General features: G+C 47.4%; 47 protein-coding genes (2 of these 47 only partly in view). 27 read left to right on the top strand and 20 right to left on the bottom strand.

Annotation, left to right across the window (positions count from 1 at the left end; translation table 11 throughout):
• Together serS and GA520_RS01790 are read left to right on the top strand one after the other, a co-directional pair.
• On the top strand, nucleotides 1-1,039 hold the 3' portion of the coding sequence (gene serS / locus GA520_RS01795) for a serine--tRNA ligase (RefSeq protein WP_163340328.1). Its footprint begins 239 nt before the window's first position; 1,039 of the gene's 1,278 nt are visible here — the last part of the coding sequence; the start codon falls outside the window, past its left edge; it ends in the stop codon at nucleotides 1,037-1,039.
• Between the two features lie 111 nt (nucleotides 1,040-1,150).
• On the top strand, nucleotides 1,151-3,505 hold the full coding sequence (locus GA520_RS01790; RefSeq protein WP_163340296.1) for a mechanosensitive ion channel domain-containing protein: 2,355 nt from the start codon (nucleotides 1,151-1,153) through the stop codon (nucleotides 3,503-3,505).
• Nucleotides 3,506-3,602: 97 nt separating this feature from the next.
• Here the strand turns inward: GA520_RS01790 and mobB are convergent, their stop codons facing one another.
• Nucleotides 3,603-4,268 (bottom strand): molybdopterin-guanine dinucleotide biosynthesis protein B, encoded by a 666-nt coding sequence (mobB, locus tag GA520_RS01785; protein WP_163340297.1) that lies wholly within the window; start codon nucleotides 4,266-4,268, stop codon nucleotides 3,603-3,605.
• Between the two features lie 327 nt (nucleotides 4,269-4,595).
• On the opposite strand from mobB, the gene GA520_RS01780 reads away from it, so the two are divergent.
• Both GA520_RS01780 and GA520_RS01775 read left to right on the top strand, forming a co-directional pair.
• Nucleotides 4,596-5,165: a peroxiredoxin gene (locus tag GA520_RS01780; RefSeq protein WP_163340298.1), complete on the top strand. Its 570-nt coding sequence runs from the start codon at nucleotides 4,596-4,598 to the stop codon at nucleotides 5,163-5,165.
• Between the two features lie 10 nt (nucleotides 5,166-5,175).
• Nucleotides 5,176-5,787: a peroxiredoxin gene (locus GA520_RS01775; protein WP_163340299.1), complete on the top strand. Its 612-nt coding sequence runs from the start codon at nucleotides 5,176-5,178 to the stop codon at nucleotides 5,785-5,787.
• Nucleotides 5,788-5,792: 5 nt separating this feature from the next.
• Here the strand turns inward: GA520_RS01775 and GA520_RS01770 are convergent, their stop codons facing one another.
• Together GA520_RS01770 and GA520_RS01765 are read right to left on the bottom strand one after the other, a co-directional pair.
• On the bottom strand, nucleotides 5,793-6,464 hold the full coding sequence (locus tag GA520_RS01770) for an HAD family hydrolase (RefSeq protein WP_163340300.1): 672 nt from the start codon (nucleotides 6,462-6,464) through the stop codon (nucleotides 5,793-5,795).
• A gap of 328 nt (nucleotides 6,465-6,792) precedes the next feature.
• Entirely contained in the window at nucleotides 6,793-8,826 is a 2,034-nt protein-coding gene (locus GA520_RS01765) for a methyl-accepting chemotaxis protein (RefSeq protein ID WP_163340301.1), read from the bottom strand.
• 394 nt (nucleotides 8,827-9,220) lie between these two features.
• On the opposite strand from GA520_RS01765, the gene GA520_RS01760 reads away from it, so the two are divergent.
• Genes GA520_RS01760 through GA520_RS01750 form a run of 3 tightly spaced genes read left to right on the top strand, consistent with a single transcriptional unit; the run spans nucleotide 9,221 to nucleotide 11,091 of the window.
• A complete protein-coding gene (locus GA520_RS01760; RefSeq protein ID WP_163340302.1) occupies nucleotides 9,221-9,523 on the top strand; it encodes a hypothetical protein in 303 nt (100 codons plus the stop codon).
• Nucleotides 9,524-9,550: 27 nt separating this feature from the next.
• Nucleotides 9,551-10,453 (top strand): PhzF family isomerase, encoded by a 903-nt coding sequence (locus GA520_RS01755; RefSeq protein WP_163340303.1) that lies wholly within the window; start codon nucleotides 9,551-9,553, stop codon nucleotides 10,451-10,453.
• Between the two features lie 14 nt (nucleotides 10,454-10,467).
• A complete protein-coding gene (locus GA520_RS01750) occupies nucleotides 10,468-11,091 on the top strand; it encodes a LysE family translocator (RefSeq protein ID WP_163340304.1) in 624 nt (207 codons plus the stop codon).
• A 156-nt stretch (nucleotides 11,092-11,247) separates the two neighbouring features.
• Here GA520_RS01750 and GA520_RS01745 read toward each other — a convergent pair whose 3' ends face one another.
• From GA520_RS01745 to GA520_RS01705, 9 genes are all read right to left on the bottom strand, one after another.
• On the bottom strand, nucleotides 11,248-12,108 hold the full coding sequence (locus GA520_RS01745; RefSeq protein ID WP_163340305.1) for a formate dehydrogenase subunit gamma: 861 nt from the start codon (nucleotides 12,106-12,108) through the stop codon (nucleotides 11,248-11,250).
• Between the two features lie 90 nt (nucleotides 12,109-12,198).
• Complete coding sequence (gene fdh3B, locus GA520_RS01740) at nucleotides 12,199-12,786, bottom strand: formate dehydrogenase FDH3 subunit beta (protein ID WP_163340306.1); 588 nt, start codon at nucleotides 12,784-12,786, stop codon at nucleotides 12,199-12,201.
• A 14-nt stretch (nucleotides 12,787-12,800) separates the two neighbouring features.
• Nucleotides 12,801-15,542, bottom strand: a complete 2,742-nt coding sequence (locus GA520_RS01735) for a formate dehydrogenase subunit alpha (protein WP_255494456.1) — start codon at nucleotides 15,540-15,542, stop codon at nucleotides 12,801-12,803.
• A 139-nt stretch (nucleotides 15,543-15,681) separates the two neighbouring features.
• On the bottom strand, nucleotides 15,682-15,873 hold the full coding sequence (locus tag GA520_RS01730; RefSeq protein WP_163340308.1) for a Tat pathway signal protein: 192 nt from the start codon (nucleotides 15,871-15,873) through the stop codon (nucleotides 15,682-15,684).
• A 113-nt stretch (nucleotides 15,874-15,986) separates the two neighbouring features.
• The gene (locus GA520_RS01725; protein ID WP_163340309.1) at nucleotides 15,987-16,604 is read right to left on the bottom strand and encodes a molecular chaperone; all 618 of its coding nucleotides are present in this window, start codon (nucleotides 16,602-16,604) and stop codon (nucleotides 15,987-15,989) included.
• A 2-nt stretch (nucleotides 16,605-16,606) separates the two neighbouring features.
• Nucleotides 16,607-18,469, bottom strand: a complete 1,863-nt coding sequence (locus tag GA520_RS01720; protein WP_163340310.1) for a 4Fe-4S binding protein — start codon at nucleotides 18,467-18,469, stop codon at nucleotides 16,607-16,609.
• A gap of 244 nt (nucleotides 18,470-18,713) precedes the next feature.
• The gene (locus GA520_RS01715) at nucleotides 18,714-19,391 is read right to left on the bottom strand and encodes a response regulator transcription factor (protein ID WP_167528833.1); all 678 of its coding nucleotides are present in this window, start codon (nucleotides 19,389-19,391) and stop codon (nucleotides 18,714-18,716) included.
• Nucleotides 19,391-21,877, bottom strand: coding sequence for a cache domain-containing protein (locus tag GA520_RS01710; RefSeq protein ID WP_163340311.1), 2,487 nt, complete (start codon nucleotides 21,875-21,877; stop codon nucleotides 19,391-19,393). Before GA520_RS01710 ends, GA520_RS01715 begins: the two co-directional genes overlap by 1 nt.
• Entirely contained in the window at nucleotides 21,870-23,021 is a 1,152-nt protein-coding gene (locus GA520_RS01705; RefSeq protein ID WP_163340312.1) for an ABC transporter substrate-binding protein, read from the bottom strand. The genes GA520_RS01710 and GA520_RS01705 overlap by 8 nt, the downstream gene beginning before the upstream one ends.
• Nucleotides 23,022-23,292: 271 nt before the next feature.
• Here GA520_RS01705 and fdhD point away from each other — a divergent pair, with 271 nt between their 5' ends.
• Nucleotides 23,293-24,090 (top strand): formate dehydrogenase accessory sulfurtransferase FdhD, encoded by a 798-nt coding sequence (gene fdhD / locus GA520_RS01700; RefSeq protein WP_163340313.1) that lies wholly within the window; start codon nucleotides 23,293-23,295, stop codon nucleotides 24,088-24,090.
• A 29-nt stretch (nucleotides 24,091-24,119) separates the two neighbouring features.
• Here fdhD and GA520_RS01695 read toward each other — a convergent pair whose 3' ends face one another.
• Complete coding sequence (locus tag GA520_RS01695) at nucleotides 24,120-25,058, bottom strand: D-alanine--D-alanine ligase (protein WP_163340314.1); 939 nt, start codon at nucleotides 25,056-25,058, stop codon at nucleotides 24,120-24,122.
• Nucleotides 25,059-25,396: 338 nt separating this feature from the next.
• Here GA520_RS01695 and rpsU point away from each other — a divergent pair, with 338 nt between their 5' ends.
• The 7 genes from rpsU to GA520_RS01660 all read left to right on the top strand — a co-directional run bounded on the left by rpsU (nucleotide 25,397) and on the right by GA520_RS01660 (nucleotide 34,593).
• The gene (rpsU, locus tag GA520_RS01690; RefSeq protein ID WP_370362788.1) at nucleotides 25,397-25,588 is read left to right on the top strand and encodes a 30S ribosomal protein S21; all 192 of its coding nucleotides are present in this window, start codon (nucleotides 25,397-25,399) and stop codon (nucleotides 25,586-25,588) included.
• Between the two features lie 38 nt (nucleotides 25,589-25,626).
• Nucleotides 25,627-26,559, top strand: coding sequence for a site-specific tyrosine recombinase XerD (xerD, locus tag GA520_RS01685; RefSeq protein WP_163340316.1), 933 nt, complete (start codon nucleotides 25,627-25,629; stop codon nucleotides 26,557-26,559).
• A 173-nt stretch (nucleotides 26,560-26,732) separates the two neighbouring features.
• Nucleotides 26,733-29,432: a CBS domain-containing protein gene (locus tag GA520_RS01680; protein ID WP_163340330.1), complete on the top strand. Its 2,700-nt coding sequence runs from the start codon at nucleotides 26,733-26,735 to the stop codon at nucleotides 29,430-29,432.
• 59 nt (nucleotides 29,433-29,491) lie between these two features.
• Nucleotides 29,492-30,124, top strand: a complete 633-nt coding sequence (locus GA520_RS01675) for a site-2 protease family protein (protein ID WP_163340317.1) — start codon at nucleotides 29,492-29,494, stop codon at nucleotides 30,122-30,124.
• A 381-nt stretch (nucleotides 30,125-30,505) separates the two neighbouring features.
• Nucleotides 30,506-32,527 carry a methyl-accepting chemotaxis protein gene (locus tag GA520_RS01670; protein WP_163340318.1) on the top strand — a complete coding sequence of 674 codons (2,022 nt, stop codon included), beginning with the start codon at nucleotides 30,506-30,508 and terminating at the stop codon, nucleotides 32,525-32,527.
• A gap of 1,189 nt (nucleotides 32,528-33,716) precedes the next feature.
• Nucleotides 33,717-34,349: a methyltransferase gene (locus GA520_RS01665; protein WP_163340319.1), complete on the top strand. Its 633-nt coding sequence runs from the start codon at nucleotides 33,717-33,719 to the stop codon at nucleotides 34,347-34,349.
• A 55-nt stretch (nucleotides 34,350-34,404) separates the two neighbouring features.
• Nucleotides 34,405-34,593 carry a hypothetical protein gene (locus GA520_RS01660; RefSeq protein WP_163340320.1) on the top strand — a complete coding sequence of 63 codons (189 nt, stop codon included), beginning with the start codon at nucleotides 34,405-34,407 and terminating at the stop codon, nucleotides 34,591-34,593.
• A gap of 541 nt (nucleotides 34,594-35,134) precedes the next feature.
• On the opposite strand, the gene GA520_RS01655 is transcribed toward GA520_RS01660, so the two are convergent.
• The gene (locus tag GA520_RS01655; RefSeq protein ID WP_163340321.1) at nucleotides 35,135-35,692 is read right to left on the bottom strand and encodes a tetratricopeptide repeat protein; all 558 of its coding nucleotides are present in this window, start codon (nucleotides 35,690-35,692) and stop codon (nucleotides 35,135-35,137) included.
• Nucleotides 35,693-35,872: 180 nt separating this feature from the next.
• A complete protein-coding gene (locus GA520_RS01650; RefSeq protein ID WP_163340322.1) occupies nucleotides 35,873-37,861 on the bottom strand; it encodes a molybdopterin-dependent oxidoreductase in 1,989 nt (662 codons plus the stop codon).
• A 315-nt stretch (nucleotides 37,862-38,176) separates the two neighbouring features.
• Here GA520_RS01650 and saoT point away from each other — a divergent pair, with 315 nt between their 5' ends.
• From saoT to GA520_RS01595, 11 genes are all read left to right on the top strand, one after another.
• Complete coding sequence (saoT, locus tag GA520_RS01645) at nucleotides 38,177-38,434, top strand: thioredoxin-like (seleno)protein SaoT (RefSeq protein WP_163340323.1); 258 nt, start codon at nucleotides 38,177-38,179, stop codon at nucleotides 38,432-38,434.
• Nucleotides 38,434-39,522, top strand: a complete 1,089-nt coding sequence (saoE, locus tag GA520_RS01640; RefSeq protein WP_163340324.1) for an efflux transporter SaoE — start codon at nucleotides 38,434-38,436, stop codon at nucleotides 39,520-39,522. Before saoT ends, saoE begins: the two co-directional genes overlap by 1 nt.
• The gene (gene saoC / locus GA520_RS01635) at nucleotides 39,519-39,992 is read left to right on the top strand and encodes a Cys-Cys-COOH (seleno)protein SaoC (RefSeq protein ID WP_163340325.1); all 474 of its coding nucleotides are present in this window, start codon (nucleotides 39,519-39,521) and stop codon (nucleotides 39,990-39,992) included. Before saoE ends, saoC begins: the two co-directional genes overlap by 4 nt.
• Nucleotides 39,993-40,026: 34 nt before the next feature.
• Nucleotides 40,027-41,115 carry an ABC transporter substrate-binding subunit SaoX gene (gene saoX / locus GA520_RS01630; RefSeq protein WP_205749400.1) on the top strand — a complete coding sequence of 363 codons (1,089 nt, stop codon included), beginning with the start codon at nucleotides 40,027-40,029 and terminating at the stop codon, nucleotides 41,113-41,115.
• 89 nt (nucleotides 41,116-41,204) lie between these two features.
• Nucleotides 41,205-42,343 (top strand): IS630 family transposase gene (locus GA520_RS01625; protein ID WP_370362736.1). Its coding sequence is split into 2 segments (ribosomal slippage): nucleotides 41,205-41,637 and nucleotides 41,637-42,343, totalling 1,140 coding nucleotides; the frame shifts between segments, so codons are not numbered across the junction.
• 28 nt (nucleotides 42,344-42,371) lie between these two features.
• The gene (saoB, locus tag GA520_RS01620) at nucleotides 42,372-43,196 is read left to right on the top strand and encodes an ABC transporter substrate-binding (seleno)protein SaoB (protein WP_163337278.1); all 825 of its coding nucleotides are present in this window, start codon (nucleotides 42,372-42,374) and stop codon (nucleotides 43,194-43,196) included.
• The gene (gene saoP, locus GA520_RS01615; protein WP_255494320.1) at nucleotides 43,088-43,921 is read left to right on the top strand and encodes an ABC transporter permease subunit SaoP; all 834 of its coding nucleotides are present in this window, start codon (nucleotides 43,088-43,090) and stop codon (nucleotides 43,919-43,921) included. The genes saoB and saoP overlap by 109 nt, the downstream gene beginning before the upstream one ends.
• A 35-nt stretch (nucleotides 43,922-43,956) precedes the next feature.
• Nucleotides 43,957-44,727, top strand: a complete 771-nt coding sequence (saoA, locus tag GA520_RS01610) for an ABC transporter ATP-binding protein SaoA (RefSeq protein ID WP_163337277.1) — start codon at nucleotides 43,957-43,959, stop codon at nucleotides 44,725-44,727.
• A 49-nt stretch (nucleotides 44,728-44,776) separates the two neighbouring features.
• On the top strand, nucleotides 44,777-45,268 hold the full coding sequence (saoL, locus tag GA520_RS01605; RefSeq protein WP_163337276.1) for a MerB-like organometallic lyase SaoL: 492 nt from the start codon (nucleotides 44,777-44,779) through the stop codon (nucleotides 45,266-45,268).
• A gap of 6 nt (nucleotides 45,269-45,274) precedes the next feature.
• A complete protein-coding gene (locus GA520_RS01600; RefSeq protein WP_240910106.1) occupies nucleotides 45,275-45,406 on the top strand; it encodes an alkylmercury lyase family protein in 132 nt (43 codons plus the stop codon).
• A 994-nt stretch (nucleotides 45,407-46,400) separates the two neighbouring features.
• Nucleotides 46,401-48,749: an ATPase, T2SS/T4P/T4SS family gene (locus GA520_RS01595; protein WP_163337275.1), complete on the top strand. Its 2,349-nt coding sequence runs from the start codon at nucleotides 46,401-46,403 to the stop codon at nucleotides 48,747-48,749.
• A gap of 292 nt (nucleotides 48,750-49,041) precedes the next feature.
• Here GA520_RS01595 and GA520_RS01590 read toward each other — a convergent pair whose 3' ends face one another.
• Nucleotides 49,042-50,736, bottom strand: coding sequence for an AMP-binding protein (locus GA520_RS01590; protein ID WP_240910105.1), 1,695 nt, complete (start codon nucleotides 50,734-50,736; stop codon nucleotides 49,042-49,044).
• 346 nt (nucleotides 50,737-51,082) lie between these two features.
• Here GA520_RS01590 and GA520_RS01585 point away from each other — a divergent pair, with 346 nt between their 5' ends.
• Nucleotides 51,083-52,138 carry a D-alanyl-D-alanine carboxypeptidase family protein gene (locus tag GA520_RS01585; protein WP_163337274.1) on the top strand — a complete coding sequence of 352 codons (1,056 nt, stop codon included), beginning with the start codon at nucleotides 51,083-51,085 and terminating at the stop codon, nucleotides 52,136-52,138.
• 10 nt (nucleotides 52,139-52,148) lie between these two features.
• On the opposite strand, the gene GA520_RS01580 is transcribed toward GA520_RS01585, so the two are convergent.
• The 4 genes in view from GA520_RS01580 to lexA are tightly spaced (at most 6 nt apart) and all read right to left on the bottom strand, a layout consistent with a single transcriptional unit that may run on beyond the window.
• Nucleotides 52,149-55,190, bottom strand: coding sequence for a DNA polymerase III subunit alpha (locus GA520_RS01580; protein ID WP_240910104.1), 3,042 nt, complete (start codon nucleotides 55,188-55,190; stop codon nucleotides 52,149-52,151).
• Nucleotides 55,159-56,364 (bottom strand): hypothetical protein, encoded by a 1,206-nt coding sequence (locus GA520_RS01575; RefSeq protein ID WP_163337273.1) that lies wholly within the window; start codon nucleotides 56,362-56,364, stop codon nucleotides 55,159-55,161. The genes GA520_RS01580 and GA520_RS01575 overlap by 32 nt, the downstream gene beginning before the upstream one ends.
• A 6-nt stretch (nucleotides 56,365-56,370) precedes the next feature.
• A complete protein-coding gene (locus tag GA520_RS01570) occupies nucleotides 56,371-57,207 on the bottom strand; it encodes a DUF72 domain-containing protein (RefSeq protein WP_163337272.1) in 837 nt (278 codons plus the stop codon).
• Nucleotides 57,194-57,671, bottom strand: the 3' portion of a protein-coding gene (gene lexA / locus GA520_RS01565) for a transcriptional repressor LexA (protein ID WP_240910103.1). The gene runs 182 nt beyond the window's last position; 478 of the gene's 660 nt are visible here — the last part of the coding sequence; the start codon falls outside the window, past its right edge — the gene reads right to left on this strand; it ends in the stop codon at nucleotides 57,194-57,196. The genes GA520_RS01570 and lexA overlap by 14 nt, the downstream gene beginning before the upstream one ends.

Here is a 57,671-nt window from a genome sequence, read left to right as displayed (position 1 = left end):
GCGTGAAATCGGTACCAAAATTAAGACGCTGGATTCAGAGCTTGCCGATATTCAGGAGAAACTCAACACCATCGTCATGGCAATCCCAAACCTGTGCCATGATGACGTGCCGGTCGGTCAGGACGACACGGACAATATTGAGATTCGCAAATGGGGCGAAAAGCCGGAATTCACCTTTGAGCCGAAACCACATTGGGAAGTGGGTGAGAACCTGGGCATCCTCGATTTCGAATGTGCCGCAAAACTTTCCGGCTCACGATTTGCCCTGCTTAAAGGGTTTGCCTCAAAACTGAGCCGCGCCCTGACTAATTTCATGCTTGATCTTCATACACAAAAGCATGGCTATACCGAAATGTTGCCACCGTTTATGGTCAACACCTCATCTATGACCGCTACCGGCCAACTGCCGAAGTTTGAAGAAGACCTGTTTAAAATAGCCGATTGGGATCTCTACCTTATCCCAACAGCCGAAGTGCCGATCACCAATATCCATCGTGATGAGACAATTGAGGAAAAAGACCTTCCGCTCAACTATACGGCGTATACTCCTTGTTTTCGTTCTGAAGCCGGTTCCCACGGCAGGGATACAAGAGGCCTTATCCGCCAGCACCAGTTTGAGAAAGTGGAACTGGTTAAATTTACCACCCCGGAAAAATCCATGGAGGCCCTGGAGGAACTTCTAAGTGAAGCGGAAGAAGTACTTAAACTTCTCGGCCTCCACTACCGTGTAGTGACCCTCTGCTCCGGCGATCTTGGATTTTCTTCCACCAAGACCTACGATATCGAGGTATGGCTGCCGGCACAACAGGCCTATCGAGAAATATCCTCCTGCTCCAACTTTCTCGACTTTCAGGCCCGGCGTGGTTCTATTCGCTATCGCCCTGAAGGACAAAAGAAAAGTAAACTGGTGCACACCCTGAACGGGTCCGGCCTCGCCGTTGGCAGGACCATTGTCGCCCTGCTTGAGAATTACCAGCAGGAAGACGGTACCATCGCCCTTCCGGAGGTATTGAAACCATATTTTGAAAGCCGCTTCTAGCCCTGCCACCTACCAGGGCAGAAGCCTTTTGCAGATTCCATCTTCCCAAGGGGGTGGAATCTGTAAAAAATGCAACACTACTTCCATCACAGGCCAAGGAGTTCCCCGCCAATGAGCAAATTTCATGGACTGCGCCATCCCGTTACGATCATTATCGCTTTACTTTTTCTCTGCCTCACACCATTTATAGGCACTGCAGAACAACCTGCCTTATCACCCAAAGTAAAGGCCGATGTCAATTCCATGATGGCCGGACTCAGCGACGAACAGGTACGCAGCCTGCTCATTGAGGAGTTACAAAAAGATGCCCTGAATAATACAAACACTACTGTGAAATCTGCCGGTCCCGACGGTGTTCTTCAAGAGATGCTTGATGGGCTTGAACATGTATCGACCAGCAGTGACGACCAGACCCAAGCGCTGTTTGAAAAGATACCAAACGTATTGCCTGATATTTACACAATTTTTGTCAGGCTTTGCCCTCACCAGACAATTAAGGGTGCCATAGGCAACCTGGCCGGTATACTTTTTTTTATACTCATCGGATTGTTTATTGAGAAGAGTGCCAGGAAAATTATTCTTCCAAAATTTGTAAAAGCTGAATCTCTTGGAAACATATTTACGCCAATACATAATTTTGAAAAAATCACCGCTTCGTTGGTCCTTGAACTTCCATCAATTATAGGTTTGTTCTTGTTTTTCGCCGCTGCCTACTTCTGTTATATGTTTTTTATCTGGACAGATATTGCCTATCTCAGGATCGTTTTCCTGGCTACCCTCATCAGTGTAACTTTGATTCGGGCTATCACTATTTTTTCACGCATCCTGTTTAGCCCCCGTAGCCCGACGCTCAGGATAATGCCCATGGAATGTCATATTGCCGGTACCATTCACAGACTGGTCACATGGACAGCCGGATATGCGGTTATCGGCCTGATGTTTATCGTCGTCAGCAAGAAACTAGGAGCAATGCCGGAAACCGTCACACTGCTTCAACTTTTTATCGCCTCCCTTTTACTGCTGATTTCTGCCGGCCTGATACTCCTCCTCAAAAACAAAGTGAAAGAGCAGATACTTGTACCCTCTGCGGCTGGTGATGACAAACCCAGTTGGGGAAGACAACAGTTCGCCTCAATCTGGCATATTCCAGCCCTTCTTTATCTCGGTTGCCTATGGATTTTACTGTTTACCAACCTCATTAACCCCACAGAACATACACGGGGAGCATTTCTGCTCAGTTTTTTCATATTACCGATCTGGATTGTTGCAGATATGGCCCTGCAGTGGATCGTCAGGTACTCAATGGCCACCCTGAAGATTTATTCAGACAGTCTGGACGAGGGTGAAGAGATCTCAGAAGAGGAACTGGACAACCGTGACAAAGGCAGAAAGACATATCATCGGGTATTGCTCATTTCAAGGATTTTCCTGGTTTTGGGACTCATTGTCTGGGTTGCCAGTCTCTGGAATATACAAATTCCTGTCTTTTCCCGACTCTCCGCTGTTATTTTCGATGCTCTTGTTATCATGACACTGGCCATGCTGTTCTGGAAATTTATCAGCAACTGGATTGAACGGAAAATTGAAGAATCGATACCGAAAGAAGACCCGGACAAGGAAGAATCCGATGACGAATGGGGATCCGCAGCAGCCAGGGGCAGGTCATACACCTTGCTTCCCATGCTCCGGCGCTTTATAGGTACCATATTGATGACAATGGTCACACTGACCCTGCTCTCATCCATGGGGGTTGATATAGGGCCGCTACTGGCCGGTGCAGGTGTGATTGGTCTCGCCGTCGGTTTTGGGGCCCAGAAACTTGTAGCTGACATGTTTTCTGGCTTTTTCTACCTTCTCGATGATGCCTTCCGGGTTGGAGAATACATTGAAGCTGGAGGTATCATGGGAACCGTGGAGAATATAAGCCTTAGAAACGTGATGCTCCGCCACCACCGTGGCATGCTGCAAATAGTCCCCCATAGTGAACTCGGCTCCATCACCAACTACATGCGAGGTGGGATCGTGGTTAAATTCAATCTCGATTTCCCCTATGATGCAGATATCGACCAGATCCGTAAGATTATCAAAAAAGTAGGTATCGCAATGCTTGAGGATGAAGAGCTCGGAGGTGACTTTATAAAGCAAGTCAAGTCGCAGGGCGTTCGTGAGATTACCAACTCCGTCATGACGATAAGGGTGAAATTCACGGCCAAAGCCGGAGCTCATTTTGTTATCCGCAGAGAAGCATACAGGAGGATAACCGAGGCCCTGAGGGCCAAGGGCATCGAATACGCCCACAAGAAAGTCATTGTGGATATTCCCACGCCTCCTCCGGGAGCACCAGCCCCGACACAGGAACAGCTTATCCAGGCGGCCGGTGCTGCGGCCCAGCAGGTAGTCGAAGAGGAACAGGCCAATAAAAACCAGCAGACGGGAAAGTCACAACCCTCGGGTGCATTTGACTGATTCCTCCACCAGCAATGGAACCCTCAAAAAAGATGACAGGCCTCTGTGTCTGCCATCTTTTTAGACCGGATTTTGCATCAGGTCAGGTTTCTTGCCGTTATGTATCTTTCTTAGGGAGCTTAATGCGCAACTCTAGCTCTTCTATGTCATCAACAAACTTGAGACTGGCAACAAAACCGTGCACGGTACCTGCCAGTGCCTCCTGGACAAAATCTTTTATCGGCACCTTATTACCATTGATAAGTAGTGCCGTCTGTTCGAAACGCACCGATTTACCGACCAGGAATCGTTTCTCTATAAACTGGGCGATCTCCCTGCTTTCATCGAGCCTGAAGATATAATCACCGACGATATCCTCAATGTCGGTGGCGACGGCTATCACTCCATGCACCTCATTGCGGAGCATCTGCTCGGGGTTCCTGCTCACCTCTATTTTAGCAATTTTGCGCGCGGACTTAAAACCCTCACCAATTACAATATCCACATCCGGAAAATAGCGGTGTGCCAAAGTCCGAAGCGATAGGTCAGTGCTCCCGGTCTGCAACACCATCTGATCAGGAGCGACGAAAAGTACACTGTCCGCCCCGACCTCCTTATATCGCTGAGTATCCGTGCCATGGCTGTCAAACATCACTCCGTTACTGCTGCTTGACTTGATGACTGCCACCCGGTAGCCCATCTCCTTAAGTTCTGCCACTACTTCACTGATCAATGTCGTTTTACCGCTGTCGTGCCAACCGATAAACGTTACAATTGCTGACATTCGCACCCCTGCTCCCAGCTGATTTCAAATTGCTATTCACATTCTCACCACTAACGGTCTGTTCTTTCAACATTACGGTATTTAATAGAAATTGTCGATAGAGCCAGCCCTATTAACCGAAGACCTGTTGATTGAAAAAATATACCTGGTTTTCATAGATAAAACAGTTTCATTGCTTTCTTTCTTTCCCTTCTGTGTTACATTTACCTAATGCAGCTATTTCGAGATTTGTCGGACATCATCCGGACAACCTGAAGCTGCAGAACTTCCAGTCGCATCACCTGATCATATCGCAATATTACAGCATTTTCTGTTCAGGAGGATTTCATGAAGCACAACTTGTTATCGACTATTGCAATATTCCTGCTGCTCTCCCTGCCGTTTACAGCCCAATCGGAATCCACCGACAACAGCCTGCCGGATTTTACCCTGACTGTTCCCCAAAGTGAAACAGACCGGCAATACTTGGGCCTGAAAAAGGAACCCGGGGAAACCTTCTCCATTAAGGAAATCGACGCGGACATCCTGCTCATAGAACTCTTCTCCATGTACTGCCCGTTCTGCCAGGAAGAGGCGCCTGCGGTGAACATCCTATTCCAGGCCATGCAGGATTATTCAGAGTCGGGAGTGTCGGTAAAGATTATAGGACTAGGCGCCAACAATTCGGAATTTGAGGTTGATCACTTCCGAACCACTTATGACGTCAAATTCCCTCTTTTTGCTGACAAGGATATGTCCATGTACGACGCCCTGGGGGGTAAGGGAACTCCCGGTTTTGTCGGTTGCAAAAAAGGGCAGGATGACAGTTTTACAATCGTGCTCAAACAATCGGGCGGCTTTCATCATCCTGATGAATTCCTGCTTGAGCTCTTAAAGAAGAGTGGCTACAAAGAATAGGAGGTGCACAATGAAAACCTCGACAACATATGTACCGCTGATACTTGTCCTGTTGTTCGCCTGTTTGCTTTTTCCCGTGGCCGTACCGGCCGCCCCTCAACCGTTGAAAGATGCCATCTATGATCCAGGCCAGCTGAAACCCAGAGACAGCATTCTCAAGGTTGCTCCCGGGAACAAGGCACCGAACTTCAAACTACCCTCTATTTCAGGCAGTGAGATCTCTCTTTCTGATTTCGAGGGTAAATCAAATGTGGTTCTTTCATTTATCCCCGCAGCATGGACCCCGGTCTGCTCCGATCAATGGCCCGGCTATAATATTGCAGAGAAATTGTTTCAGGAACACAACACCATACTGCTCGGAATATCGGTGGACAATATTCCCACCCTCCATGCCTGGACCGGCCAGATGGGCAAACTCTGGTTCGACGTCCTCTCTGATTTCTGGCCACATGGAAAAGTAGCCGAGAGTTATGGTTTATTACGTTCCAACGGAGTTGCTGAAAGAGCTCTGGTATACATCAAAAAGGATGGTATCATCAGTCATATAGAGGTCTCCGACATCAATGTCAGACCACCTCTTGAAGAAATTGTAAAGCAGTTACAAAAAATGAGTGGCTCATAATCCGCCTACCCCAGCAGAAAAGTACGAAACTCGTCCACCCGGGTAAAATAGAAATCACATATTCCTTCCATATCGAGACGGATTTCCGGTATCTGGTGCCCCCAGCCCGCCGCTGCAACAGAAACGCCTGTTGCCCCCCCCATCTTCACTCCTGGCTTGAGATCATCGAGAATGAGTGCATCTTCACTTGTAATCTGAAATTCGTCTAAAATACATTCTACCGGATAGGGGCTCGGTTTTCGTTTCTCACTGTCGACATGCCAACCAAAAATAATCTCTGGCTCAATAGGAGTAGAGTTTGAGTGGTGCCTGTAATGACTTCTGATGATATCCACATCGGAATGAGAGACCACTGTAATAATGCCACCACGAGCCTTGTACTCGGCAAGCATATCCATGAACCCATCATAAAATTCTGGGATTTTCGTCTGGGTAAACTCCCGCCAAATTGTATACTCCTGCTCTATCTCTTCGTCGTCAAACCCAAGCTCATCCGTATAGTATTCAAAAATACCAGGATTGTAATTTTTCAGAAACCACTCCTCAAGAGAAACAGGCGTCTGCTCCGGACGAAGCCGCTTCATAATTTCCAGATGGGCTGGATAGTGGATTGAGGAGGTACTGTCCACAACCGTATCATCGTGGTCGAGGATGAGACACTTATATCGAATATTCATAATCGGGCGGGTAACTATGTTTCAACGTGACGCATTCAGGAACAGTGCATAGAGCAACTGTATTGGCATAACCACTTTTATAGTTAACGAACCGTGGCTTACTTTGGTGTACACTACCAGATTTTTTGAGTCAAGTATTACCCCTACCCCATAAACACCTCTTGATACGGTATGGTAATCGAAAAAATCAAACGACCTATAATAAGAAAGGAGCAGAGGAGAATGTTTCCTCTCCTTACCAACCAACAGGTGAACACCTGTAGAGTGTTCACCTGTTGACCGGGTTGTGTAACGTTATTGGGGGATATTGGTGAATGGTCGTATTCGTCTAAACTTTAAATTTCATCACCAACGCAGATAAGTTTTCAGCGAGTTTTGAAAGTTCATCCGCAGCTATCTGGACATGTGAGCTACTATCTTTAACATAACCAGACCGCTCTTTTACTTGCGCCACACCTTGAGAAACGTCCGCGCTCATCTGACTGCTTGAGGCAATACTTTCGTTAATTTCACTTACTCCCTGTGTTGCCTGCGTTACATTTTGAACAATTTCATTGGTTGTTATCGATTGTTCTTCTACGGCCGTAACAATGGTCTGGACTATATCATTCACATCTGCAATAACCACTGCAATGCCGCTGATATCCTCAACCGTCATTTTGGTTTGATTCTGAATATCACTGATTGCCTCGCGGATGCTGCCAGTAGCATTCGCAGTCTCACGCGCAAGTTCTTTGATCTCATTCGCTACAACAGCAAATCCCTTGCCGGCATCCCCGGCTCGTGCAGCCTCAATCGTTGCATTCAGCGCCAAAAGGTTAGTCTGTTCAGAAATTTCGGTAATAGTGTCCGTAACCTTGCCAATAGAATCAGCAGCCACGCCTAATGCTTCAACACCTTTCTGTGACCGTTCGGTGGTCGTTACAGCGGTAGCTGTCGTTTCGCTGGCTCGGGCACTATTTTCAGCGATTTCCTTTATAGTATTACCCATCTCCTCGGTGGCAGCTGCAATCATATTCAGGTTTGTAGTGGATTGCTCGGAGGCGGCAGCAACAGAGTCCATATTGCCGGACACTTCATCAGCTTTAGCTGCAGATTGATCTGCAACTGCAGTTGTCTGGTCTGCATTCTCAACGAGTTGTTCCGCGATTGAAGCAAGCTCAGTTGCTGAAGCAGCAAGCGACTCCGACGATTGATTAATTTCTGTCAATACACTGTTTGAGCTTCCCACCATTTCATTCAATGAATCCGACAGGGAACCAAGGGCGTCTTTCGATTTGACATTAAACTTAACCCTATAATCACCAGCCCCAACTTCTGCTGCAACATCGGAAATCGTCTTCACCCTGTTATTTACCACCCTAATGAGCAGAAAATTGAGGCCAAAACCAACCAACAACATAACGAGGCCAATGATAGCGGCCTGTTGAATTAATTTTTTATCTAACCCACTGATAATGTCTATCTTATTCATGCCTATACCAACGAATACGTCCCAGGAATCAAAACGCCCAACATGAGCTATTTTTTCTTCACCTTTCCAGACATATGTTACAAATCCATCTTCTTTAAGATTTTCAAATATCGGTCCAATTCCAGGCAATTTGTATATAGAAGTATCAGGACCAAGCGAAGGATGAATCAGAAACTCACCTTTACTGCCATAGACATAAAAGTACCCCGGACCCATCTTGGTATTGGTTACAAGGTCACGCACCTCTTTGTTCAACATCAAATTTCCGACAAAGAGTGCACCAATTATCTCCTCTTCGTTGTTATAAAGTGGTGAGTAAGCCGTCAGGTACCAATCATCTACCACGAAAGCCTTCCCTAAAAACGTACCTCCTGACATAATCTTCTGATAGACAGGACTTGAGCTATCTATAAATGTTCCTACAGCACGTTTACCATCCTGCTTAACAACAGATGTCGAAATACGAATAAGCTTATTGTCATGCAACTGAAAGATAGTCGCTTTAGCACCTGTCTCTTTGGTTATTCCATCAACAAAATTATTGTCTAAATGAACCTCTTGCGAACCTTTCTTCATCACTGGCATTTTGAAGCCACCTATATCAACAGTGCCCGAATCAAGGTAAAGCGCCGAACCTGAGTTCATCAAAAAATCGAAATAGTTCAGGTCACTCTTCAATTTATTTCTGATATCATTGTCAAGAGCCGCTAAAGCATTCATCATTGACTCATGGATTGTCTCCAGCGCCAATTCACCCTGATCGAAGAGACCTTCGATAGAGGACCTGGTCGAAGCAACTGACAAAACTGTTATTGTTGCAATTGAAATGATTGAGATAACAACGAACATCATTGTTGTAAACTTCATATCTCGAAATGCAGTAACCATACAACATACTCCTTTTAAAGGTGGTTGGGGGCAGAGTGCAAACCTGTTGCTTGCTTGTGGTGTCACCTCTGAAGACACTATAAATTGAGTTATTTTACTATAAAAGTATAGTGTGTGAAAGTAACTATTCAATGAAATTGTTTTTTCAATTTCTCACTTGGTCACTATCGTTTTCCAACCTTATGTCTATCGGTTCCTTCATAGTTTTTATGAAAGTATTACTTTTCACCGCACCACGTTTCACGGGATGCGTGCACACTCACTTTATGAAGCCAGATGGTTCGACACTGCTACACCTTGCTTCCACTTTAAACCCGTAATTTTTTGCACACTTTAATCATATGATGTACCATTGTCTTTTTCAGCGTATTAGCATGACCTGATACATTTTATAATGACCATAAAACAACTGCTTACAACATTAAGGGCTCTTTTACATATACCAACATGGGTCTTGATTTTTTTAGCTCTTGCCGCTGCTGGGGCCTTACTTACAGACCTTTACATACTCTTGACCCTGGGCTCCTGGACGTCGATAACCATCGACAACATTGAATATCTGCGGGGAACTGAAGAATTTGCTACAGGACTGCACGACATGAAGACGTCTTTTCTGTTTTCAGCACTGCTGGCGCTTATTGTCGTAATTGTAACTTTTCGAACATTATACAAAAGAAAAAACAAACCGCCCGTATAACATCAGGACTTGTTACTACAAAACTCAATGAAAAAGTACATACTTTACCAGATTGATGCTTTCACAAAAAGAAGGTTCAAGGGCAACCCCGCCGGTGTTGTTGTCAACAGCGATGGTTTATCAGACAGCCAGATGCAGACAATTGCAAGAGAACTCAACAATTCTGAAACAGCCTTTCTCTTTATGCCGGACGGATCGGACTGTGACGGAGTAATCCGCTATTTTACGCCCAGTGTTGAGGTACCCATCTGTGGGCATGCCACCATTGCAGCAATGTATGCAAAAACAGTTGAAGAGAGCCTTGACTCATATACAGTACAAATGAAAACCGGAGTTGGAGTATTGCCCTTTGAAATTCAACGGCAAGGTGATGAAATTAAGGTATGGATGACTCAGGGACCATTTCAGATTTCGGCTCCTTTATCACCTGAAGTCACTGAGGATATGTTACAATATCTAGGACTCTACCCAGACGATCTTACGCCCGAATGCCCCATACAGATCGCCTCAACCGGTCACTCTAAAGTAATGATTTGTATAAAGAGCAGAGAAACACTTAACCGCCTGACACCTGACATGACCCAGCTTGCACAACTGAGCAACCGCATACAGTGCAATGGCTTTTTTGTCTTTACTCTTGATTCGAACGTCCCTGGCACTTTTAGTTTCGGTCGGATGTTTGCACCCGCAATAGGTATCAATGAAGACCCGGTAACCGGCAATGCCAATGGCCCGTTAGGTGGGTATCTCGTACACAACAATCTCGTTGATACTCATGTCGACACTTTTTCCTTTCACGGAAAACAAGGGGAAGCCATCGGCCGGGAGGGTACTGTAGAAGTCTTAGTCGAAATAGAAAACCACAAGACAAAACTTGTGAAAATTGCAGGAGAAGCCGTTACCGTTTTCAAGACCTCAATTGATCTCTAACCCCGGATACATTCATGTCACTTCACTTCATCCTCATTTACTCAATTACTGTTTTTGTCGCATCTATTATCCCCGGTCCAAGTATGCTGCTTGCCCTGACCCACGGCATGCAGTACGGTGCCAGGAAAACAATCGCCTCCGCCCTTGGCAATGTGACCGTCACGCTGGTGCAGGCATCCGTATCTATTGCCGGCCTGGGAACCATATTGATTGCTTCCGAAACAGTCTTTCAAATTATTAAATGGGCCGGTGCTTGCTATCTGGTATATATCGGTATAACCTTTTTTCTCTCCACCGACTCATTTTCAATCAAGGAAAAAGCCAACAGGCAGACCTGTTCACTCCGCCGGATGTTCATGCAGGCAGCTATTGTCACTGCAGGCAATCCCAAAGCTATCGTTTTCTTTACTGCTATATTCCCACAGTTTATTAATCCACAATCCGCCTACCTGAACCAATGCATCACCCTGCTGGGCATCTGCTCCTTGATAGCCTTTATCTGTTTCATGATCTATGCAATATGCGGTCAAAAAATCGTTATCCTCTTTTCTCAGGCCCACATCCACACGAAGATTAAAAAAGCTATCGGTGTGACATTCATCGGTGCAGGTGCAGGGCTTGCATTAAGTAACAAATAGCATCTGTCGTCTTAAAGCAGAGTCGTAGACTGAAGGAAGCCGCACAGGTGACCGATTTTCTTACCAGCCAAATCTACTGATTTACCAAAAAAAAAGCATGTTTCCTGTATGGAAACATGCTTTTACTTACTAAAACAAGAGGATACTCGGTCATCATTAATATTTATAACGACTGTGCAATATATCCACCTCATCTTTTGGTTTATACCCCGTTTTTATGCTCTCAAGTGATCCTGCAATGGCAAAGACCGACATGTAGCAATGGGTCAGGTAGAAGGCGACAATGCCGACACCTAAAATATTATGAATCATGGTGTAGATTCTCACCGTATCGAGATCGGCTCCGAATCCCCAGATCACATACCCCGTATAAGCCATAACACCGCCACCGACAGTGGCGAACCAAAAATACATTTTCTGCCCGGCATTAAATTTATCAGCGGGTACCGGTTTTTTCTTCTTGCTCAGATATCCACCGAGGATAAACATCCAGTGAATATCGTGCAATTGAGGCAGCATCTTCACGAACCACATCAGCAGCATCAGAAAACCCGGAACCACAAAAACGATGGCTGAGCATAGATGCACATACCGTGCGGTACGGATCAAGGTTCCACCACCGAAAAACGCGCCGAAGATTATCAGCAGACCGGTAATAACCAGGAGGGAAAAGGATACCGCCGCTACAAAATGAACAATACGGTTATAGAGCGAAAAGAAATATATCTGCTCGCCGTCATGATCAAAATGCTTGGCACCAATGATCAGGTAGTGCACCAGAAAAACTGCAGGCACTGCCGTAATCACCACCAGGAAAATCTTCCAGAACCACTGTCCCTGGAGAACCGTAAAAAGTTCTCCATACTGCTGCCAGTCTCCGGTCACCGTTGTAATCAACTCTTTATAATAATCGGCGGATGACGTCACCATGAAACCGTCCATGGCCATTGCACTTCCTGTCACACCCGCTGCTATCACAATACCGAGCAGAAATAATGACGCGATACGTCTCTGCATGGTCTGCTCCTTTCACAAGGTAAATTGACCGCCCGCCCCCCACCTCGGAGAACGGGCAGTGATTAAGTAACTTCTCCCCTGTTCCAGGAGCTACTTTTTCTTATAGGCCTTATCCCAGCCCCAGGCATTCACACCTGAACCACGCTGGAAAACACGCTCACGGTATACATCGGCAACCACGTCTGCATCACCGGCAAGCAGCGCCTTGGTGGCACACATTCCGGAGCAGAGCGGCACCTTGCCCTCGGCAATTCGGTTTTGCCCATAAAGATGTTTCTCCTCAGCAGAGAAAGTCTCTTCTGGACCACCGGCACAAAAGGTACACTTATCCATGGCACCGCGTGCCCCGAATACGTTCCCTTTCGGAAACTGCGGAGCACCGAACGGACAGGCCATGAAACAGTAACCGCAACCGATACAGGTTTTCTTGCTGACCAGTACAATACCGTCATCACGCTGATAAATTGCATCAACGGGACACACTGCGATACACGGCGCATCGGCACAGTGCATACAGGAAACGGATATTGACTTCTCCCCGGGCTTGCCCGAATCGAGGGTGATCACACGGCGGCGGTTAACACCTACCGGGATATGATTCCCTTCTTTACAGGCGACAACACACCCACTACAGTCGATACAGCGTTCTGTATCGCATAAGAATTTTACTCTTGCCATGTCATTCCTCCCAATCAGGCCTTGGTGACTTTACACAGACCGTCCTTGGTGGCCTGGATCTGTGTGATAATATCATAGCCATAGTTAGTAACCACGTTGCCCGACTCACCAACAACAAACGGTGCGTGTCCTTCAGGATACCTGTCTATGAGGTTTTCACCCATCAGGATACCAGCAAAGTGGTACGGCAGGAATATGGTCTTCTTATCCACCCGTTCCGTATGGTACGCCTTGACTTTGATCTTTCCGCCTTCAGGTGACTCGACATACATCATCGCACCATCCCGAATTCCGAGATCATTGGCAAGACTCGGGTTGATTTCCGCATACATCTCCGGCTGAAGTTCGGCCAGATACTGATTGGATCGGGTCTCCGCGCCGGCACCCATATGCTCGACCATTCGACCGGTGGTAACAACGTATGGGAATTCCTTGACCAGATCCGGATTCTGCTCACTCTCGAACCGGGTATCGATGCGATAGTGATTTGTCTTATCCTTATAGGTCGGATAGCGCTTGATCAGATCGGGACGCGGGGAATGCAACGGCTCACGATGGATGGGCACCTGATCCGGAAAGTTCCATACAACACAGCGTGCACGGGCATTTCCAAACGGGGCCATACCACGGGCAATGGCATCTTTAAGGGTTTTCTGGGAGAGATCGGTTTTCCAGTTGGTTCCCGGAACAACCTCCTTGAACTCAGGATAACCGCCATCGACCTCACTACCTGGGTTACAAACGCCCTTGGCAGCAAGCTGGTCTTCTTTACGACCACTGGAGTCGTAGGTTTTTTCGAGACCGAACCGGTTCCTGAACGGCAGCCCACCTTCAGCAACCGGCTTGGAAATATCGTAAAGAATCGGGGTACCCGGATGTTCGTCGGTCCAACAAGGCCAAGGCATACCGAAGTATTCACCGTCACAGGCACCGCCTTTAGCCTGCAGCGTATCAATATCAAAAGTATGCCAGTTTTCAACATGCTTCTTGATACGCTCTGGGGTCTGACCATTGTAACCGATTGTCAGACAGCCGGAACCGAGTTCACGGGTGATATCTTCAGGATTTTGCTTGATACGCTTGTAGAACTGATCGGCAAAACCGAGTTTTTTAACAAGCAACTCCATGACCTGATAATCGTCACGGCTGTTATGTACCGGATCAACAACCTTATGTCGCCACTGGATCTGACGGGAGGTTGAGGTCACACTGCCCGAGGTCTCGTACTGGCTGGAACTCGGTAACAGATAGATATTGTCGGTATCACAGGCAGCAGCGGCCATTGTCGGAAAACAATCGACAACCACCAGCAGATCAAGCTTGTCATAAGCCTTTTTTACCCGATGGTACTGTGAGTTGGAGTTTGCACCGCAACCCCACTGGATCATGGCTTTGATTGGCGTATCCTGATGAATCTTGTCACCATCATTCAGGACACCGTCATACCAGCGTGACAAGGTGAAACCTGGCTTGTGCATCCAGCTCTGGTCCTTGAAACGGGAAACGATATAATCGAAGTCCACATCCCAGACACGGCACCAATGCTTCCACGCTCCCTCGCTCAAACCGTAGTAACCAGGCAGACTGTGAGAGAGGATACACATATCGGTGGATCCCTGGACATTGTCATGGCCACGGAAGATGTTGGTACCACCACCGGATTTACCCATGTTACCAAGTACCAGCTGCAGCAGACAGAAGGAACGGGTTATGGACGAACCGATTGAATGCTGGGTACCACCCATACACCAGGTAAGACTGGTGGGGCGATTCTCGGCCATGGTCTTTGCCACACGTACCGTCTGCTCTGCAGGAATACCGGTGATATCCTCTACCTCTTCAGGCGTGTAGCTCTTAACGACTTCTTTTAATTCCTCGTAACCTGCAACACGGGTTCGAATAAATTCCTTATCTTCCCAGCCATTCGAGATCACAACATTGATCAGGCCGAGCATGAACGCGGCATCGGTACCCGGACGAATGCGGCAATATTCGGTACCTTTTGCAGCGAGTTTTGTCCGGCGGGGATCAACCACGATGATCGGTGCGTTATTCTTTTCCTTCGCATGCAGGATATGCTGCATGGAAACCGGATGTGCTTCTGTTGGATTTGAGCCGATGAATATGAAACTCTTTGCATGTCTCATATCGTTCAGGCTGTTTGTCATTGCTCCGTAACCCCAAGTATTGGCGACACCTGCCACCGTTGCGGAGTGTCAGATACGGGCCTGGTGGTCGACGTTATTCGTCCCCCAGAATGCAGCAAACTTCCTGTGCAGGTAGGCCATCTCAGTTGAGACCTTGGCACTACCATTAAAATGGAGGGCATCGGGACCATCCGCTTCGCGGATCTTGAGCAGCTTGTCACCGATTTCGCCAATTGCCTGATCCCAGGTGATATTGGTCCACTTACCGTTGACCTTTTTCATCGGGTTCTTCAATCGTTTTGGGCTCGTTACCATATCGATGGCACCGGCGCCCTTACAACAGTGTGCACCCCTTGATACAGGATGATCTGAAGCGATCTCCTGACGTACCCATACACCGTTGTGTACCTCAGCCTCGATACCACAGCCGACGGAACAGTAGGTGCAAATGGTTCGTACAGTTTCAGAACCGCTGTAGGGACCAGTCTTACCGGAAGCCGCATTGGCTTTACCAGTCAGTTTCGTGGTCATCGCCGCACCAGTCAGGGCAGCTGTTGCCGCTGAGATCTTTAAAAAAGATCTACGGGCAACCTTTGGATTCAGGGTCATCCTGCGACCGGCAGAGACCAGGCTGCCGGCAGAGGATTTCCTTATCTTACTTCTGGCCATTTCTCGTTCTCCTTATTGAGTAATACCCGTGAATGCAGTCTTCCACATGGTTTGACTGCAACAAATTCCACACTCATCACTACGATTTCAGCGACTTGTAATACTTCTTGAAATCTTCACTCTCGTAGTAAAGGATGTCATCCGCGCCTTTCGGCATTTTCCCCTCTCTCGCCTGTGCCGGTTTTACTGCCGCGGCAGCACCAGCCACCACCACACTTCCAGCCAGGATGTGCTTGAGGAATGAACGTCTCTTGTCCTTTTCCTGCTCCATTTTTCCCTCCTAGTTATGCGTGCCGTCCGAAAACCGTTCTCCTCCGACTCGGCACTTTCAGGATTGGTTGATGATTCCCCCTGTCTTCCTGTAAAACAGGGATGTTTAACAATTTATGAAACAGTCACCAGGCCCTTCTCCAGGTCCAGGTAACCGCGTAACAATTTGCAACAGGTTATGTAAAATTCCGCCGTCTCGTTTTTCTCCACCGCTTCACTGAACATCTTGCTGAACGGCTCCAGATACTCGGTGAGCAACCGTACCTGGAAGTTCCGGGACGCATCGCTGTCGGTCTTCTTCTCCTCCTCGATAAGGCTGGCAAAGATATCAAGCATCATGACCAGAGAATCTTCAGAGTCCACAACCCCCTCCATCCGTTCAAGGCCGGCCTCCCCCAGAAATCCTCGCAGGGAGACAAGGGTCTGGCCAAAACTGCGCCCATCGAGATACCAGGAGGCCATGGTGTTTACCTGGCACTCACTGAATGGGTCGATAAACAGGTCATAGTATTCCTTTTCAAGGTCAGCCAGGTTCTTCTGCTTGAGCAGTGCTGAAAACTCCCGAACAGCCGTATCAAACAACGGGTTAATCTGTTCTTTTGAGAGGGCAGAGAACATGCCCCGCCAGCGGCTCATTTTTTCAGCATCCGGCTGCGACTGGAAAAAGGACTTGATAAGGTCAACCAGCCGAAGCCGGACCAGGATTAACTCTCTGTCATATGTTTCATTCATAATTATGCATCTTCAAAAAGTTTAACGACCCGACAGGTGTCGCAATATTCAAAGTGAGAGGTATCAACACTCTCCTTTTTGGAGAGTATCTCCATAACCCGCTGGTAACTCTTCCTGGTTCCAAACACCTTGCCGCACTCCTTGCAGCGCATCGGCTCCGCCTCTGCCATGGTCACATCATCAAAAAATTGTTTATCAATGGTGGCACCTGAAATAATCTTCAGGGCATTTTCAGGACAGACACGGACACAGATGGCACAACCAACACAAAGACTGGAGTTATAACGCAGGGAGAGTTTTTCTTCGTCTGTATGTAAGGCTTCAATACGACAGTCGTTGAGACAGGCGTAACACTGGGTGCACTTATCACCATCGCAACTGATTGTTGCAAAAGGCAGACTCCGGTTTTCTTTTATTCTTGCCTGACGCCCGGTTCTGGCAGAGAAGATTTCCAGGAGATGTGCCAGGTTCTGCCTCCTGTTTGCCGTATCATCCAGTTTGATCGCATCAGGGAGCAGAGGCTCCTCATGATTGTTCATCTGGATGATGAACTCCCTTGGGGAGGCTACAACAATCCGGTTTTCGACCTCAAAGTAGGTGTTCAGCAGGGAAGCAGCCATGGCTGTCTGGCGGCGCAGACTTTCATCAGATTCCGTTTCACCCTCTTGTGTTAACAAGATGACCCGACCAAATCCACGAGCGAAAAGATACAGCAGGTGAAAAAATGAAAGACCGCTGACCCGGTTATATTCGAGGAAAAAAGTGTTCTCAGCTTTAGCAGTGCTGTTTCTCCACCAGAGCTTATGCAGCATGGCCTCACTGCCCATCACCAAAGTCGTTCCGGGTTTTATGTCCAGGGATTGGAGATAGGAAATGAAGGCTCCGTCACTGAATCTTTCGTATTGAATAGCACCCGTAGGGCAAGCGCCGATACACCCCCCGCACTCCTCACATTTGACCGGGTCGATCTTTATCCCGTTGTTGTCCCGGCTAATAGCACCATATTTACAAACGTCGGTACAGGAACTGCAGCCGTGACCGAGTTTTGCGCTATACTGACAGATACTTTCAGAACAGGTGATAACCTCATCGACCTGGTAAGAGAACTGGTTGGACAGGAAATCACGAATCCCATCCTCCGTATACATGCTGCTCTTGTCGCCTTCAAAGTTCAGCTTCACACCATCCATAAGGAGCAGGGCGGGAACTTTCAGCACACGTTCTTCGACACCGTGAATGTCAATGGCATCATGCACGCAGGCCTTTTCACACTCCTTGCAGGATGTACAGACTGAGTAATTAATATGTAACTGTTCATCGAGACAATCTTCCGGACAGGCAGAACCACAATCACCACAATAGGTACAGCGCTCTATATTAATCGGGCTTTGAACGGACAAACGGACCTGGTATTCTGCATTTAGGTGGCTTACCTCCAACTCAACTGCCGTCACGATTTCCGGGTGGCTCCCTTTCAAGAGGATCGGCTCTATTTCCAGTACTCCTCCGAAATCATCAACAAAACTTTCGAGTTTTTCACTGTCATTGCCGATGACACAGAGCCTGTTATCCGGCTCCACCAGATAACTTCTGTACGTCGCAGTGTTGACTCGCTCCAATTCTGCCAGGGCAACCTGCTCCAGTTCATCATGGCTTAAGTCGCCAAAATCCTTATTTAACTGAAGTGTGGGAGACAGTGGAAACCCGGTTTCCGGGAAAAGTGTAGAAAAACCTCCGGCAAGCAGTACATCCTCCTCACCGGTTATCATGCGTCGCCCAGGTTGAAGATTTAAGTCCTTTTCGGAAAACTCAGGGGTACCATCACTACTCTGGATAAGAAGACAGGCTGAAAACTTTCCACTCATATATTGCGCAACCATAGACTCTTTGTAGCTGTACATAAGTACAGCATATTTTCTTGTTCCCGGGTAACACCAACGAAAAGCAGGAAATCCCGGTCGCATAATCCGGAACCCGTACCGTCACAGGGCACAGATCAATCCATAAAACCTTTATGAATTGGTGGCAGTATAGAAGAGTTCGATGGAACTATAAATCAGGTCAGTCCCTTTTCTTAGGTAAGGACTCTATGGAGTTTTTTGTAGGTGATTAACCTACATCGGTAGGGTTGATATTGCCGCTGGACGATTTTTCCGTCCAGAGAACGGCACGACGGGTTAGTTCGGCCGCCGTCTTGATGCAGAGTTTCTGTTTAATCCTGTCACGATACGTGCCGATGGTTTTCACCCCAAGATTCATGCGGGAGGCTATCTCACGTGTTGAAAGGCCCGCACCGATCTGGCGGAATACTTCAAGCTCCCGGTCGGTCAGGATTTCCTCGGTTGGCGCCCCCTGGGACGATGCGGAGTTCATATGAAGTTTGCCAAGCAGGAGCGACATCATGTTACCGCTTACATGGATCTTGCCCCTGGCTATATCTCTTAGCGCGGTGATTACCGATTCCGACGCCTCTTTTTTCATGATGTAGCCTTTGGCCCCTGCCCGCAAAGCCCGTTCCGCCCAGACCGCCTCATCATGCATAGAGAGAACAAGCACCGGGATTGGCCGGGATCCGGAAGCTATTTCCTTCACCAGATCGAGGCCATTATCCCTAGCCAGGGTTATATCAATGATCGCCATATCAGGCAGATACGTCCTGAGTGCCTCACGTGCCCCGGCGATATCCTCGGCCACCGCACAGACGGTGAAATCCGTTTCCTGGTTCACCAGTTCCGACATGCCCATGGTAAAGATCGGGTGGTCATCAACAATCAAAATTTTCGACATCAGGTGTGTACCTCTCCGGATATGGAAACAATGGTTCCGCCATTGATTTCAGAACTGATGGTCAGATCCGCTCCGATCGCCTTGGCCCGGTACTGCATAGTGTGGCAACCTAGCCCCTTGCGGATGGTATTGTCATCAAAGCCGCTGCCGTCATCAACAATCCGCACTGCAAAGTTACGCGGGTCGGTGCGCATGAAGATCCCTATATTGTCCGGACGGCCATGCCGTGCAGCATTGAAGACCGCCTCACGAGTAATATAATACACATGGGTGGCAACTGCATTATCGACCCACTCCCGATCCCCTTCAAATGAGTACGTACACTGGACACGGAATAGGTTTTCAGCCTCGTTCACCAGCTCTTCAATAGCCGCTTCCAAACCATGCTCGATCACATGGGCAGGGTAGAGTCCCTGGGCCAGCCTGCGGGTTTTTTCAATGGCATCCCGGATCAGATCACGAATGGTCGCCAATTGCTGCGCTTTATCCGGGTCGTCCTGTTCCAGTTTCTGTTGGAGCACCTTGCTGAGCAATTCGACGCCGGTTAAATGGGAACCGAGATTATCGTGCAGGTCCCGCCCGATATTTGAGCGTTCTTCCTCGCTCACCGCGATAATCTGTCGCTCCAGGCGCGCCATCTCTTTTTCGGCGCAGGTTTTCAGCACGTGGAGCCACATGCCTTCCGCCAGCATTTTCACCTGCCGCACATCTGAATTATCGTACTCGTCACCATTATTACAGACACCGACAACCATAACAATCTTCCCATCGTCGAGAACAGGCACGTCGAAATGGTGTGAAACCTTGCCTTTATATGGGTAACTCTCTTCACCCCTATAAGCATTGCAGATAACCTCAGAGCGATTAATGACAGCAGCGCCGATAAATCCGGCCTCTGAAATTTTTCGTGATACCTCAGGAGGATTACAGACATAGTCAGCCTGTTCATTATCCTCGATCACCAGGGAGCAGATCGAGACATGGGTCTGGGTCGTGTTGACAAGAGCCAGATAGCCTTGGGCCGAGCGTGTGATCTGTACTACCCGCTGAAGCACAAAATTATACTTATCCTGCAGCGTCTGTTTATCCATCATGCCGAGATGGAGCAGGGTATCCAGACGAACCTCATCACGCCGGAGCAGAATTTCCTTCTGGATGCGATCATCGACCATCCGGTTGGCCAGCCTGCGCAAATCCTCAAATTCAGCAAAGGCAAGATCCATATCCCCTATCTGCACATTAGAATCGGTGGCCTGCCTGAAAAAATCGGTAAACAGGTTAATTCCCTCTTTAATCTTCAATGAATAAAAATAGGAAATGAACAACAACAGGGACACCGCCACGATAAACAAGGCGATGAAAATAAAAACATTTTTAAAAGCAATATCCCGATAGGATTGGGTCTCAAAGGCAATAGCCCTTTCCATTTCCGCCATGGACATAGAGGTCCCGAAAACCCATCCCCAGTCACGATACTGCTGCACGTAACTCAAACGCTGATTGCCGTTTTCCTCATGTTCCGGTCGAACAGCATAACGAATAAATCCACCAGGTATTGAAAACATTGCTGTCTCCAGCATCTCCCTGCCATACGGTGCATTGTTGTCATCCATTAAGTTCATTACCGAACGACCAATTAACAAAACGTCGCGATTACAGATGATCGTACCGTCGTCACGAAAGCCAAACACCTCCCCATCCTTGCCAAAATACATGGACTGGATACGGGAAAGAATTTCGTTCTTCAGTTGTTTTTCCAGTTCTTCTGTATAAATACCGGCACCAATAAACCAATCGAACGGCTCAAAATATTTCACAAAGGCAACCTTCGGGTACACCTTCTTGACAAATTGCGGCTTCTTCAGGTCATAGTGGTATATCCCCGCCCCTTTCTCCCGGACCATATAAATTATATCACCCAGGACATCGGTGGTGTGGATTTCCTTGACGGCCCGCCTGTCTTTTCCTTCAAACCATGGTTCATCAGCAAAAAGATCGATGGTACCATCCGCCATGGAACCGGCAAAATAATAACCACGCCCATTGTTCCAGCGGATAGGCCGCAGAATTTCTGCAACCATTGATTCCAGCTCCTCGATGGTCTTTTCGTCCTTGTACATGGAATACATGTGGGACGCTACCGTATAGGCGGTCTGCACCTTATCACGGATCTCATCCTCGATATGCTGATCGGTCTGGGATCTTTTATATTCGACAAAGCTTACCACCTTGTCATATTCTTCTTTTACCCGTTCTTTATACCGGGCATTATAATTCGAGCGGATATTTTCGATGGATTCCTGATAGGCTTGGTATTCGTTTACCATCCAGAAAATACCAACAAAAAGGGTCAACCCGAATATGACCAGGATTGAGGCGTAGAAAGGGGCCGAAGAGAGGCTGACCTTCCGTTTCCCCACCTTCCGGCCACGCACTTGATAGCCTTTTTGACCTGCTGCCTCTTCCGGAGTCGATCGATCAGTCATACAGTTCCTTAATCTCCGGATAAATTCTCGTCAGGTGAATCACATCCATCCCCTGGTGATCGTTTGGCCCGAACTGCAGCACCACACCGCCAAGATCAAACCTTCCAACCTGCTGCATTGCCTCAATAAACGCATCCCTGCTGAGCACACCGGGAACAGCCCTCGCTATTGAGGCGAACAGTTTGCCACCGATATACCCCTCCAGCGAAGTAAAACTTAACGGGACGTCATGCTGATAGGCCCCCATCGCCCGCTGGTACTCCCGAATAAGCGGAATATTGGTATCGGTGGGTAACGGTACGACCTGAGAAATAATAACATTGGCACCATACCCGCCTAAAGCATCCCGCAGGCTTTCTGTACCCACAAAGGAGATATTGCAGAAGATCAGGTCGCTGCCTCCCATGTTTTTACTTAACTTGATAAATTCTGCACAGGCAGAATAGGCACCCACCAGCACCACGGCCTCCGGCTCCGACTGGAAGATCTCCTGCAAGCCACCCATGACCGCCACCGTATTACGTTCGTAACTCCCCTTGGAAACCAGCTCCATGCCCCGTCTCTTTAAGGCCTCTTCAATACCACGCAGCCCATCAAAGCCGTAACTGTCGTTCTGGTAAAAACAGGCGATACGCTTTAATTTTTTCTTCTCTATGAGGTACTTGGCCAGGTGCTCCATCTCCTGGGAATAACTGGCCCGCAGATTGATAACATATTTTCTGAAAGGGCTCCGGAGAAGTTCAGCACCGGTAAAGGGGGCAAAAAATGGAACCTTGCTGCTCTCCGTGAGCGGAATAACAGCCTTGGCAGTAGGGGTTCCTACCTGACCGGCAAGCATGAACACCCGATCTTCCTTGATAAGCTTGTAGGTATTACGGATAGCACGATCCGGCTCGTAGCCGTCGTCCTCAGTTATAAGCCTGATCTCCCTGCCATGGATCCCTCCCTCATCATTTACCTTGGATATAGCCGCAAGCATACCACCGCGGAATTCTATACCAAGATTTTTTGCAGGTCCGGTCAGGGCACAGGATTGGCCAAGCACAATCGGTTGATTGATAATGTTTGCTCCAGCCAGCAGTTCAGCTGGTAAGTGCAGGCAGAAAATAAGGAATAGATATAGAACCAGTCGACCGCTTCTCATGGGACACCCCGTGGTAAATAAAACCGATGACACCCCGGCATCCCTTAGCCGGTAACCTTCGATCAGAAAAACAAAGGTAGTGAAATTATGCAGGGAATGCAAGTTATTCAAGACAGGCCGCCCGCCAAAATATACAATCGCTCTTTTCCTGCAGGGCCCCCTTAGTACTGCTAAGGTTCGCTTTTGGTATTGAAATCCTGGACCACTGGTATACTGTGTATTCTTTTTTGAAGAAATGTCGTCCACCATCAACAAGGAATCCAGACCGCACATGCCAGACCAACAACCTCAATCCACAGCCCTGACCATCACCCGGCCTACCACAATTATAACCCCTCAGGGTCGTCGTGAGCAGCATGAACAGCTTGCCATCGAAACGCCCTACACCATCACCTTAAACGATGAAACCATTGGTTCATCAATGGTACTGCCTATCGGATTGGAAGAATTCGGGGTGGGATTCCTGTTCGGCCAGGGGTATATCAGAAATGCCGATGAAGTAAAAGAGGTCTACGTGTGCCCTGAGGGGCGGATCGCAGTCTACGCGGATGTGGAGTACACAGAGCCCAAAGAGGTCATCATCACCTCCGGTTGTGGTGGAACCGGCAAGATAGCCAAGGAAATGTTCGATGATGCCTTCGACCCGCTTGAAGAGACAACCATCACCTTTGAAGAGATCAGCTCCTTTATCCGACAGTCTCTTCATTACTCCACACTGGGACATGACACCCACTGTGTACATGGTTGCGGGTTCTGGCAAGACAACAGCCTGAAAATGTATTACGAGGATGTGGGCCGCCACAATGCTGTAGACAAGGTACTGGGTGCCATTCTGCTTGGTAAGGCCACACCCGGCGGAGCTATTTACACCACCGGGCGCCTCACCTCGGATATGGTCCTGAAATGTGCCCGGCTGGGAATCCCGATCATTATGTCGCGAACGGCTCCATCATCTCTCGGGTACGCCATTGCCAGGCGTTCAGGTGCAACACTTGCGGCGTACGCACGCCCGGAGCGGCTCAACATCTTTAACGCCCCGGATCGGGTAGTCACCGGACAACAGGGTTAACAGCATCCTCCTGACACTGGCGGTGATCGTTATTTTTCCATCCCCAGTTCAATCAGCTTTTCCAGGAAAACCGGGAATGGCAGACCATGCTCCGCAGCCGCCTGCGGCAACAGGGACGTCGGCGTCATACCGGGTATGGTGTTTGTCTCCAGTAAAAAGAGGTTTTCGTCACGGTCCATCATCATATCCGTCCGCGAGTAGCCTCGGAGACGAAGTGCCTTGTGCGCCCGCACTGCGTAATCCTGTGCTTTTTTCCTCACCTCGTCACTGACCGGTGCGGGACAGATTTCCTCGCTGGCCCCCGGCTCATACTTAGCCTTGTAGTCAAAAAACGTAAACTCCTCACCAGGTACAATCTCTATAAGGGGGAGCGGCGTCAGCGAATCATTACCGATCACACCCACCGTTAATTCCCGACCCTGGATATACTGCTCGACCATTACCTCCTGACCATGCATCAAGGCCATTTCGATACCGGCCTCCACCTCTTTTTCCGAATAAGCAATGGTCATACCGAGACTGGACCCCTCACGGACCGGTTTCACCACCAGAGGCAAACCGAGACGAGAGGTAATCTTAGAGGCATCATCCACATTGTTTGGGGTGATGATCTCCCACTCGGCAACAGGCAGGCTGTTGAGTCTATACAACTCCTTTGCCAGATCTTTGTCCATGGCAATGGCACTGCCAAGGACCCCGGACCCTTGATAAGGTACATGAAGAAGGTCAAGCAGGCCCTGGACTGTCCCATCCTCGCCCTGCAAGCCATGCAAAAGAATAAAGGCAAAATCAATCTCCGCTGCAGCATCGACAAGTTGAGCCAAATCAGTTGCCGGATCAAAACGACGTACATCGAACTTTTCAGGATCGAGGGCTTTTTCGACTCCGGCCGCTCCACTGAGGGACACCTCGCGTTCACCCGAAGTTCCCCCTGCCAACAACGCAATTGTGAGTTTCTTTGCTGCCATATGTTCTCTCTCCCTGTTATATTGAATCATGAATCAAGGTGGGGCCGTCCCGCATCTCTTTATATTGTACATCTCGTTTCTCTGAACTGCATCCAGATTCTTGAATACTCACATTTCATGTTATTGTTGCTTATTTTCTGTTTTTCCATGGTAAAGCAGTCAAAATTCCGGTCGAAAAAATATAAGCTCTTTGAGAAAAGGATTGACAACGCCGCTCCTTCCTTTTATATAAGTCAGGTTCATGTCGTGATATTTTAACATTTCTTGGCTACCATGTTAAAAACCTGTACAGAGCCTTGAATATACAAATAATTTAATTGTTAACGGAGTCCCAGATGATCGAAGTTGAAGTTCGGGGTGATCTCGAATACGCAATTCGCCAACTGAAAAAAAAGCTGCAGATTGACGGCATCAAGAGAGAACTGAAGCGTCGCGAGTACTATGAGAAGCCGAGTGTGAAAAAGCGTCGCAAGCAGGCTGAAGCACGCCGTAAGCTCCGCAAGTTCAATCGCCTCAGAAGAGCTGGCTGATTCCTCTCCTGCGGGCCTCTTACCAAGAGGTTCGATGAGTGACACGCTCTTCAAAAAAATCAGGGCCGCCGCTTCCCGAGCATTTCGCACACCGCCGGGATCTTTTTCTGCACTATCTCATCTCCGAGCGGCGGCTTGCAGAAAACAGCGTGAAGGCCTATGCGGCTGACATTGAGCTTTTTCTGTCTTTTCTTCTTTCTCAGCGCTTACGAAATCTTGCCGCTGTCGATCTGAAAAATATTCACCGTTTTTTGGAGCAGTGCAAGAATAAAAACATTTCCAATCGCACCAACGCCCGACGCGTTTCCGCCCTGCGCTCCTTTTTCTCCTTTCTGGCCGGACGACACCTGGTATCATCGAACCCTTTTGCTCTGGTCGATCTGCCTAAAAGTGGCCAGATCCTCCCCAAGGCTCTCAGCATAGATGAAGTCAACTCCCTGCTTGCCCCGCCAACTACGACAACACCCATTTCCCGCAGGAACAGTGCCATGCTCTACCTGCTCTACTCTACAGGACTCCGGGTCTCCGAACTTGTAGGATTACCCCTTTCAGCTTGCAACCTCTCTGCGGGTTTTGTCCGGGTAATAGGCAAAGGAAACAAGGAAAGGCTGGTACCGTTTGGCAGCCGGGCCAAGGAGTCGATTGAAGAATATCTGCAACTTGCCAGACCCCTGATATTAAAAGGACGAAGAAGCAACTACCTCTTTATTACCAACCGCGGCAGCTGTATGACCCGGCTGAGATATTGGCAGATATTAAGAAACACGGCTCTTTCCGCAGGAATCGACAAAAAAATTTCTCCTCATATGCTACGCCATTCCTTCGCCACCCACTTGCTCTCCCATGGTGCCGACCTGCGTTCAGTACAAATGATGCTGGGCCATTCCGACATCGCCACAACCCAGGTGTATACGCATATTGATCAGGACAGGCTGAAGAGCATTCATAAAAAATTTCATCCAAGGGGATGATTTTATAAATATTTATGACATAGTAAGGATACTACTCAAAAACAACTCCGGTTATTCTTGAAAACCATTCGCAGAACAGGCGCAGTTATGGACTATTGCCATAAAAGGAGTAGCACCTGAACCGGTTCAATTATTAATTCGTTTCGAGAAGAAGCAGATAACATTTGTCTCTTATGCGTGTAATCACGACCCATCATAACGCCGATTTTGACGGACTGGCATCCATGGTCGCAGCCCACAAACTCTACCCGGATGCAATACTATCCTTTGCCGGCTCCCAGGAAAAGAACCTGCGTGATTTCACATCCCAGACCCTTCTCTACCGCTACGACTTCCAGAAAGCCAGGGATATAGAACTCGACGAAATCACAACCCTTATCATTGTCGACACCCGCGCATCTGAGCGAATCGGAGTTTTCAAAAAATGTATTGATAACCCGAACACGGCAATCCATCTCTACGATCACCACCCTGAAAGTCCCGGTGACATCAGAGGAGATGTGGAGGTTGTAAAAAACGTTGGCGCCACCGCCACCATCTTTACCCAACTGATTCGTGAAGAAGATATCGAACTGAGCCCGGAAGAAGCCACCATCTTTTGCCTCGGCATCTATGAGGACACCGGCTCCCTCACCCACCTGACCACGACCCCGGAAGACTTGGAGGCAGCAGCCTGGCTGGTTCGAATGGGAGCCAAACTCGACATTGTCTCCCAGTTTATCAGCCATGAACTGACCACCATGCAGGTCGAACTCCTGCACGACCTGATGAACAACGCGCACCAGTACCTGATTCAGGGTTTGCCGATCACTGTGGTCTCCATGTCACTGCCGGAATATGTCGATGATTTCGCCCTCATCATCCGCCGTTTTATGGTCATGGAAAACCTGGATACGCTTTTCGCGCTTATTGCCATGGGCAGCCGCATCTATCTTATTGCCCGATCCAGGATCGCAGATGTCAATGTGGGGGTTATTGCACGGGATATGGGGGGAGGCGGCCACGCCACTGCAGCTTCCGCCACGGTTCGTGATATTACCTTGGTGGAAGCCCAGGAACGACTCATCCAGAAACTGCAACGCCATGTCCGGCCGCAGCCCATCGCCAGGGAGTTAATGTCTACTCCGGCGATCACAATTCCAGCAGACATTACCCTGACCAATGCCCAGTTCCTGTTAAACCGCTACTCCATCAACTCGGTTGTCGTAGTGGCTCCGGCTGGCGAACCCAACGCACCTGACCGAGGTATAAATGTTATCGGCATACTCACTCGCCGGGTTATCGAAAAAGCATTACACCACGATTTAGGCCATCTGCAGGTGAGTGAATACATGTCGACAGATATTGAATTTCTGTCGCTCAACGCAAACCTGGCCGACATCCAGGAACTGATTATCGAAAACAGACAGCGTCTTATCCCCATTGTCCAGGACGATGTGCTGGAAGGCGTTATCACTCGTACGGACTTGCTGAACCACCTGGTTAACGACCCGGCCCATCTTCCCAAAAACCTGTTGCATGAATCTGAATATCCGTCGCTGGAGAGAAAAAGGAACCTCCACAACCTGGTTGTCGACTGTTTGTCAAAACGGATGATAAAGCTCTTGCAGGAGATTGGTGAAGCCGCCGATGTAATTGGTTATAACGCTTTTGCCGTTGGTGGTTTTGTACGTGACCTTCTCTTAAAAAAGCAGAACCTCGACCTGGATATTGTGGTAGAGGGGGACGGTATCACTTTCGCCAAAGCATTAACCGCCCGGCTGGGAGGCAGGTACCGAACCCATGAACGATTTTCCACCGCCACAGTGTTGCTGCCCGATGGCTTCAAACTCGACATCGCCACCGCCCGACTCGAATATTACGAGTATCCGGCAGCTTTGCCGACGGTGGAATTATCATCGATAAAACTGGATCTGTACCGCAGAGATTTCACCATCAACGCCATGGCAATCCAGCTGAATACTCGCCAGTTCGGCACCCTGGTCGACTTCTTCAACTGCCAGAACGACCTCAAGCACAAGCAGATAAAGGTACTTCATAACCTCAGCTTTGTGGAAGACCCGAGTCGGCTGTTCCGCGCTATTCGTTTTGAGCAACGTATGCAGTTCCGTATTGCCCCGCATACCAAACGCCTCATGCAGAATGCGGTCAAGATGAAGCTTTTTGGCAAAACCAACGATACCAGGCTCTTTTCTGAGCTCCGGCATATCCTTTCAGAAACGGACCCTATACCGGCCATCGAGAGACTGGCTGAATTTAACCTTTTCCAGTTTCTCTGGCCCGACCTCAAACCACACCTCAAGATCGATCGCAGGTTCCACCACATCCTGACCCAGGCCAAAAACGCCCTCTCCTGGCACAACCTGCTCTATCTCGAAGAAAAATGCACACCCTGGATAGTCTACCTGCTGGCCATAATGGGACGCTCACCAAACGAGGTGCTTGCCTCCTTTTGCAGACGGTTCCTCGTCCCTCAGAAAATGAGTGAGTTCATTTTGCAGCAAAAGATGCATGCGGATAAGACTGCCCGCTTTTTCCAGCACCGACGAGCCATCCCCAACAGCGAGAGCTATCTCCTCTTGCAGGAGCTCAAAATTGAAGGGCTTCTCTACCTCATGGCTATTGCCAGGAAAAGTTCGGTGAAGAAATGTGTCTCCAATTATGTCACGGAACTCCGTTATACCAGCCCCGAACTCTCAGGCAAAGACCTGATGAAACTTGGCTATAAACCAGGTCCCGAATTTAAAATCATGCTCAGTGATCTTCTGGAGATGAAGCTGGACAACAAGCTACACACTAAAGAAGATGAAATTGCCCATCTCCAGGCCAAGTATCCTCTGGAAAAACTTGATGCCGACAACTCTGATGCTTAGTCTCTCCTGATATGGCCCTTGGCACATCCTTTTAAATAATCAGCCTGCGTGTATCGATAATGGAAACCATACTCCTCAAAGTTCTCTTCCTTGCCCCACCTATCCTCTTCGCCCTGACCCTGCACGAGTTTGCCCACGGTTATGTGGCGTACAGGTTTGGTGACCCCACAGCCAGAGCCGCAGGCCGATTGACCCTCAATCCGGTCAAACATCTCGATCCTATTGGCACCCTGGCATTTTTCTTTATCAATATTGGTTGGGCTCGGCCGGTGCCTGTCAACCCTGCCTATTTTCGCAACCCTAAAAAAGATATGCTCTGGGTTGCCCTCGCGGGCCCAGTAACCAATTTAGTACTTGCTGTCATCAGTGCAATTCTGGCAAAAGGTGTTGCCCTTGCAACCATCTTTTTCCCGGAAAATAACCTTATTCTCTTTAACCTCGGCGTCTTCTACGAGATATTGAAAGCGAGTGTCTGGATCAACCTTGTTCTCTGTATATTCAATTTCCTGCCTATTCCTCCTCTTGACGGAAGCCGTATTCTGACCGGTATCCTGCCCACCGAAATGGCAAGATCATATCTCAAATATGAACGATACGGCTTTATCCTCATACTCCTCCTCGCATTTAGCGGCCTGCTTTCTAAAATAATTCTGCCGGTTATTGACTTTGCCAATACCCTGCTACTCACCTGAACAGCCAATCCCCACCATTTGGTGCTCTGCCTGAACGTACAGGGTCTCTGAACGTGAAGGAGCACCAACTCCCATATCCAGCAGGAGAATAATCACCCTGCCAGGCGACAATATTCACAATTGCCTGGCAAATGACTTGATTTAGTCGCCAGCGTCTGCATAATGGTAGAAGGTTTCATCGGCACACCTTATCCATCTGCACACGCCTGCATCTACCCGGCAGATTGATCATATCAGACATCTGAGCCCACTTGGTAACTAGCCTTACAAAAGTGATACAATTTCGTACTGCATGTGTTTATTTTATGCACCTGCAGATACATACACCCTCGCCATAAAATTCCAGGCTGCGAACCTGCTAACAATTTACGGAGTTACTTTATGCGCATTCGAGATCTTTCTATCAACTTCAAGCTACCTGTCGCTTTTGGTGTAATTCTTGCTCTTCTTGTCGGTCTCGGCACAATCTGCTGGTTACGATTTGGAGGAGCCGTCGAAGGCATACACATATCGGCCTCGGCAGCCAACCTTAATACCAAACTCCTGGCCCGTGAGATAGACCACCACAAGTTTATGGCAAAAGTGGGAGAGTTTTTCATCAATCCCGACATAACAACCATTGACGTTCAGACTGACCATCGGCAGTGCAATCTCGGCAAATGGCTCTATGGACCTGAACGGCAAAACGCAGCTAATGAATTTCCGAACTTTGCGTCCTCTTTTGAGAGTCTCGAAAAACCTCACCAGGAGCTTCACGAGTCCGTTCTTGCGATCAATGTACTCGCCAGGGGAAAAGCAAAAGAAGATATTCTTTCTGAAGCCTCCGCCATCTACCACGGCAAGGCACAAACAGCCCTCACAGCAACCCAGGACATCCTCAACAGCTTATCCGAAGAAGCAGGAGAGCTTCTTGCGGCATCCGAAACCCAGCTTGTTTCTTCCGCAAATTCGGGCAGAACCATTATTGTCACCTTGACCCTCCTCACCCTGGCCAGTGGCCTCGTTTTTAGCTTTCTCATTTCACGCTCTATCAGCAAACCAACAAACCAGTTGGCAGAAGTTACCGAAAAACTTGCCCAAGGCAACATGTCCGTACGATGCGACCTTGACCAGAATGATGAAATAGGACAACTCGCCTGCTCTGCCAACAACCTGGCATCTTCAATCAATAATATGTGTATAGGTGTAAACGGTAGCTCCTCGACTATTAATGCATCGTCCCAGACACTTGATACGCTCTCCTCCAAATTGTTTGAGCTTGCTGAACAAATGGCGAAAAACTCAACAGGTGTTGCCGCAGCATCAAATCAGATGAATACCAATTTCAGCGCTATTGCTGCCGCTACCGAACAGACCAGCACCAATGTCACCATGGTCGCCGCAGCAGCGGAGGAGATGACAGCCACAATCCAGGAGATTGCCGCAAGTTCTGAAAAAGCTCGCGTGGTCGCCGACGAAGCGGTGACCGAATCAAACAAAGCAACCACCAGTGTCAATGAACTTGGGGATGCAGCCGAGAGGATCAGCAAGGTTACGGAAACAATTAACGAGATCGCCGACCAGACCAACCTCCTTGCATTAAACGCCACAATCGAAGCAGCCAGGGCCGGAGACGCCGGAAAAGGGTTTGCGGTCGTCGCGAACGAAATTAAGGATCTGGCCCAACAGACCACAGAGGCAACACGGGAAATCCAACAACGTATTGAAAGTGTGCAGTCATCCAGTGAGCAAACTATAAACGTTATCAACACTATCTCAAAAATCATCGATACCACCAGTGAGACAATATCGACTATTGCCTCTGCGGTTGAAGAGCAGACAGCCACAAGCCAGGAAATTGCCAACAATGTCAGTCAGGCATCCATTGGTATGCAGGAGGTAAACGAGAATATTGCCCAGGCCTCTGTCGCTAACAGTGAAATCACACGCGACATTGGCTTGGTAAAAGATGAGGCAGAAACCGTCGCGGCCAGCAGTTCAGATGTAACTGAACTCGCCACCGAGATGAACCACAACGCACAACAGCTAGATGCACTGCTGCATAATTTTTCTTTTAAACAACCGCCGTTTGATATCGGGAAAATTAAAAATGCACATTTCAACTGGAAAATGCAACTCACCGCCATCCTCAACGGCTACAAGTCTATGGACTCGAAAGATATCCCAAATCACCACCAGTGCGAATTTGGCAAATGGTATGACAATGCCCCGGAGGCCATCACCTCCTTGCCGATATTCAGGGAGATCGGAAACCATCACGAATTAGTGCACAAAAATGTCACTGAGGCGGTTGATCTATATAATGCCAACAATCGAAGTGGGGCCACCCGAAAGGTGGAGGATTTCGAGAAGGCGCGCAAGGACCTCTTTACCGCCCTCGACCAGCTTTATATGATCAGCTAAACAGAATCTCTCAACAGGCATAAAAGGCTGTTTTACATGAATATTCTAAGGAACATTAGATTATAGCCGACAATCACCTGAAGGTGGTCAAAATATTTTCCGGGTCTCACCAGCAGATCCGTAATCGAGATTGGTTGAAAGGTCTGATATCCATAATTTTCAAACAAACTTGCCTGTTTACCCGAGAGAAGTTCTGATATCGAACCCATCACCCGGTTGAGACGCTGGGTGATGGGTTATAGCCTCGTCAACTATCTGAAGAAGTTCATTTTGTCTGAAAGTTTTTTATTTGAAACCACTGAAGCCGACAAACATATTTTTGCTCTCTATAATTCGACATTACCCCCCTCATCTCAGCTATAGTTAACATATGTAAGCTATTGTAAATATTACACATAGAAAAACAAAGCTTGTATAATGTGCAACTTTGTTCTATTCTAAGACCAACTATTTAGTAAAGGGTAAATATTTTCTAAACTCCGCGAACAGCTTTTCGTCTCGGTAGCCCTACAGTCTTTATTTAGTACCACTACGCACTTAAGCTACGTGTTTTCGCGTTAATCCTTTTTTATCTGTCAGACTATCTCTTTATTTCAGTCCTTATTTTAAATAGTGTTACAGTTCGACTGGTTAACCAATATTCTACATGCACTGTCAGCTCTGTATGAATGCTGAACCTGAACCCTTTATGTGACTTTTTGTTATCATCCCTATCCAGTTGATAACTTTACTTCCAGACGGATAAGGTATGTACCTCATAGCCCCATAGTAGTTATAAAAAGTAGAAAGGAGACAAAATGGAAAAAAATGTAACTGTGACAACAGATCACAAGAGTACACCTCGAATATCCAAAGCCTTACCGAAAACCAAACATGGTTCCCGGAAGACGAATGAGAACCGGACTGCGTCTAAAAGAAATTGTAGCAAGTTCATGGCACTACAGGAAGCATTACAGGATCCAATCACAGTCTGCGAAGGAACATAACATTCCAGCGAAATGACTCGATTAGCCAGCGCAGCCTGGCTGCTATTTCATGTTTTCCCCCTCGATCCGTTTCACCCTGTCATAACAGCAACCCCAAAGTCGAATTTTTATCGGCAGCAGGCCGTTCCCGGGTGCCGTTCGACCCAACCGCCAAAAGAGATCCTTCCAGACTCAAATTGGCCACAAAGGCAAAAGTTGCACTTATGTCACACATACGTATTCGGTACAGCACGATTGAGTTTAGAAAATTTGATATTCATGTCAGAACATTACGTGACAAGCAGCAATTTTCTGACCCGGAAGGGGAAGCTTCAAAACTCGGAATATCTTCCGCCACCTGGCCCTTCTTCGGCATTATATGGGAGTCTGGCATCCATTTGGCCAACCTTATGGAAGATCACCCCGTTGGTGGAAAAAGTATTCTTGAGATTGGCTGTGGGATTGGTTTAGCCAGCCTTGTCCTTAACCACCGTGGGGCCAATATCACTGCTACGGATTATCATCCGGAAGTGAAAGTGTTCCTGGATGAAAATACACATCTCAATAAAGACCCGGATATTTCTTTTGTCCGTACTTCATGGGATGATCACCTGCCCAATACTCTTGGGCTGTTTGATTTCATTATTGGCAGTGATCTACTGTATGAACAAGAGCATCCAGGAATTCTTGCCTCATTCATCAATCGACACGCCAAAAAAAAGAGTACAGCTTTGATAGTTGCCCCTCAACGTGGTTACTCTTGCAGGTTTATGAAGCACATGACGGAATTTGGTTTTAATCATTCTGTGAATCAACACAAACTATTCACAGGAAAGACTCTCTGTTTCACGCGTTAAGTATTCAGCGGTTGGAACAACCAGATACAAAACAAAATTTTTCCAAGGAGGAGCAATGAGACACGTTTTGCAAGCAGGAGAAAATGTATGTCATCTAACAAGAGCGAAGTGGGGTGTTGGTAAAATAACCTCAATAAACAGCTGTGGAACGATCAGGGTAGTTTTTGAAGGAAATAAAATACTCTCAATAGCGAAAGGTATAAACTACTTAGTCAAGGTGGATCCGAAAGGGAATAAACTTTAAAGCCTGTACCGCCTGAAAGATCTGATATTTTAAATAGTTTGTGTCCATCCGAAAGCTCAGTGTCTTGATGAAATGCTGATGGTATTGATTGCAAAATTAAGTATTTACAGAATACACTTTCAATCGATAACACCGCAGAAGGCATTTTATCCCCCCTCTCGAGTGATACAGGTAAGGTGCACCAAAAGCTGCTCATTGCGCATAAAATCTTTGCTTCATCCCCAGAAGAAGGACGAAGACGATCATGCAACTGCCAATTGGCTCATGTACCCTTGGGAATGAACTACAATCTTCGATATAGCGATATAAGCTGGCCTGCGGATGGAAAATTTATAAAAAGCCTGACCATTAACCCTGCTATTATAAATCTCCCAGCCTTGTAGTATTGTGATCAATTGGATTATGTGAAAACGTAGATTGTTTTCAGCCAATGGTAAGATGTGCCCCCTCAATTCACAACAACCGCAAAGGAAAAGTGGTCAACTTTGACAATCGCTTCATATCCCGCCTGGATTGGGCGGGATATGAAGCGTGCTTCATCTTAATAGTGTGTGATTTCCATTTTCGCCATTTCATCTTCAGTCAGCAGAAGTCTCCATTCCCCTGAATCGACGTTAAACAGAGCCATTGCCTGCTTGAACAGGACCTCTGATATCGCATATTCTTCAAGAAACTCATCAATGATTATATTATCCAGGACATACGAGTTAGTGAAATCCCTCTCTGCTTCTTTGTGAAGACCTAAACTGGAGAGTACAAGGCCTCGTGCCAATATTGCTGCGCCTCGCTTCTCGTTGAACTTCAGGGCCTGGTTGAGATCTGCCAAGGCATGTTCGAATTCACCCTCATTTAGAAATGCAATACCCCGGAGAAAAAAAGCTCTTTCGCAATCACCACCGCCATCAATCACAATGGACAAATCTTGAACAGCTTTTTCAAACCGACCGAGTTTCAGATATGCGGCTCCCCTCCCTAACATAACTTCCGGAGAACCAGGTTCCTTTTCAAGAGCCAGGGTAAATGATTTTATGCTGGCTGGTAAATTTCCTTCGAGAAAATACTTTTTCCCTTTCATTCTATCTGATGCAGTGTTCATCATACACCTCCTATGAACATAGTGTGGGGAGTTCCCCTTCTTAGTAAAAGAATAAGCATCACTAATCATTGCTCAAGGAGAAGTACCAGGCAGGAGAACCACAAAACTATACCGGTAAAAGTAATTCATCCTTTACACTGCTCCTTCCGGTATCTTCATAAATGATTGCATCAAACTAGTTTTTTAGTCCATCACCACTTCAACCTTTGCGGGCAAAGACATGAGCCAAGGGAAGCCACAGACAGGGTCAAAGTGCTCAAGTCCTGTGAGTATGTTTGCGTTTGCCTTTTCCCAGCCATGGGTCATCCTCAAACAGTTTTTTTGTATATCATTGCAGAGATTCAATGATAATGTAACCGAACCATTATTGGTTGTGCATCGTACAAGTGCACCATTTTTTAAGCCTAGAAGTTCTGCATCTTCTGGGTTCATATCTAAAAGTGGTTCAGGGTTTCTGTGGACATATTCCGGAATATTACGATACTGGCTATGTTGGTATGTTGAAACTCTATCCCCAGTGCTCAGGGAAAATGGAAACATAGCATCGGGTAGAGTAGGTAGGCGAAACTCTTCTATTGAAGGCAAAGGTGCAAGACCGTTTTTCTTGAGTTGCTCTGACGCAAAAAAGATAGGTGTTGGAGCTGGCGTAACAGGTGTGTATTCGATAGTTGCGGATGCACTTTGTTCGATTTTTTCTAATTTGATACCAGTATTTTCAAGACGAGACAAAATAGCCTCCCTATTATCACTCCACGGCATAAGCTCCTTTAAACCAAGCTCTTTGGCAAGATCAAAAGCTACTTGCCAAGCAGAATATCCGTAACGCGGTGTGGAGGACAGCGGGCGAGTAAGTCCCAAATAAGGATGACCTTGGCTTCCATAGTCATGTAATTCTAAGGTATCAAACATATCAGCAGCTGGAAGTATTAGATCGGCAAGTTGTGCTGTTTCGGTCATAAACAAATCAAAAACAGCGAGAAACTCTAAACCTGAGAGTGACTTTTTCTGTGCAGCTGAATCTGGGAACGTAAGTGCAGGGTTACCACCCATTATCAACATGAACTTTAAGGTATACGGATCGTCATGAAGAATGGCCTTGTCCCAAAACATTCCATGCCCTTGCACATTTCCTCCGGTAAAGAGGGGCGTTGATGAATTTCCGACAGATTCTTTTAGGCGCTCAGGGTACAGGTCTTTCCCCGGTAACGGGTTGAGTGGAAACATAAACGGTCTAGGTCCTGAGTCATTCAGAAAAGAATTGAGGCATGCAATAGCACGAATTGTTTGAACCCCTGTAGGTTTTAGCTCAATACCAAGACCAGTTTTCGTCCATGTTTGTCTATTCTCGTAAAGAAGGTCCCATGCTTCTTCTACTCCGTCTTTATTAAGCCCAGCCTCCTCCAATAAATGCTCTAAAGAATAGGTGGACAGCATATCTTTTAATTGCTCAAAACCAACGTTTTCCCGGCATGGTTCCAAACCTTTTTTTTCCATTGCAATCTTCAAAAATGCGAGCGCCAGAAATCCATCTCCTCCTGGTTTAACTTGCAGATGAATGTCTGCCGCCCTAGCAGTTTGTGTACGGGTAGGATCAACGACAACTAATTTGAACTTTTTAGTTTTACGATATTTTATAAGAGAGGAAAAGGTACGTGGAGAAGATATTGCAGGGTTTGTCCCCCATAAAAATGCTGATTGAGAATTTGTAAAGTCAGGGGATGGAGTACCCCCGTATGTCATACCATGGCCCATAGTCATAGAGGTATTACAGAGGCTACCAACAGAAATATAATTAGGAGAGCCTATCCCATAGGCTAAGTGTTTGAGGTAGTAGGCAATTTCTTGGTGCTTAAGAGATTCTCCTTTGTAAAAACAAATACTCTCAGCGCCATATGCTGACTTGGTTTCTGTAATTTTTTGAGCAAGAATAGAGATCGAATCTTCATAAGATATTGGTTCAAACCTATCACCCTGTTTGAGCATAGGCCGTTTTAATCGTTTGGGTGAGCGGTGAATGTGGCCATAATTCTTAGCACGGAGACAAACAAAACCTTTACTGATAGGGTGGGCGGGATTACCGCTGACTTCGGTCCTGTCTGAATGTTCCCTGATAAGCAAACCACAATTCTCACTACAGATCCGGCATGTTGTAGGGTGGGTCACAGTGTCCATAGTTTTCTCCCAAGGATAGGGTTAATAAATTTCGTAATAGCTCTGTTTGTACAAAGCATTTGTTAGTGATGAAGATAGCTAAAGAGGAAGAGAAAACACAACAGCAATATAGATAAACTACATGCAGCCAATAGGCAATTCCTATATTTTTCCATAGAAACTTTGTATAAAACAGACTTATTCATAGGAAATACTTATTTGACTTATAGCATTATTAAAACTATAAAACCTTTTTTTATAACTGCTTAACCAGAAACAACGACTACGTGTTTCCTCTATCTGTCAATATGTACTTTACGGGAGAATGTAAGAAAAATGGTATCTGTTGAATTTATTAATACGTGTCCTTGTTGTGATGAGTATGTGACCATCATACGCGACTACATTAAGAGTAAAGAAGGTAAAGTATCTCTCAAAGTTTATTACGCAGGTAAAGACTTTGACTATATAAGAAAATACGGGCCGGTCAACAAAGGTACGATGATCATTGATGGAAAGAAAAAATATGATTCTCTTACAACCCCGGTTATTCATAATGCAATTGATGAAGCGATGAGTGAGGTTGCCTCGTAATGTTGCAATCATTGCACCAGGTACCCGGTCTTGCGCTAGATATTCTTAATGATGCGTCACCATGGCTTCTTGCAAGCTTCTTTCTTGCTGGTGTATTGCATGAGTATCTCCGGCCTGAAAAATTTCAGAAGATGCTAGGAAATTCTCGTATCTCATCAATCGCAAAAGCCACGCTATCTGGCTTATTACTCCCTATTTGCAGTTGTGGTGTCATCCCCCTTGGGCTTGGGATGTACTATTCTGGAGCCTATCTAGGGCCTACCCTCGCATTCATGACAGCTACGCCAATTATTAATCCTGCAGCTGCGATATTGGCTTTTGGCCTTCTTGGGCCTGAAATCGCCCTAATCTATATTGCTGTCGGCTTTATCGTACCTTTTATCATCGGTATCATTGCCAACTATTTTGGAGGAGATGAGCTTCAACTTCCTGGAATGAAAGGTTTTGAAGGACCCACCTCTCTAGAGTCTGGCGATGAGCCTGCATTTTTGCAAAAAATGTCTGCGGGGCTTCGTTGGGGATTTCTCGATCTCGGCGTGATGGTCAGTCGCTATATCGTCATTGGTGTCATACTTGCAGGGCTTATCATCGCTCTTACACCGCAGGGTGCTATTCAAGAGTATTTAGGACAACCAGGACTTATATCTCTTTTGGGAATCGCAATACTTGGCGCAATTATGTATGTGTGCGCAGTTGGACATATTCCTTTTGTGGCAGCACTCATTGCCACAGGAGCAGCACCTGGCGTCGCTGTCACTTTTCTGATGGCTGGTGCTGCAACCAATTTACCAGAACTTCTGAGTATGTATAAAATGATAGGAAAGCGTTGTGTCATCATTTACTCAACAGTTTTAGTGTTCTGCTCGCTGGCTGCAGGCTGGCTTGTAAATCTGGTTTTGATGCCGGATTTTATACCCGTTTTTTCCCTTGGTCAGGAGAACACGGCGGTAAGCCTTGCTAATATCTTTATCGTTTCAGTTCCAGAACCGATTCAACTCGCTTGCTCGGCTGTTATCATGCTCTTGGGCAGTTATTCCTTTTTAACGCAACTTAGCAAAATGAGGCAGCTCAGACGAGCAACGGCATGAAAGGGAGCTTATTGATTTCGCAAACAATATTGTTATTTATTGCAATTCTAAGTTGTGGTTGTGACAACTCGCCTAAAAAAGTGGTTGAAATACAACAAGAGCTCAACCTCAGTTCTGACTTATATCTTAAATTTTATAAAGAACACTCAAGCTACCAGATAATTGTGGCCGAAGAAGGTGACATCAACGCTGATGGCCTGTGTGATCTTGTGCTGATTTATCACAACCCCAGGGTGGGAAATCGAATGTGTGCGCTGATGCGTAAGACGGACAATACATACGAGATAAGCAACGAGTTTAAAGCACCGGTATCAAACCAGAACGTATATATGCGTGATATAGACGACACGCCTCCTGTAGAATTTGTTGTCCAGGGCATGAAAGGAGCCAAGACGGGTTTTGCAATCTATCGGTTTGTAGATGGACGCATAGAAGACGTTTTTGGCGAAGGGATGGATGATTGTTGCTAATTATAAGAAGCTTAATATTAAGGAGTGGAGAAAGATGAAGTTACTACGTTTGACATGTGTCTCCGTGGCGATGTTTGCTGTTGCCTTCAGTACAGGTTTATTACGTTCAGCACATGCTGGTGACGATTACGTCGTCAAAGTTGGTTACTATAATTGTGATCATATGACAGCTGCTCCCATAGCCAAAGAAACTGGTATTTTTGATGAGCTTGGAATGAAGGTCAAAGTTACAGGAAATGGTTCGGTTCCACAGGCAATGGCTGCAGGACAAATGGATGCAGGATATGTTGGTATACATGGACTAATGCGCGCTCATATCAAGGGTGCTCCTATTTTCGTCAGTGCAAATAATCATGTGGGTGGTTCTTATTATCTCGTTGTATCCAATGATATAAAAGATCCTCAACAGCTGGTAGGGAAAAAATTAGCTCTTGGTACAAACCCAAATAAGCGTAGTGTTTCATGGGTTTCTTTTGTGAAAGAAAACAATCTTCCTAAAGACCCTTCTAACTACAAAATATTTGCTATGTCGGATAAGGATGAGTTCTTAGCGCTTAAGACCGGCAAGCTTGATGGATACCTCACTTGTGACCCTTGGGCATCAATGGCAGAATATGATGGTTCCGGTCATGTTATGAAACTTTTTGATAAGTTGCCAAGTACACAAGACTGGGGAGTATGTTGTGTGCTCGCTATGAGTCGTAAGTTTGCCAAAGAACACCCAGATCTTGCAGTGAAAATGATCCAAGCTCACATGAAGGCACTTCAATATATCTACACCCATCCTAAGCGCTCAGCAGAAATTTTTGCAAAAGTATACTCTGTACCAGAGGAAGTTGCCCTGATGACAATCTATAAAAAGACTGTCGCTGAAGAAAGAACTCTCAACTGGGAAATTGATACCAAAAAAATTCAGGCAGAAATCGATTATAACCTCGATATGGGAACTCTTGACAAGGCCCCGCCCCTTGAAAAATTTGTAAACACACAGTTTCTTGATACGGCTAACACCGATGATTTCGAGACATTCATTAAGGAGAAGGTAGACCCAATTTTTCCAATGGGAATGAGCTACTCTGATTGGAAAGCAAAGGCTATAGAAATCGATAAGCCCCAGGCATAAGGCTGCTTGGTGTGGGGCGTGTTCTAGTGTCATGTCACATTTGACATGTTAGTTAAAAGTCGGTATGGTCAAAAGAAACGGAGTAGACCATGCCCAAGATCAAGTACCGGTTTTCATTAACTCAAGATGAGCGTGATAAACTTGAAGCGATTGTTGCCAAAGGTAAGCACAACTCACAGAAAGTACTGAATGCACTAATACTTCTTAATTACGACGAGGATGCACTTAAACCGAGAACGTTAGGAGAGCAGGACATAGCCAACGTGCTGAAAGTTAGTGCAATGAAGATTCATCGGACCAAACAACGCTTTGTCGAAGAAGGTTTCGATGTGGCGCTTAACGGCCGAAAGGGAGAAAGAATCTATAAACGCAAGGCTGATGGTGATTTTGAAGCTCATCTTGTCGCACTCAGTTGCAGTGACCCGCCTGAAGGATACGCACAATGGTCTCTGCGGCTGCTTGCAGATCAAGTTGTGGAGCTTGGCTACATTGAAAATGTATCCTATGAAACAGTCCGCCGAGTGTTAAAAAAAACGAAATCAAGCCTTGGCAAAAAATCGGCTGGGTAATCCCACCAGGCCACAATGCAAATTTTGTAGCCCAAATGGAGCTGGTGTTGGATGTCTATAAACGACCATATGATGAACGATTTCCTGTAGTTTGTTTGGATGAGTCACCCCGCCAATTGATTGCAGAGGTAAAGGTACCAATCCCTGCATCACCAGGCCAACCAGCTCGATATGATTATGAATACAAACGGTGTGGGACATGCAATATATTCATGGCCAACGAGCCGCTGGCAGGAGCACGGATGGTTGAGGTGACCGAGCGTAAGACTAAAGTAGATTGGGCTTTATTCGTGAAAAAAATCGCTTCCAGATATGAGCGTGCGGAAAAGATCACATTGGTAATGGATAATCTGAATACCCATTCTCCCGGTTCACTTTATGAAGCATTCATGCCGGAAAAGGCCAAAGAGCTTTGGGATCGCTTTGAGTTCGTATTCACACCAAAACACGGAAGTTGGCTAAATATGGCCGAAATCGAGTTAAACGTTTTGATTGGGCAGTGCTTGAATCGCCGGATTGCTGACATTGAGGTCATGCGTAGTGAAGTTGAAGCGTGGGAATCAGCAAGAAACGGGATGAAAGCCGGAGTTAACTGGCAATTCACTACTGAAGATGCCCGAATAAAGCTGAAACGACTTTATCCAACATTTGAGGCGTGACATAACACTAGTTTGTATAGTGCTGGCTTTGATCGTTGTTACAGCACTGCATTTAGGGGATGAAAAAGGTTTGCCAATCCTTGTGAATATAGGTGCCCCTGGCGATACTGCTGGATTACTTTTGGCAGTGGCTGTTGAGGAATCTGAAAATATCGATTTGCAGTTGCGTCGCGGCATCGAAACGTTACTTGTGAATGACTGCTGTGCTGTAGTATCTCAATGGGCGATGTCCTCAGAATCGCTAGATTTAGCTTTAATGTGCCCGGATTCTGCTTTGGCACTTGTTGAACGAGATAATCGTTTTGAAGTTGTTGGGCCAATTCTTATGAATGCCGAGGTGCTTGTTACTAAAAAAGATAGACCTATCCTCTCTATAGGATTTGCACAGGGCAGGATACGGCATGCTGAGCATGTCGCATCAACTTTTAAAGATTCTGTTGCTGTTTCGGCCATGCTTCCTGCCTCGCTTCCCTATGCTTACGAGAAAAATGTTGTCGATGGCGTGGTTGTAGATTTCCTTACAGCGTTGACTCTGAACGGTAATAAAACTTCATTAGCAGGTGCTGAAAAACACAATATTTCATATGTCCTCGTTGTGAGGAAAAGTTTTAGAAAGAGTTTGGCCTATACTCAGCTGTTAACTGCTATTGAAAAAGCGACCTATAAACTCGCACAACCTGATGAGTTATCCAGAGTTGTTACGCAATATAAAAATAAAAAGATGGGTACCAAAGAGATTGAATTATGGCAAAAAATGCAAGTGCGGTTCGTTATTCCTACAAGTATGCTAATCGCTTCGCTAAAGTCGCGGGAGTTGAATCTTCAAAATACAGAAAACGTTGTTACCAACTAATAACTCTTAGCATTCTTGTAGGTATTTGGCATTTCATGGCTATGCAATATGATAGTGACTTGCTTTTACCTAAGCCCTTTACAGTATTTGCTGCTCTGGGAAAGGCGATAGTTGATCCCCACATACTCTCCAACCTCCTACTGACACTTCGCCGTGTTCTTATTGGGTTAATAATTGCCACCAGTCTCGGTATGGGAATTGGTTTTGCTATGGGGTACTCCAAAACTGTGATGGAGCTTGTTGACCCTGTGATTACACCTCTTCGGCAGGTACCAATTATGGCCTGGGTACCACTCACCATAGTCTGGTTTGGGTTAGGAGATGGTCCCACACTTTTCCTTATTGTGATGGTGGGTGTCTTTCCTATTCTACTCAGTACAGTTTCAGGAGTAACTTCTATTGATAAAAACTTCTATAACGCCGGTCGTTGCATGGGGGCGGGATTTTTGGGGATGTTCGTTAAGATCGTTATTCCTGCAGCTTTGCCCGAAATCATGACAGGTATGCGAGTGGCTGTTAGTGCGGGGTGGATGTCAGTTATCTGAGCTGAGTTTATTGCTACGAGTGCCGGGTTCGGTTTCTCTATGATTGAAGCTCAAATGCTTATGGATACACCTCTTTTGATTGCTCTTATGATAATGGCAGCTCTAGTGGGTTATCTGATGGATTACAGCATTGTACTGCTTAGTAAGTTTCTTAGTCCTTGGCGATTCTTAGACGAATAGCCTCGAAAATCCAATAGATAAAAGTGATATAAAAAATGGATTTGCACATCGATAAAATAAGTAAAACCTTTTCTCGTAATGGAGATGAAAATACAGTTTTAGGAGGTATTGATTTTCGGGTTCATGAAGGTGAATTTATAAGCCTTTTAGGTCCGTCAGGGTGTGGCAAAACAACCTTATTGACAATTATTGCAGGGTTTCAAAAAGCGACAGGGGGCCGAATTATCCTAAACGGAGATCAAGTAAGTAGCCCAGGACCAGATCGTGGTTTTGTGTTTCAGGACTATGCTCTCTTCCCGTGGATGACGGTGCAAGATAACATCCTATTTCCCATGAAAGAAATGGGAGTTCCCAAGGCTCAACGTGATAAAAATCTTACCAGATTATTACAACTCTCAAAACTAACTGGGCATGAACATCTTTTTCCCTCTCAGATATCGGGTGGCATGAAACAAAGGACAGCCTTTGTTCGAGCGCTTGCCGGTTCGCCGCAGGTTCTTTTGATGGATGAGCCCTTAGGCGCTGTCGACCACCAGATGCGACAATCATTGCAGGAAGAACTTGAAGCGATTTGGCTCAACGATAAAACAACCGTGATTATGGTCACCCACGACGTGGATGAAGCCATCTACCTTAGTGATCGTGTGATTGTAATGTCTGCCTGTCATGGTCGAGTGGTAGCCGATGTTTCTATTAAACTTGAGCGGCCCAGAGAACGAGTTGGTTCAGCATACACAAAGATGAGAGAGGAACTGACAGAGTATCTCCACCAAGGTTTTTGGGAAGGGCAAGAAAAGGCGATATAGACTTTATTCGTTGTATAAATGGAAGAACTGAAAATTGTAAAGGAAAAGAATGAATACTTTCAAAGATAACTCAATAGATAAACTCTATATGGATAGCATTAATTCACGTCTCTCTCAAGATGCGAAAAAGGCGCGTATTGCAATTCTGAATTTTTCAATCGACCAAAAAAAACCATTTAACATAATCGAGGATAAAACGGCAGAGATTGATGTTGTATTGCAAGAATTAATCGATCGACAGGCAATGATTGTATCGGAAGATGGCAACGTTGACTTTATTTTTCCTGTTTCTACCAAACCAACACAGCACAAGGTCAGCCTTCAGGATGGACGTGAGTTTTTTGCAATGTGTGCAATTGATGCATTAGGTTCTGCATTTACCTTTGATTGTGCCACAAAAATCAATTCAGTCTGTGCCCATTGCAACGAACCGGTTGCAATTGAGGTACGTAATGGCAGTGTAGCATACGTATCTTGCAATGAGTTACGCGCTCTTCATGTTGATTTGAATAAAAGCGATGACTGGTCGGGAAGCTGCTGAAACATCATGAACTTCTTCTGTACGAAGGAGCATTATGATGAGTGGACTACCACACGAAACATCGATAAAGAAACTATCTTTGAACTTGATACCGAAAAGGCGCTGATGGTAGCAGAATATATTTTTAAGCTGGACTAACAGTATGTTCGACCCCTCCATCGTCACCTATAAAAGGTGCCTCAAGATAGTCCGAGGTTCCGGCAGGGTTCTGATCTTGCAACAATAAAGCGGAACCCCAGTTACGCCACTTTCCTCTCACACCGCCACTCCTCTTCAAAAAGGGCAGTGCCTTGGAGATTGGGAAGGTGACCTTGTACATGGCGTCAATGCAAGCTTGCCACCCTGGTTCACCACGCAAGTCGCTTCACCATGGCTCAGCGCGTGCGACGTAAAACAAAAAAAGAGGTAGCTGATGCACTAATGAAAATGGTCGAAGACGGAGTTTTGTCTTGAACCTAACACCAAGAAGAGTATTGAATAACCTTACTCCCCTGGAAGCATTTACTGGTAGGCGTGTTGCGCTTATTACATGACTCCAGCCTCCTATTTTGACCGTCTGCCTCTGTTCTCCACTGGCAGTCCATGTAAACAGCAGCCAGAAAAGAACGGTTCCGCCGATCAATGTTTTTGTTTGACTCATAGCCAGTATCCGCTCGACCTAATGAGACTTTTGATAAAACGTATCCTCCACAAATTGGCTGCAGGAGATCACCCGCCTCTGCTACGATCAACCCGCATTTCTCATCATGTGTAAATCTGACCACATTCCCACAGTCCTGTCATCCATGATGTATAAATAGTTATCAGAAGATGGCTATGGTCTCCCTATTCCAGGTACCTGCTCTTTAGAAACACCTGTTATGTCTAACGATATAGGACATATCACAGGCCGGATGGAAATCTCCGTTTACACATTGGCTCATATTATATGATGCCACTTATGGTTAACTTCAAATTTACGCCGGACAATGTTGAAAATAAATGGAAATGTCACTGGATGTGATTTAGAATTACATAAAGTGCTTATACGTTTATTTTTCTACTTTCATGGTGAATAATGAACAACGGCTTCCGAATGAAAACCACGTTTTAATATATAATTATCGACCAATACTTACCTGATATAAATGGCATGAGTGTACAAAGCGAAAAATCCTCTCCTGATAGTACTCTCCAGTCTCTGCTGGAAGATATCCAGGAAGCACAGAACATAAAGAGTATCAAGCGTGTGCTGCGCAAGCAGATCCAGGGTGTCTTTCAAGTAGAGATGGCTGCAATTTTTCTTGTTGATAAGAGTAAGCAGAAACTGGTCTCCTGGCTTTTAATTCCGGGAGGTTCCACTGAGAAGATTGTAGTGCCTATCGAAACAAATTCCATTGTCGGATATGCTGCCTCGAAAAAGAAACCGGTAGCCATCCGCAATCCGTATGATTTTCAGGAGTTGCGGCGTGTAGGTTCTGACTTGAGTTTTTCTGATTCGTATGACAAAAAGGCCAATGTCCGCAGTAAACAGATCCTTGCTGTCCCTATTGTTGAGGACAACACCTTGATAGGGGTTTTCCAACTGATAAACAAGAAGGACGATACCGATTTCACGTATAAAGAACAGGATGAAGCCAATAAATTGGTTGAGTTGCTGGCAACAGCATTTTTCACCCATGGCAATTTTGCTAAACAGGCTCCTCCCAAATATGAATCTCTGCTGATGCAAAACCTTCTTTCACGTAAGGATTTGGATCAGGGGTTGTCAAAAGCCGCTGAGCTCGGAGAAGATCCGGAGACTGTTTTAATGCGTGATTTCCAGATTCCAAAGAGGAAAATGGGAGAATTGCTGGCAGAGTTTTATTCCACCAGCTTTACGGATCTCGAAAAAGTTGACAATGCTCCCAGGGAACTCTTTCGAGGAATAAATACTGAATATTTTGAAAATGAAGAACTGGTTCCGTTGAACCTGAACAATGGAAAGCTCATTGTCGCGGCAAAGAATATCGAGGATCAAAGCCTTACCAGTACCATACGAAAACAGGTTCCAAAAGTAAAACAGGTGGAGTTGGTGTTTGCCTTTCAAGAGGATATCCGCTCTTTCTGGAAACGTACTAAAGCAAAAGATCTAAGTGTTCATAAAAATGTTAGAGAAAAGCAGCAGGAGTCAATTGATACTTCACTTTTCGACCTGTTGAATGACGATGAACCACAGGAAGAAGTAGCGGAAAAGCGTGTCACGGTTGTAGAAAGAATAGCCGTACCGGCTAAAAGCACAGAAAACAGTGACGATATTAATGATCCCAAAGTGGCTGAGCTGTTAGCTAAGGTCATAGAACGCGGCTATTCCACCCAGGCCTCTCATATTCATATAGAGCCCTACGGTCTTGATGAAAATGGTGAGGTACGATATCGAATTGACGGTACCTGCAGTACTCCACTGAAACTATCGCAACAATATGCGGGGAATGTTGTTGATAGGATAAAGTTTCTGGCGTCACTTAAACGGGATGAACATATCAGACCGCAGGTTGGTACGTTCAAATTTATCACTTCTAAGGGCAAGGAAATTGAACTGCGGGTGACAACAATTCCTACAGCAAACAGCAATGAGGATATTGTACTTTCTATCTCACCTGCCACCAAGCCCCTTATTTCACTGGACAAGATCCTACCTTTCCGACTACTCCCTCTGTTCAAAGAACTCATCGAGCAACAACAGGGAATCATTTTGATTGTCGGGCCCAGCGCATCAGGAAAGACTACCACATTGCATTCAGCATTAGCCCATATAAACACGACTGAAAAGAAGATCTGGACAGCCGAGTATCCCGTGGAAATTAAGCAACGCCGAGTTCGTCAGGTGCAGGTTGACCCTCTTATGAATTATACTTATGCTGATGCACTGCGAGCGTTTCTCAGGGCAGATTCTGATGTGATCATGATAGGTGACATGCAGGATCCGCAGACTGCTGTAATGGCTGTTGATGCCGCCCTGAATGGACATCTTCTGCTCAGCACTCTGCCCGCCAATTCGGCTGCGGAAGGCATCATCCACTGCTTAAGTATGGGGATTGCCCCCACACATCTTGCAACTGCACTGCACGGAGTTCTAGCACAGCGCCTCGTGCGCACCTTGTGTGAGCACTGTAAAGTGCCCTACCATCCTGGCAGGGATGAATATGATCTTCTATTCGAAAGTTACGGGGTTTCTTTTTTTGATCATATCAATGTCATGTACAGTGATGATCTCGTCTTTTATCGTGCCAATGGATGTCCCAAATGTGATAACAGTGGGTATCACGGGAAAAAAGGATTGTATGAGCTGCTGGTTATCAACCCGAATATCAGGAAACTGATCATGAAACGTGCTCCTTTTGGTGAAATTACTGAAGAAGCGATGATTAATGATATGACTCTACTTTTACAGGAGGGGATTCAACTCATTTTTGAAGGGATAACAGATTGCAAAGAATTGAGGTCCGTCTGCTCTTTATAAGTTTTCCCCGGAAAAATCGAATCAGGCAGAAAGTTTTACTGAAAAGAGTCTCTTGCAAAAGTGGCTTTTTCATTCCAGATCAGGTAGACGAAGACTCCAAGAAGACATTTGTGCAGAATACTCGCAAACGTCCTTGAAAGCAGCACCTTATGAGATTTCCCTCCCAAAAAAAGCTGTACCATTTTGCTTTTGGTACAGGTTTCATGTCACTGTAATCACAAACCTAAGCACCTCCTGTACCAAATTTGAGGGGGGGGCCTATCTGATCTTATACAGATAGGGGAAGTACAGACTAACCTACCATGGCATGAGAACTGTAGAGATAGCGTTTGATTTTATGGGTAGCCGTTTTAATAAACGGCTCCCTTCGTTCAAATACCCTGGCAATACGTGACGATCCGGAAAGTTGCGTATTCAGTTCACCTCGCATCTCATCAAGCAAACCCTCAATATAGTTGCGGCGATCAGTCCGATTTTTTCCCGAAGTCACCTCGTCCAGGAATTCATAATCAGGGTAAACCCACGCCTCAAGCTGCCCGTTATTTTCAAGCACAAGGCTTTCTACCACCCAGTGGAAACTGTTTATTTTATGTTCAATGGCCTCAGGATAGACATTTTCTCCATTTGCCATGACAATCACATTCTTAGAGCGCCCTTTCACATGCAGGTTCCCAAACTCATCAATCAGGCCCAGATCACCTGTAGCCAGCCAGCCATCACTTGATATGACTTCATCGGTTGCCTCCTGATCCTCGTAATAACCTATCATGATATTGGCACCGGTTGCATATATCTCACCAATCCCGCTTGCCGGATCCGGATCGACAATTTTAACCTCGACACCGGAAATAGGTTTCCCGGTGGATCCAACTACGATGGTTGTATCCGCAAAAGGACCTCCGGCAATAAGCGGTGACGCCTCGGTCAACCCATAGCCTATGAGGTAAGGAAACTTTGCATCAAAGAGGAATTGTTCCACTTCAGGATTGAGCGCCGCCCCCCCAATACCCATAAACCGGAGTTCTCCCCCGAAAAAAGAGATGAGCTTCGCGCCAATCTTCCGATAGATCAGTTTGCGGCCAAAATCGGTCTTGCAGGCAAGTGTCAGCAACTTGCTCTTTTCAATCTGGGGCAGAACCCTTTTCTTATAAATCTTTTCCAGAACAAGAGGTACAGCAAACATACACTTCGGTTTCTCATACTGGCAAAGCTTTTGCAGGATTGCCGGCGTCGGGGACTTGCCTGCATAGGCAATTCTACAACCGGTCAAAAGCGGCAGGATAAACCCCATACTGAACTCATAGGTGTGTGACATCGGCAGGATGGAGAGGAACACATCCCCAGGACGTAGTTCCATCAACCGCGAACCGGAATACGCATTTGAAGTGAGATTTTTATGGCTTAGCATAACCGCCTTGGAGTAACCGGACGTCCCTGAAGTATAGAGGATAGAGGCTATGTCGTCTTCGCCCACTTCCGGGAAAACGGGGGTATCTGCCGCTCCGGCGAGCAGTGTCGTACCCTGATCCAGCAATTCCGAGAACGTTACAGCATTCAACAGCCCTTCCGGGGAAGTGGAATTATCAAGCATCACCACCGGTCCCTTGAGCTGTTGCTTCAACTCATAAACCTTGTCGACCTGCCGCTGGCTAGTGAACAGAATATCAACACCCATCTCTTTTAAGATATGGTGGACATCACTTTCGGGCAGATCGGGTAATATGGGAACGGCAATTGCCCCGATCCTGACAATAGCCAAATAGGCAATCCCCCAACAATGGGAATTCTCCGCCAGGATCGCAACATGATCCCCTTTGCCAACCCCTTCTTCCATCAGCTTTACAGCTAAGGATATAACGTTATGATGGAGTTCGGTATAGGATAATGATCGCTCCATGGCCATACCGATAGCCGGTTGGTCACCGAATTTGGCCCAACTGGAGTCGAGGATAAAATTCAGGGTCATCCGCACGTCTGTATCTGTCACTACTCCCTCCTTTACCTTTATGCATAAGGCTATTGCCGGGAAGGCTTTAAGTCATCATCGATTCAGCCAGCGATGGATATTACACAATCACAGGTGGATGGTCAATTGCCAACCATCGTTTGTTGCCTACTGACGGGTGGAAAACATACCGTCCAGGCGGTTGTCCGAGAATAGACTTTTTTCTCTGATCAAGGTTTTTCAGAAAAACAAGCGCAGACATATACTTGATATTTCATACATTATTTTTATATGATAATGAAGAACCAGGGAGGAAGGGTATTCTCGGACAGCCTCCTACCGTCTTGACAAGGAATCGGAATCATTATACAACAGGAACATTCCATTTATGGATTCCCGGAAACTGCCATCACCAAGAACCGTCCAGACCAGCTCAATGATCTATTTTTCAGACCACAATTGCTCCCGTCATCACTTTCGTATATTGCCATTTGTTTTCTTCTGCTTCTTTTTGCTTCTGCTGCCAGCTGCAATGGCTGCAGACAAAACAGGCTCCCCATCACCCATTATTTTAGGGATACCAGGGAACATCTCCAAATACAAGAAACTGCCCTTTGATTCAGACCTGGAGCGCACCAACCGGACCGTCAAAAAACGAATTTCCGCCAGAAGCGCTATCGTTATCGATCCGGTCGGCAACCGCACCCTTTTTGCCAAAGCCCCGGACATGCCGAGACAACCGGCCAGCACCATCAAAATACTGACAGGTACCATCGCGCTTCAATCTCTTATCGGTGAAGAAGATGTCCCTGTCAGCCACGAGGCAGCCAGCAGGCCCAGCTCAAAAATGTATCTCGACCCAAAACGCTCCTATTTTGCAGATGACCTGATCAGCGGGGTTTTGCTGGCATCCGCCAATGATGCCAGCGTAGCACTCGCCGAACTCATCGCCGGCGATGAAGCTGCATTTGCCCAACAGATGACCCTGCAGGCAGAGATCTGGGGAGCCTCCAACACGGTTTGTAAAACAGCCACCGGTCTGACGGCAAAAGGCCAGACCAGTACAGCCCGTGATCTCGCCCTCATTTTAAAGCATGCCATGCTTAATGAAGAATTCTCCTCCCGAATCAGGAAACGTGCCATGGAGACAAAAGACGGGGATAAATTTTACAACCACAACAAGGCGCTCTGGCAGATAACCGGCACTGAAGGCGGCAAGACTGGCTACACCAATGCCGCTCGCCAGACCTACGTCGGTAAGTTCAAACGAGGCGAAGCAGAAATCATCGTTGCCATCATGGGTAGTGAAACCATGTGGAGCGATCTTAAATACCTTGTTGGTTATGGTTTCAAACAGTTCCAGTACATACCTGCCACTCCCGCCGACAAAAACAACCTTCTTGCTGGCGGGGTTACGGCATCCCATGGCAGCAACACGCTATAATCCGCAACTGTTACAGTTTTTCCGCGCGTTCTACCGTCAAGGTTACCGCACCATAGTCCTCCTCCACCAGACCGGTCAAGAGGTAGGGTCGGCCTGTCCGCAGCAGATGGGCTGAACGCTTATAGGCCTCCGGGAAAAAGGTTGTTTCCAGCATCCCCGTATCGTCCTCAAAGGTTAGAAACTCCATAGCTTCCCCTGTTTTCGTTGAGACCAGTTTACCGGTAAGCAGCCAGCCGGCACACTGAATCCGCCTTCCCACATTATTCGGGACCTCTGCCATTTTCACCAGCCTTCGAGGAAGATTGCGTATAAGACGTATCGGGTGGACACAACAAAGAAAACCGAGCACACCATACTCACGACGCAGGCAGCTCAATCGGTCGGGCGGCTGGAGTGGCGGAGGCAGCGGCAACCTCACCTCAAAAAGAGAGTTCAGCCCCGCCTGCTGCCTTGCTCTGCGAAAACTGTCCCATTGCCAGAGCAGGGACGTACGATTCCCCTGCGGGTCCAGGCTGTCCATGGCCCCGGCATGGATAAGATTGCGTGCTTCATCATCAGACGGCAGTACCCGGTTCCAGAAATCGACAGAATCATTAAACGGTCGTTGCTGCCGCCTGGCCAGCAGCCGTTCGATACATTTCCCTGAAAGTCCGGCTATCGACTGCAAACCAACCCGCACCTTACCGTTTCTTCCCTTCCAACGCAGGTTCGAGAGGTTCACGTCAGGATGCAGGATTTCGATGCCCAGTCGTTTTGCTTCTGACACATAGGCAAAGGTCGAATAGAAGCCACCCTGGTTGGAAATCACCGCCGCCATAAATTCAGCGGGGTGGTGATGCTTGAGATATGCCGCCTGATAAGACACGCGGGCATAGGAGGCTGAATGAGGCTTACAGAAAGAGTAACCGTCAAAACTCATCATCATCTGCCAGACCCGGTCGATATCTTCATTGGCCACCCCCTTACCCCGGCAGCCGTCATAAAAGCGCTGCCGATAATCTTTCAGGCGCAGCTCTTTATCCTTTTTAGACATCACCTTGCGCAACCCGTCTGCCCTGGCGTGGCTAAAACCAGCCATGGCGACCGCCACCCGCGATACATCCTCCTGGTAGACCATCAAGCCATAGGTCTCATCGAGCACATCCCCAACCAGTGGATGAAGGGGCTGCCATGTGCCTCCGTGTAACCTGCGAACATACTCACGCACAAACTCATTTGCGGCAGGACGGATAATAGAGGACTGGATAACCAACTGTTCGAAATGCCCGCTGCCCGCCTTCTGCTGCAACAGCCGCATGGCAGGGCTCTCAATATAAAAACAGCCCATGGTGGTACCCCGTGCCACCCCGCTCATTGTCCGGGGATCGTCTTCCGGGTTCCAGCGTATCTCATCGATTGGATCACCGGTCACTGCTACCGAATCCAGACTATCCCGGACGACCCCAAGGCTGCGATTACCCAGGATATCGATCTTCACCAGTCCTGCTTCCTCCGCCCCGTCCTTTTCCCACTGGATAATCGGTACCCCTTTCGCGGCATACTCAACAGGTACGTAATCCCTTATTTTACCCGGCGTGATCACAACCCCGCCGGGGTGAACCGACAGATGTCGAGGTATGCCGATCAACTTTTCAGAAAGCTCCAGAATTTCCGGCCACGGTTCAGAAAAATCCTGATCTTTTAACGACGGCAAATCCTGTAACCGCTCAAGCAAGCTTCTGCTGTCACCCTTCACCACCCAGGGCAATCGTTTGGTCAAGCTGGAGATCTCACCACCAGGTAAGCCGAAGGCTTTGGCCGTCTCACGAATAGCCATACGCGGCTGGAAAAAAATATGGTTACAGACCATTGCCGAACTATCCGGATAATCACCCAGCACCTCGGCCAGCACCTGATCTCTTTCATCCCAGGCAAAATCGATATCGATATCGGGCGGATCAGTGCGACCGGGATTCAAAAAACGCTCAAAATAGAGGTTGTATTTCAGCGGGCAGACATTGGTCACACCGAGACAATAAGCGACGAGGGACGCTGCCCCAGACCCTCTGCCGCAGATCCTCCTATGAGTACGCTTGCCGTCTTTTCCCTTACGGTAGATGATATCCCGCACCACCAGGAAATAAGACGAAAAACCCATTGCATCAATCACCTTCAACTCGTGCTCAAGCCGCTCCACCACCGGTTCACCCAAGTCGTCCCCGTACCGTCGGCGTGCCCCCTCATAACTTTCCCGACGCAGGGCGGTTGCGTCGTCCTCCCCGCTGGACGCGCCCTGCCAGGGCGGCATCACCGTTCCCCACTCGGGGCCGGTGAAATGACATCGAGACGCCAGCTGCTCACTTATGCCCAGGACTTCGGGCCAGATATCGAATCTGTCGCGATAAACCCAAGGCTGCTCAAGACAATTGACAGAAGCGACATCACCATTTTTTTCCAGGCCGCTATTGGTATCAATCGCCCGTAACAAATTGTACAATTGCTGTTCGCCTTCACCTATCGAGCTATCGGGTGTGGCTACCGCCGGTACCCCATTCCTCTTAGCCCACTGATACAACTCCCTGGCCCTGCCGGTGGGACGTGGACCAAGATCCGCCACCACATCTGCTCCGGAGCCAGACAGTTGCCTGAGCAACTCCAGTTCATCGACTAATAACAGAAGTCCCTGGTTACACTCCGCGAGATCCTTACCCAGATCCAGACCATGATCAGGTGAACAACTCAGGAGGTTACACAGGTTGCGATACCCCGCTTCATCCTTCACCAGGCAGGTAACAATTCGGCCGTTACCGGAGTCGGACAGCTCTGCCCCCACAATCGGCTTCAACCCTTCATTTTTACAGGCATTTACAAACGGCCACAGACCGTAAAGATTGTTCCTGTCGGTCAGGGCCAGACCACGATACCCATACTCCGCCGCCTTCCGGCACAACTGTTTCGGTGAGACGGTCCCCCGCATGAGGGAATAATAGGAGCGAACGCGGAGAGGAAACATAACGGCAGCTATGCGTATCGGGACAGTATCAACAATTGCCGGACACAGCGCTGTTGTCATTGCAATTTTGCAGGTTGCCCCGCCCTATGACGTCGTGGCCGAACCGGCTCCGGATAGCATCCAGAGCATGAAGTACCTCCTCCTGCCGTTTTTGGGGCAAACCACCCTCGGGAAACAGTGACAACTGCGGCGACTGCCGATGAAGACGATCACAAACCAATCGTATTCGCCGCAATCGAACCCGTCGCGTCCAACCGCGGTGCAAGGCACCTGTCGCCATTTTCCGTAGTACAAAATCACTGGACGATCCCGATTTCATCGAATTTTGCCGCACGGCATGACCTCCGTCACAATAGTGAATCCAGACCCCGACCCGCCGTGCCACCTGGCGTCGTCGCCGCAGCTCGGCACCTGCCCTGCTGACAAGGTCGTCTATAACTGCCTCTATATGGTGTTTGTCATGAGTATCCGTTGCAAAAAAGTGCTCGTAATCAACCACTGCCGCAATACGCTGTTCCGCACTAACCAGCCCCCTATCCACCCCGTGACTGGCGTCATACAGGTATTCACTGCGACTGCCGAAAGGAACCATGAGCTGCTGGCGACTTAAGCTTGCAAGCTGGCCAATGGAACTGATGTGAAACTCCTGCAGTTTCCTGATCTCTCTCTGCTGCAATCCGGGCAACAGCGAGATGGATAACGGGGCCAGAAACGAAGCCTCATCTCCGGGTGCAACAATACACTCCCCCACCGGTTTAACCACACGGGTCGCGACCTTGGCCACCAAACGGTTTACCCCGAGCCCCCAGATCGGGTCCAGCCGCAGCCCGTCCCGGATATGTCGCCGCACCCGTAATCCCACGTCAGGCGGGGGCCCCCACAAACGATGAGTCCCGGTCACATCAACAAAGAGATGACCATCCTCTTGCCCGTACTCAACCAGGGGAGAATAATTCCGTACCTCTTTCAAGAAACTTTTCATCGCCCGCCGGTATAGTTCCGCCCTTGGCTGAAGCAGGCGCGCCTCCCTGCATAACCGGGTCGCCCGGTTAAGCGCCATACCTTTACGCACACCGTTGTGATAGGCCTCATCACTCATGTCGTAGACGACAGCCCGGGAGGCCCTGCTGGGAGCGATGATGACCGGCCGCTGCCTTAGCGAGCTATCAACAACACGCTCAACAGCCACGGCAAAATCAGCCACATTAAAATGCAGTACAGCTCTCTCACGCATCTTTCTTTATCTCCGCGTCCCCTGCAATATCCTGAGAAGTGCCTGGCCATTCCTCGGGGCCTGGGCAGCCACATGGTTATTGAAAAACATCATTCCCTGTCCCGCTTGTGAAGTCAGTTTCCTTAGCCACGTATCGCACCACTGCTGCAACTCGTCTTCAATATAGTTATGGTCGAATTTTTTCTGCATATTACCGGACCGCCAACCTCGTACGTTACGACCATGAAAACGCACGTAAAAAAGATCCGGATTCGTTACCACATCAAGCGTCGGGAACAGCCCGGGAAGGTCCGGTTCATCCACCGTCACCAGGGTCAACCGCCGTCGTTCCAGCTCCGCAAAAACAGAATCCGCCACCCAGGAATCGTGCCGAAACTCCACCGCTACCGGTAACGGCGCAAGACCATCGAGCAGAGTGGCAAGATAGTGTCGGTTTTCCGTGGTGCGATGAAAATCCGGCGGCAACTGAACCAGCACGGCAATCAACCTCTCAGCCAGCGGCTCGATACCCTTCCGGTAAAGCTGCATTTGTCGATCCAGGTCGCCTCCACGCTCATGGGTCATGGTGCGGGTAAGTTTGGCGGCAAACCTGAGGTGTGCGGGGGCTGAATTCACCATCCTTGAAACCGCCTCCGCCCGGGGCATCTGGTACCATGTGTAGTTCAACTCTACCGCGGAAAAGCTTGCCGCATACAGGCCAAGCATATCCCCCGAAGCTGTACCAGCCGGATAAAAACCACAATCGACCCACTCCCGGTAGGAATACCCACAGGTTCCCACGTGTATCGTGCACCGTCCGCCAACACTATTTGCAACGGTTACACGCCCCTCAGGTGCTCCCATGTCCTATCACCTCACTCTCGAACACCCCGCTATTGCCCCGGATTACCCCTACGACCTTGCCCTGAACCAGTAATTCGCTGAATTGATAACGCATCACCGAATAGGCCTCGTTTTCAGGTCGCAGTTCGATATGATCCGAATGGAGAAAAAAGCGTTTTACCGTGGCCTCCTCGCCATAGAGCAGGACAGCCACCACCTCCCCGTTTTCGGCATACTGCCGGGGCTCACAAATAACGAGATCCCCGTCTAAAATGCCGGCTCCCTGCATGGAATCACCACTGATCCGCAGACAAAACAGGTTATCACCCGGAAAGAGGGAATGATCGACGATAACCGTTCCATCCCACTCCTGCTGGGCATACATCGGTAACCCGGCGGTCACCTGTCCGATGACAGGTACTTCCCGGACACGACCCGTAATACTGTGCGACCGACCTTGCTGGCCCACTGACAACAGCCGCACG

The sequence above is a fragment of the Desulfopila sp. IMCC35008 genome (assembly GCF_010646885.2).
Lineage (GTDB): Bacteria > Desulfobacterota > Desulfobulbia > Desulfobulbales > Desulfocapsaceae > Desulfopila.
The sequence above is the reverse complement of the archived record's forward strand: the minus strand, read 5'-3'. Positions and strand labels throughout refer to the sequence as shown.

What these genes read in the sequence shown, in the direction of transcription:
- GA520_RS01790 (WP_163340296.1), top strand. Translation starts at nt 1,151, where the DNA reads ATGAGCAAATTTCATGGACTGCGCCATCCCGTTACGATCATTATCGCT.
- mobB (WP_163340297.1), bottom strand. Translation starts at nt 4,268, where the DNA reads ATGTCAGCAATTGTAACGTTTATCGGTTGGCACGACAGCGGTAAAACG.
- GA520_RS01780 (WP_163340298.1), top strand. Translation starts at nt 4,596, where the DNA reads ATGAAGCACAACTTGTTATCGACTATTGCAATATTCCTGCTGCTCTCC.
- GA520_RS01775 (WP_163340299.1), top strand. Translation starts at nt 5,176, where the DNA reads ATGAAAACCTCGACAACATATGTACCGCTGATACTTGTCCTGTTGTTC.
- GA520_RS01770 (WP_163340300.1), bottom strand. Translation starts at nt 6,464, where the DNA reads ATGAATATTCGATATAAGTGTCTCATCCTCGACCACGATGATACGGTT.
- GA520_RS01765 (WP_163340301.1), bottom strand. Translation starts at nt 8,826, where the DNA reads ATGGTTACTGCATTTCGAGATATGAAGTTTACAACAATGATGTTCGTT.
- GA520_RS01760 (WP_163340302.1), top strand. Translation starts at nt 9,221, where the DNA reads ATGACCATAAAACAACTGCTTACAACATTAAGGGCTCTTTTACATATA.
- GA520_RS01755 (WP_163340303.1), top strand. Translation starts at nt 9,551, where the DNA reads ATGAAAAAGTACATACTTTACCAGATTGATGCTTTCACAAAAAGAAGG.
- GA520_RS01750 (WP_163340304.1), top strand. Translation starts at nt 10,468, where the DNA reads ATGTCACTTCACTTCATCCTCATTTACTCAATTACTGTTTTTGTCGCA.
- GA520_RS01745 (WP_163340305.1), bottom strand. Translation starts at nt 12,108, where the DNA reads ATGCAGAGACGTATCGCGTCATTATTTCTGCTCGGTATTGTGATAGCA.
- fdh3B (WP_163340306.1), bottom strand. Translation starts at nt 12,786, where the DNA reads ATGGCAAGAGTAAAATTCTTATGCGATACAGAACGCTGTATCGACTGT.
- GA520_RS01730 (WP_163340308.1), bottom strand. Translation starts at nt 15,873, where the DNA reads ATGGAGCAGGAAAAGGACAAGAGACGTTCATTCCTCAAGCACATCCTG.
- GA520_RS01725 (WP_163340309.1), bottom strand. Translation starts at nt 16,604, where the DNA reads ATGAATGAAACATATGACAGAGAGTTAATCCTGGTCCGGCTTCGGCTG.
- GA520_RS01720 (WP_163340310.1), bottom strand. Translation starts at nt 18,469, where the DNA reads ATGAGTGGAAAGTTTTCAGCCTGTCTTCTTATCCAGAGTAGTGATGGT.
- GA520_RS01715 (WP_167528833.1), bottom strand. Translation starts at nt 19,391, where the DNA reads ATGTCGAAAATTTTGATTGTTGATGACCACCCGATCTTTACCATGGGC.
- GA520_RS01710 (WP_163340311.1), bottom strand. Translation starts at nt 21,877, where the DNA reads ATGACTGATCGATCGACTCCGGAAGAGGCAGCAGGTCAAAAAGGCTAT.
- GA520_RS01705 (WP_163340312.1), bottom strand. Translation starts at nt 23,021, where the DNA reads ATGAGAAGCGGTCGACTGGTTCTATATCTATTCCTTATTTTCTGCCTG.
- fdhD (WP_163340313.1), top strand. Translation starts at nt 23,293, where the DNA reads ATGCCAGACCAACAACCTCAATCCACAGCCCTGACCATCACCCGGCCT.
- GA520_RS01695 (WP_163340314.1), bottom strand. Translation starts at nt 25,058, where the DNA reads ATGGCAGCAAAGAAACTCACAATTGCGTTGTTGGCAGGGGGAACTTCG.
- GA520_RS01680 (WP_163340330.1), top strand. Translation starts at nt 26,733, where the DNA reads ATGCGTGTAATCACGACCCATCATAACGCCGATTTTGACGGACTGGCA.
- GA520_RS01675 (WP_163340317.1), top strand. Translation starts at nt 29,492, where the DNA reads ATGGAAACCATACTCCTCAAAGTTCTCTTCCTTGCCCCACCTATCCTC.
- GA520_RS01670 (WP_163340318.1), top strand. Translation starts at nt 30,506, where the DNA reads ATGCGCATTCGAGATCTTTCTATCAACTTCAAGCTACCTGTCGCTTTT.
- GA520_RS01665 (WP_163340319.1), top strand. Translation starts at nt 33,717, where the DNA reads ATGTCACACATACGTATTCGGTACAGCACGATTGAGTTTAGAAAATTT.
- GA520_RS01660 (WP_163340320.1), top strand. Translation starts at nt 34,405, where the DNA reads ATGAGACACGTTTTGCAAGCAGGAGAAAATGTATGTCATCTAACAAGA.
- GA520_RS01655 (WP_163340321.1), bottom strand. Translation starts at nt 35,692, where the DNA reads ATGATGAACACTGCATCAGATAGAATGAAAGGGAAAAAGTATTTTCTC.
- GA520_RS01650 (WP_163340322.1), bottom strand. Translation starts at nt 37,861, where the DNA reads ATGGACACTGTGACCCACCCTACAACATGCCGGATCTGTAGTGAGAAT.
- saoT (WP_163340323.1), top strand. Translation starts at nt 38,177, where the DNA reads ATGGTATCTGTTGAATTTATTAATACGTGTCCTTGTTGTGATGAGTAT.
- saoE (WP_163340324.1), top strand. Translation starts at nt 38,434, where the DNA reads ATGTTGCAATCATTGCACCAGGTACCCGGTCTTGCGCTAGATATTCTT.
- saoC (WP_163340325.1), top strand. Translation starts at nt 39,519, where the DNA reads ATGAAAGGGAGCTTATTGATTTCGCAAACAATATTGTTATTTATTGCA.
- saoX (WP_205749400.1), top strand. Translation starts at nt 40,027, where the DNA reads ATGAAGTTACTACGTTTGACATGTGTCTCCGTGGCGATGTTTGCTGTT.
- saoA (WP_163337277.1), top strand. Translation starts at nt 43,957, where the DNA reads ATGGATTTGCACATCGATAAAATAAGTAAAACCTTTTCTCGTAATGGA.
- saoL (WP_163337276.1), top strand. Translation starts at nt 44,777, where the DNA reads ATGAATACTTTCAAAGATAACTCAATAGATAAACTCTATATGGATAGC.
- GA520_RS01600 (WP_240910106.1), top strand. Translation starts at nt 45,275, where the DNA reads ATGAACTTCTTCTGTACGAAGGAGCATTATGATGAGTGGACTACCACA.
- GA520_RS01595 (WP_163337275.1), top strand. Translation starts at nt 46,401, where the DNA reads ATGAGTGTACAAAGCGAAAAATCCTCTCCTGATAGTACTCTCCAGTCT.
- GA520_RS01585 (WP_163337274.1), top strand. Translation starts at nt 51,083, where the DNA reads ATGGATTCCCGGAAACTGCCATCACCAAGAACCGTCCAGACCAGCTCA.
- GA520_RS01580 (WP_240910104.1), bottom strand. Translation starts at nt 55,190, where the DNA reads ATGACAACAGCGCTGTGTCCGGCAATTGTTGATACTGTCCCGATACGC.
- GA520_RS01575 (WP_163337273.1), bottom strand. Translation starts at nt 56,364, where the DNA reads ATGCGTGAGAGAGCTGTACTGCATTTTAATGTGGCTGATTTTGCCGTG.
- GA520_RS01570 (WP_163337272.1), bottom strand. Translation starts at nt 57,207, where the DNA reads ATGGGAGCACCTGAGGGGCGTGTAACCGTTGCAAATAGTGTTGGCGGA.